Source organism: Saccharobesus litoralis (assembly GCF_003063625.1).
Lineage (GTDB): Bacteria > Pseudomonadota > Gammaproteobacteria > Enterobacterales > Alteromonadaceae > Saccharobesus > Saccharobesus litoralis.
The window spans coordinates 4,959,749-5,017,419 of the sequence record NZ_CP026604.1; the positions used below are offsets into that span (position 1 = coordinate 4,959,749).

Genomic DNA, 57,671 nt, shown 5'->3' on the forward strand with positions numbered 1-57,671 from the left:
ATTATGGTGCGAATACCAATCTTGATCTTTCTGGATAATGGTTTCAACCGACGCTTCATTCGACAAAACAGAAGACAACATAATGCGATTATAGCTACCATGCGGCTCTGCACTGACAACCGTCACTTGATATTGCTCGTGATTACGACTTTGTAATTCGTCTAAAAAGCGACCGGTAACCATGCCGTTACCAACAATAACTAATTTTTTTAACATTGGCTAAACTTCTCTCTTACCCAAAAGTAAGAGTGTCGAAAAACAATCTACAAATCTCATGAGTTAATTAACAACTCATCAACATGTTTTTGCCTCCTTGGCTTATTTCGCGATCTGTAGGTTTGGCTTAACGACAGACTCTCCCGACATTGGGTGTCTTGTGTGGTGTTCCTATCTAAATAGAGATAAAGCAAAAACCAAACCAAAAATAAAAATGCAGGGTTGAAATTGAGAGACAATTACCCTCTATTGCGTATACCATCAGGCATTAAAGTTAAAATTGAAATTTAAAAAGTAAATGCTAAATAACGAGTTTATTGATTTATTAAAAACCTTAATTCGTAGTCCAAGTGTTGTGGGGGCTGAACATTCGTTTTTTAGAGTCCTTCAGCGTGAGCTAGAAGAACGTGGCGCTTCTGTTACTTGGTATGAAGGAGTGTTAGTGGCTCAAGGTAAGAAACCATTTAGCACTATGTTTTCAGCCCATATAGATAGGCATGGGCTTATCTGCACAGGCCCTAACGAATTTCAATTTGCGGCATTTATTGCAGCAAATAAAACGGATTTACTCAATAACTCAGTCTCTGAAGAATTAATGACAAAGGTAACAGAACGATTTAACTCAGAGGCGGTTTACGCTTACGAGCCTTGGTCTGGATCGTATCGCGGTGCTGGTGTAATCAAAAATTCTTATATTTGTGAGTACAGAAACAATCTTATTTTTGAAGTTGATGGTCTTGAAAGTGTCGTCGCCGGCACGCCTATAGCGTTTGAAGACAAACTTAAAATACACGATGGCCGGTTTTATGGTCAATTGGATAATGTGTTATCTGCAGCGGCACTGGTGCATATGTTTGCCCTAGGTTTTGAAGGCACGGCATTTTTTACAGCCCAAGAAGAAGCGGGAAAAAGTTGGCGTTATTTACTGGAATGGTTTAGACGCTTTGGTGGCTCAACCAATCGGTTATTTGTTGTTGATACTAGCCCTTTTCCTGACATTAAGACGACAAACAATCAGCTGGTTGTCTTACGTAATAAAGATGCGAATGCCGTATTTAATAGTGAGGCAACGTCAATCATTGAGGATATTTGTCGTCAGGAAAATATCCGATACCTGCACAAAGATATTTATTTAGAAGCCATAAATAAAAACTTAGTCGCTCAAGGTAGTGCACCTCAATCTTTAGGTAGTACTGAATTAGGACGTATTGTGATGGCTTCTCAAGGTATGGTTGACGGAACCACAATTCAAATACCCACAACAGGCTATCATACCATGGCAGAAACCGCGTCTTTAGAGGCAGTGGAAGCTTTTCTGCGGATCCTGCATTTATTAGCCAATAAAGAAAATTAAAGGTTCTACTGTGAGATTTTTATTCTTGCTATGGCTCGTCAAGCTTTGCAAGCATAAATGCTCGCCAAAAAAATCAGGTTTGCAGGTGTCAACCTGCAAACCTGATTGTCAACGCACTTTAGTATTCACCAATTAAGGCATGAGTTTTTCTAAGTAGCTTTCAATTTCTTCTGCTGTGCGGCGGGTAGATTGCGCGTTAACTAAACCTGTGATCAAGGCGTCTCCGCGAACGCCGCTCAAATAGCGCATAATCAGCACGCCATCGACTTGATCTTGGGCTAAACCGTCACCGTCTATATCCAAGGTTCTTGCAGTGTAAAATATAGGATTGGTGCCGTTTTGCACTTCATCAAAATCAGAAACGCCATCAAAGTCGCTGTCAGTTTGATAAGGATTCGTCCCCAATTGCATTTCTTGTTGATCAGACAATTGATCATTATCATCATCGTCGTCCACCATATCTGGGATAAAATCGCCATCATGATCAATCGGTACCGAACTCGCGATTAACGGATCACTACCTGATAAGACCTCGTCGCCATCTAAATAATTGTCATTGTCATCATCTGCATCACAGGCATCGCCTAAGCCATCGTTATCCGTATCAATTTGTTGCGGATTTTCAATATCAAGGCAATTATCATGACTATCAAAGACACCATCACCATCGGAATCAGGGATTGGCAAAGGACCAGCAGTAAATTTACGTGCTACTCGGCTAACATTACCTTGATTATCTTTAACCTCAGCGGTGATTGTGCCTTGCAAACCGCTAGGCATTGCTTGCGTCAGGTTGTAGGTATAAACACCGTCATTCTCACTGAATAATCCACTTAATTCAGTTCCTGCCGGTTGGCCGTCAATTTCAATATCAGCGGTTACAGAAAAGGTGTTGATATTGATCCCTGTATAAGCGTCAGCCATGCCAAGCTGTATTTTACTCACGCGACCATTTTCACCCGCTCTAGGGCTGGCCATGGTCAAGGTCGGTTTCACATCATCTGCATACCAACCCATACCAAGCCTGTCGTTGTAACTGGCGGTATTAATTGCACAACCCAAATCGATCCAGCGAGCAAATGTCATTTTTTCATCCATGGTTAAAGGTTCAACACCGCTATTAGGTATTGGCATGATACTACCGACATAATCGAGATCGGCACTATTAGCTGATGCGCCGGTTGGTAAACTACTAGCATCACCCGGAATGGATGCCGTGGGATGATCATCGTTATGCCAGCCGTCCATACGCTGACCAAAAACTTTCCAAACCAGTAAGCTGCGGCGACTCTGAAATTTTCTAACATAACGACTCGCATTCGTTTGCCGATACGTTTTGTTACTGATAAGGGCGGGGTAGCCACCAAGCTCCGCTTTTTGATCATCACACAAACGCATGAAGTCGTTAGGCAACGCCACTTTATGGGTTCGATCAACTAATTCATGATTATCCAATACCAAGTTCGCAGGCGGGTTTTCATTGTCTTGACTATGGCAACTAGCACATTTCTGTTCAAGAATAGGTCGAATATCTTTAAAAAATTCAACATTAACGACCGCTTGCTCTACCTGATTAACACTCGCTTCACCGGCTTCATTTTGGCTAATAAGTGGTGTTGTTTGAGTTAAATCCCATATTTGGTAATCAGGTTGCGCAGCTGCGGTATTTTCGAATTTTAATGGCTGTTGGCTGTGAGCATGGCACCCACCACAGTCATTCCGGACTTCGCCTGGTCGTACCTGATGCCAAGTTTGCGCCATGTTTAAAGTGGCACCATTTTTATCTATAGTTTGAAAAGTAAACGGCGTATCTGCTGGTATTTTTGCAAGAAAACTGGTGTCTGGGTTACCTTCAGGATCCAACACAGGCGAACCATCGGCGTTAAATTTTCTTAATGGTATTTCGCCAAGTATTCTTAATTTCTCGTTTGCGTGGTTGTAAAAGAAAGTATCGTTTCTATGGTGACTTTTCGGGCCATAGCCCTTGTCAGAGTTTGGCTCCATCGCCAGAATGCGTACCGCCCAAATATCACTGTCGCTATATTTACCCGCATCTGCTCCTTGAGTAAACCAATTGCTTGTACTGTTATTTTGGCTAGTATTAAAAACATCTAGTCCATCCCAATGGTTGGTGCCACGGGTAAAGCCTGGGTAAGTTTCTCGCTTATAAAATGAGCTAGAGCCAATCAAACCATAGGGTGTGCCTTCTGGCAATGCGGCGTTTAAACTGCCATCATTGGGTAGCCAGTCTAATTGTTGTGGTTCAGGTACACCATAAATTTGTTGGTAACTGACAACAGCTCGCGGCCAGACTTCATTAAAATTAGGGTCATTTTTAATTAACTCTAACTGCCCCATTTCAGTAACTGGCGCGCCGGAGCGGATCACATAAATACCTGAATCAACCGCAGGCCATGGCGTTGGACGGTTAAGTTTATTAACAGGGCCTCCAGACCACACAACCAGCAAATCATTATTGGGAGCGGCTGAAGGATGAGTATACTTACCCGTTCCCGCATCCGCCGCATTATCGCTTGCTGTCGATAATGGGGTTACCGAGTACATACCTTTTGGCGTGAATGGCATTTTAAACCCCGTAGACACGCCGCTACCCATAGCTATTGTTGGGTTATCATCTCGATAAGCATTGTGAAATGCCGGCTCTCCTGCGGCTTTAACCGGAATTCGATACAAGGCGCCAAAACCAAAATTATTCAAGTTATAGTAATCTTCAACCACCAATGAGCCATCAGACAACTGGGTCATAAAGTGGAACGCGCTAAACGCTTTAAATGAGCTTACAACAGGCTCCCATTTTCGGCCATCTGGTTGAATCGACCAAATTCCCCAATTACGCGCATCACGTAAGCCTTGGCTTTCATAAGTACTAAACATAATACGGCCATCTAGCATGGGGGTGGGATGTAACGCTGAACCTAAAGTCATAGGCGAAATAGCTTCAACATTACTACCATCTTCGTCCATAACAAACATTTGCATGGTTGGGCTGGTATAGCCTTTAGTTGGTTTATAACCGTTACGGTTACTGGTAAAAACAATTTTGCCACCTGGCAAAGGAGCTGGACCGGTATTTAAAATACCGTAGCCGAGTCGGTTGTACTCACTACTGGGGTTTAGCGGGTTAGACTCATCCCAATTGGCAATACCCGTATTGGGAGTAAATTCTTGAAAAGTTAACCGTTCAATTTCTCGGCTTTGTAAATGAATACGATAAATATCCGAACCCATCTTAGGTAAGTAAGATCGTTGAAAATTCAACGCTTCTTTTCTTACATCGGGAAAGTAACTGTAATATACCCATTGACCATCAAATGATACAAAAGGGTCGGTCACTGCACCAAATTCGGTGTCGATTAGGGTTTCTTCAGTGCCATCGGCACGTAATAAAACTAAATCGCTGTTAGGCTCCATTCGCCCTGGGTGAAACACCTCAGGCCAAACTATATGTTCATTATCGCCTTTACGAGGTTGTTTGACATAGACAATATCATAGTCAAAAGCGACAACTGGTTGTGTAGAAATAACAAATAAGCTTAACGCTGTCAGCCAGCGCAGATAGTAAAGGATTTTCATGACTGCTACCCTTGTTCCTTTCTGGTATATGAAAACAATGTGTTATGGTTTGTGCTTGTGGAAATAGCAAATTGTGAAATTGCCATCAGCAGTAAAGCATAGATATATGTCATATTTTCACCAGCACTTTTGCGAAAAGTGTTTAACAACTCACAAAAGTGGATAAAGCTAGAAAAACATAAGGGTGGATATTTAATCTTGGGCTATGTGTGCTTGCTTACTTGAACATAAGTCAGTCTTTTGTACATGCAAGCATAAATGATCACCAACCTTGTAGGGTTGAATTTATTCGTCCAACACATGTTTTATGATTAAGCCTTAGTTGCCACTGCCAAATTAGGTGAGGAAGAACGAAATGTACGCATATTGTCAGGGCGTATATTTGGCAAGTTCGCAAGCATAAATGCCAATGCCATTAAGTTAACGATTTTTAGTCGGATTTTTAGTCGATTGGGCTTCGCAAGCTCAGCGCTAACCAACGTTAATTTAAGAAAAGGTGAATGCTGGGGGCAAAAATATGGTAAAATAAGTGCTTAATAATTCGATGATTTTTTTGAAAAAAACGGTTGATCTAATGACACTTATCCCGCAAGAAAATTGTTCAAAATATAGCCAATCTGATAAACAACCCTGAGTTTATTGCTCGTTATAAGTCTTCTCCTAAAGATTTTACTCGTAATCGTTCGTTAACCTTCAGTCACCTTGTCTCTTTTCTGCTGAATTTTGTAAAAGGCTCTGCTGCACAAGAGCTCGATAACTTTTTTGATATCATTGAGCAAATCAATGGTACTTATTCTCACGTAACCGCTTCGGCTTTCACGCAAGCAAGAAAAAAGCTCGACCCCTCGGTGTTCGTTGAATTAAACCGCGTGTTAGTTAACCAATATAGTCAACATTGCCGTCAACGGTGGCATGGGTTTCGCTTACTCGCTGTTGATGGTTCAACTGTCAATCTCCCTGCAACAAAGGAACTGAAAGCCCATTACAATCCAACAGATGAAAGTCGAAAGAGACCCTTAGCCCGCCTGTCTCAGCTCTACGATATCAGTCATCGAATGACGATTGACGCGTGTATTGAGGGACATCACACAGATGAACGCACGATGGCGCTGTCACATTTACCGCATACTCAGCAAGGTGATTTGGTTATCTATGATAGAGGTTACCCAGCGTTCTATATGTTTGCTTATCATCGTCATATCGGTGTCGATTTCTGCATGCGGACGCTTTCCAACTATAACACTCAAGTTCAAAACTTCATTCAATCTGATGAGAAAGAAGAAATGGTTGAATTGCACCCGAATCGGTTTGCCATCCAGCGTTGTAAGGAGCTGGGGGTATCAATAGCACCGCTCAAGGTGAGATTAGTCAGAGTGCCACTATCAAGTGGTGAAACGGAGGTGTTAATGACGTCAGTCGATGAAGACAGATTGCCTTATGAAGAATTTCAACCCTTATATCACAAGCGTTGGGGTGTTGAAGAAGATTACAAAATCATGAAAAGTCGACTTCAAATCGAGCAATTCTCTGGGAAGTCACAGGTCGCTATCGAGCAAGATTTCTATGCAAAAGTCTTAAGTAAAAATATCACCAGCCTTTTCGTCAACGAAGCGCAGAGTACGATTGATGAAACGTTAGCGCATCGCAAGCGGCGCTATCAAATCAACTTCACAGCGGCCCTTAGTGTAATGAAGCAAAACATAATTGTGCTACTTCAACTAAAAGACATCACGTTGAAGATAAACAAACTAATATCTAAAATGCTCCGGCATACCAACGCTATCAGACCAGGCCGCTCTTTTGTTAGAAACGTTAAATTGGGAGCCAAGCATCATATGAATTATAAGCGGCCTAACTAGGCAAAGGCTTAACTTAATGACATTGGCATAAATGCTCGCCTACTTTGTAGGGTTGAATTCATTCGTCCAACACATGTTTTATGATTAAGCCTTAGTTGCCACTGCCAAATTAGGTGAGGAAGAACGGAATGTACGCATACTGTTAGGGCGTATATTTGGCAAGTTCGCAAGCATAAAAACTCGCCTTGTTATATCTATAGTCAAAGCGATCAGGTTTTAGGGGAAGCCGTCAAGCTTCGAATCCCCATGAGCATATGCTCTATTATGTGATTGGGGTTGCCTAAAGGGATTTAGGTAGTAGGACGACGCAGGAGCCAAAGTCGAGAGTAAGCGCAGACAATGAACCATAAAGCTTGAGCGAGAAGACTATATTCAGCGCTGCAAAAAATTATCAATTAATAAAGATAACTGCTCATGCATATGTTCCTCTAACGAGTCTAAATCTTTTTTAAATACGTCGATAAATTGTTCAGCCTTGGCTTTGTCGAGTTTCTTGCGTTGAATTTGGTATTCAAGCTCAGGTAAAGATTTATCGTAACGAGGAATAATGGCCCAGTTAACACACTCTGAGTCGATGCTGCGCAGTGATTTATTAGCGTACTGACAAAAGTCTTCTATATGATCTTTGCCAGTCGGCCCGAGACAACCGGGTTCAAGTCGGTAAATAACCGTTAATTTTTCATGTACGGAAAGCACCATTAGTCACACTCTAAAATGAAAAGCTAACTTATAGTATTTACGATTTTGAGATTTTTTCTAATTTTGTGGCTGATTAACTTCTTGAACTCAACTAATAGTCGAAATTTAAAAGGTATAAACCAAGGTTGCGCCTGTGGTTCTGTCGGTTTTTTCAAATCCTTCCGCGACATCTGAGTTGTGCACAAACTTAATCGATGCTTTAAGGGCCAAAGAGCCGTTAATTTTCGATGTAATCGCGGTTTCAGAAATGGTTTTAGTATTATCTTCGGCATTACCCTCTATGGTTAAGTGTTGCTTAAAATAAGCTGTTTCACTCAGTTTACGTTCATATTTAGCCGCCGAGAATAATTGAAAATAATCGTCAGATATAATTTGTTGTTCAGGTTTACCTTTATTTTCGATCGCGGCTTCAAATGCGATACCCGGACCAACAGATATATCCAAAAACGAATCGTCTGAACGCAATAAACGGGTGTTGTAACCTATCGAGATAGAAGCTTGATAATCAAAACTAGAGAAGCGGTTTTCTGAATACGCCATACGGCCAAAAACAGCTTGGTTTTTATCTGTGTAACCTTTGTAGTTACTTTGTACTGCAATATTATAGCGATGGGCTGTTGTTTGTTTATAAGACTCTTTAACGTTGTTACCATTTAAATCAACAACAATAGCACCTTGATCATCACGCTTGTCGCGTTCTTTTTCATCTTTTTTATACAGCAAGTCAAAATCTAATGATGTTCGAAATAGATTACCATCCCATTCAAAGTCAGTTTTAAACTTAATTAAGGAGCCTGTGTTATTACCTGAGGTATCAGTAACCCCTAACTCGGCAGACGCTCGCCAAGGTAAATCCGTAAATTTATTTTGAAAAGCACTGTTTTTCGGTTTTGGTTTTGTTTGAGTTTTCTTAGGTGCTTTAGAAGGTGCCTTAACCACGCTAGCTTTGGTACTGGCTTTAGTTGTTGTTTTAGAGGCTGATGCTAGCGGTAAGTCAGCTAATTTAGCACACTCTTCCAGAATGGTTTTTTGAGAATTCGTTTGCTCTTGGCTTTCTTGCTCTTGAGAGTCCGCATATAGCTTTATACAAGCCGCATAAGCTTGTAATTTTTCGCTGGTGTATTCAGTGTTATCTGTTTTGGTTTCTGTATCTTTAGGTGCTACCGCGTTTTTTGCAGCTACAGTCTGATTTAGCACTAAAGCAATAAACGACATACAACATAAAAGTTTAGATAAATACACTACCATCACCAACAAACAGGGTTATAAAATAATCAGCTCCAAGGTTATTTTAAAAGATAACGCGGTTTTACACATAGAAGTTTATTAAAATTAGTCGCTATATAAGTATTACAATCAAAATTAGATAAAATATACAACTATATCCCAACACAATATTTACACTTCGCTTTTATGCCCCCTCAACAAAAAAACTAAAAATACAATATATTGATATTTAAGCTCATTTATCGACAATTTCGTGCAAAAACATACATTAAATTGAATAGAAGACAATTTATGCTTTGTGTAATTAGTGAACGCAAGGACCAGACAGATTTTAAAAAAATACGGTTAAGTTTATTTTTTACATAAAAAAAGCTCGGCATAGCCGAGCTTTTTATTAGTTTTACTTACTAATCTTACTATAGGGGTTCTAAACCTCTATTTATAAACAATTAGTATAGTCTTCTCGCTCAGGTCTTATGGTTCATTGTCGGCGCTTACTCTCGACTTTGGCTCCTGCGTCGTCCTAACACCTAAATCCATTTAGGCGGCCCCAATCACATAGTAGAGCATATGTTCATGGGGTCTCGAAGCTTGACGGCTTTGCCTACATGGATGTAGGTACTTAGGTTTCGTCTGGAACTAGAAACCTGCCCCTAAAACCAGATCGCTTTGACTATAGTTAGCGATTAAGCTTCTTTAGCGCGCTGTTCTAAAATTTCAACGGCTGGTAATACTTTACCTTCAACGAATTCTAAGAATGCGCCACCACCGGTAGAGATATAAGAAACATCGTCTGCTAAATCAAATTTGTCGATAGCCGCTAGTGTGTCACCACCACCAGCAATAGAGAAACCTTCGCTCTCAGCAATCGCACGAGCAACCACTTCTGTACCTTTAGCAAACGCATCAAATTCAAATACACCACATGGACCATTCCAAAGAATAGTTTTTGCACCCTTGATGATTTCAGCCGCGCGAGCAGCTGATTTAGGGCCGTAGTCGATGATTTCTTCATCGTCTTGAATTTCGTTTGGTAATTTAACTTCTGTTTTAGAGTTATGATTCCAGTCACTAAACCCTTCTTTAGTCGTCGTTACGTCTTGTGCAAAAACCACTTCAGTTTCTTTGCATAAACGCTGCGCTTCTGGGATTAGGTCTTCTTCATATAATGAGTTACCCACATTGTTACCAGCAGAAGCAACAAATGTATTTGAAATACCACCACCAACAACTAAGGTATCAGCAATTTTCGATAACGCATCTAATACAGTTAGTTTAGTTGATACTTTTGAACCACCAACGATAGCAACTAATGGACGCTCAGGGTTATCAAGCGCTTTAGCTAATGCTGCTAATTCACCCGCTAACAAAGGACCCGCACAAGCAACAGGTGCAAATTTAGCTACACCATGAGTTGAAGCTTGAGCACGGTGCGCTGTACCGAAGGCATCGTTGACAAAAACGTCACAAAGCGCTGCTAATTTTTTAGATAAGGCTTCATCATTTTTCTTCTCACCTACGTTGAAACGTACGTTTTCGAAAATAGCCACTTCACCCGCTTTTGCTTCGTAACCATCAAGGTAATCAGAAACAAGTTTAACTGGGGCATCAATTGCTTTGGCAATGTAATCAACTACAGGTTGTAATGATGCTGCAGCATCAAATTCACCTTCGGTTGGACGACCTAGGTGCGACATAACCATAACAGCTGCGCCCTGCTCTAAAGCCAACTTGATGGTCGGTAATGACGCTTCAATACGTACCGCACTGGTGATCTCGCTACCATCTAATGGAACATTAAGATCTTGACGGATAAGTACTTTTTTACCGTTTAGGTCTAAATCAGTCATTTTGATTACTGACATATCACTTTCCTTCTAATGTGTGTATTTCACAATACTATTTATTTTTAATCATGACTTGAGCAGTATCGAGCATACGGTTAGCAAACCCCCACTCGTTATCACACCAAGCTAATATTTTGACTAATCGTTTATGACTAACACGAGTTTGTGTGCCATCGACAATCGAAGAACGTGGATCATGAGTAAAATCCACGGAAACCAAAGGTTGTTCGGTGTAGCCCAGTACACCACTAAATTGCTGCTGAGCTGCCTGTTTGAGTGCTTTATTCACTAAGTTAATTGTCACATCTTGAGCTAAGGTTACACTTAAATCCATAGCCGTAACATTGGTGGTGGGTACACGCACGGCTATAGCCTCAAAGCGTTCAGCTAAATGGGGCAATATACGCTCAATACCGGCAGCTAATCGTGTATCAACAGGAATAATAGACTGACTTGCAGCCCGCGTGAGCCGTAAGTCATCATGATAGGCATCAATCACTTGCTGATCATTCATTGACGAGTGAATAGTTGTGATGGTGCCGGACTCAACGCCAAAAGCATCATCCAAAGCTTTAATGACAGGTACTATGCAATTAGTGGTACAAGAACCATTAGAAACAATCCTATGGCTTGTTTCTAATGAATCCTGATTAACGCCGTAAATAATAGTGTTATCAACATGGGAATCCGCTGGATGAGAAAACAATACTTTGGTTGCACCCGCTCGAATATGTAAAAAGCCCTCTTCGAAGGTTTTATACGCCCCTGTACATTCAAACACAACATCAATGCCAAGATTATCCCAAGGTAGTTGATCTACGCGCCTTTCGCTTAATAGGTAAACCGTTCGACCATCTACTTTTAAACGCTCACCTTCCACTTCGACTGGATAGCTGAAACGACCATGTGTGGAATCAAATTGCAATAAATGGGCAATGGCTTCAGGTGATGCAAGTTCATTTACCGCAACAACTTGGATCTTTTCTTGTAAGCCATTTTCATAAATAGCTCGAAAGATACTGCGCCCGATACGGCCAAAACCATTAATAGCTATGCGTAAAATAGTGGTTCCCTCAATACAAAGTCATGCTGAAACTAAAGTTAAATAGATGACCAACACTAATATTTGGCAAAACAAATATAAAATCAACTTACATTAATAAAAAAGCCGGTTTCATTACCGGCTTTTTTCTAACTATAAATTGTAAGGCAATTTAAGTAACCAGAACAATAAGCTTTTATTATGCTGGCTATATACTTACAAAATTAACGTTGCATATAATTTTTAGGCAAAGCAATCGATCTTTAGGCAAAGCCGTCAAAGCTTCGAGGCCCCATGAGCTTAGCTTGCTAAGTGATTGGGGCGAGAAGCGACGACAATGCCGCATAAAATTTGATTGGGAAGCCTAAAGAGCCTTAACTTTGGCTACAACATTGTCAACCGTGAAACCAAAGTGTTTAAATAACTCGCCACCTGGTGCTGATTCACCAAATGTCGACATACCAACCACATCGCCGGCAAAACCAACATACTTCGCCCAGTAATCAACGTGTGCCGCTTCAATCGCCACGCGCTTAGTCACAGAACTTGGTAGTACTGACTCTTTGTATTCAGCGTCTTGTGCATCAAACACATCAGTCGAAGGCATAGATACAACATTAACTTTTACGCCATCTGCTGCTAACGCTTTCGCTGATTCAACTGCAAGTGCCACTTCTGAGCCTGTCGCGATTAAAATCACTTCTGGTGTCTCACCACAATCAACTAAGATGTATGCACCTTTTTTGATGTTTTGTACTTGCTCGGCACTGCGTGGTTGCGCAGGTAAACCTTGACGCGAGAAGATTAACGACGTTGGACCGTTACGACGCTCGACTGCGTGTTTCCAAGCCGTCGCTGCTTCAGTACCGTCCGCCGGACGCCATGTCGACATGTTTGGTGTCATACGTAAGTTAGCCAATTGCTCTACCGGTTGGTGAGTTGGACCGTCTTCACCTTGACCAATTGAATCATGGGTGTAAACAAAGATGTTTTGAATACCCATTAACGCTGACATACGCACTGCGTTACGGGCGTATTCCATGAACATCATGAAAGTGGCACCGTAGTTGATGAAACCACCGTGTAACGAGATACCATTCATGATACCGCTCATACCAAATTCACGTACACCGTAGAAGATGTAGTTACCGGCAGCGTCGTCTTGAATACCTTTTGAGCCAGACCATAAAGTTAGGTTTGAACCCGCTAAGTCAGCTGAGCCACCTAGCATTTCAGGTAATAACGCGCCGAAAGCTTCAATGGTGTTTTGCGAGGCTTTACGTGAAGCAATGTTTTCCGCTTTTTCTTGCGTCGCCGCAATGAAGGCATCTGCTTGCTCTGAGAAGTTTTCTGGTAAAGCTTTTTCGATAACACGACGTTTAAATTCAGCCGCTAATTCTGGGTACGCTGCTGCGTAAGCGTCAAACTTGGAATTCCACGCTGCTTCTAATTCTGCCCCTTTTGGCTTGCCATCCCACTCGGCATACACGTCTGCTGGGATTTCAAACGGCGCATGTGGCCAGTTTAAGAATTCACGTGCAGCGGCGATTTCTTCATCACCTAGTGGTGCGCCGTGACAATCGTGGCTACCTGATTTGTTAGGTGAACCAAAACCGATAATGGTTTTAGTACAAATCATGGTTGGCTTGTCTGTTACGCCTTTAGCTTCTTCAATAGCTGCGGCAATCGCTTCTGGGTTGTGACCATCTACATCAGCAATCACGTGCCAGCCGTAAGATTCAAAACGTGCTGGTACGTTCTCAGTGAACCAACCTTCTACGTGACCGTCGATTGAGATACCGTTGTCATCCCAAAACGCCACTAACTTGCCTAGGCCTAACGTACCGGCTAATGAACAAGCTTCGTGAGAAATACCTTCCATTAAACAACCGTCGCCTAAGAAACAGTAAGTGAAATGGTCAACAATGTCGTGGCCGTCACGGTTAAATTGCGCCGCTAAGGTTTTTTCTGCAATCGCCATACCGACAGCGTTTGAGATACCGGCGCCTAATGGACCTGTGGTTGTCTCAACACCTTTGGTGTAACCGTACTCTGGGTGACCTGGCGTTTGTGAATGTAATTGACGGAATTGCTTTAATTCTTCAATCGGTAAGTCGTAACCCGATAAGTGAAGTAGTGAGTAAATAAGCATTGAACCATGGCCGTTTGATAACACAAAACGGTCGCGGTTAACAAAGTCTGGATTTGCTGGGTTGTGTTGTAAAAAATCGCCCCATAATACTTCGGCGATATCTGCCATACCCATTGGGGCACCTGGATGGCCTGATTTAGCTTTTTGCACACCATCCATGCTTAAAGCACGAATTGCATTTGCGCGTTCTTGACGTGACGCCATGACAACTCCTTAAGTGTAATAGTTATTTTTCACTCAATATTTTTTAGTGTGTGATACTGAGTAAATCTTTCGTCTTTATTAATTAATGGGCTAGCCCCAAAATTGCGCGCTATTTTCGCTTACCCGCCCTAAGTTAGCAAATAAATATATGCTATAGGTCATAGCGTAATTTCAGATGTAGGTCATATTTCTTATATAAATGACCAAACCCATTAGCGCACCACGTTAGCTAGCATTAATACTGGAAAAACCAATTATAACCAGCGAAATTGCGGCTATCAGTTTTGATCTCCGACAATAAGATAATTTGATACAGCAATTAATCAAGTCCAAAAGCCAACACAGCAAGTACAATATTACATAAAACTAAAACAAAGCTGGTGGTTTTCCAAAACGCTAACGGGTCGCGCTGCATCAATGGCATATGCTCATGCTTACTGACTAAACTTATGTTTGGTTTTTGAATATCAGCAATGAATTCTGAGAAAGCTTGTTGGCGTTGACTAGGTTGTGGGCTACAGGCTTTTTCAATCGCCAAATCCAACCATTTAGGAATATCATCTCGATAAACCGATAGCTCTTTATACGACCATGGCGTGTAACTGTCGGGAATATTATTACGCAAGTTTTCTAATTTATACGGTAATTTTCCACATAGCATTTCATACATCATAACCGCTAGTGAAAACATATCTGAGCGAAAGTCACCCGTGTGATGCTTTTTACGTTCGACTAGTAATTCAGGCGCAATATAATCTACTGAGCCAACGGGGATATCCTCAGCAATCGGCGATTTAATTTCTTCTAAGCCTTCGACTCTTACCGTACCAAAGTCAATGATCTTAATTTGCCCAAAGCGATCAATAATCACATTTTCCGGTTTAATATCACGGTGTAACATGCCATTACGTTGAAAATGGCGTAAGCCCTTACAGACTTCAACAATAATTTTGCGTACTTGATCAACTGAAGGTTGTGGATTATCTATCATCCATTGGCGTAAGTTTTGCCCATCCAGAAACTCACACAAATGATACATAAAGCGGCTATTTTCACCGCGCGGAAAGACTCGCATAATGTGTGAATGATTTAAACGTTTACCTATCCACTCTTCGCGTAAAAACCCATCGAGATAAGTAGCATCATCATTGTAATAATCACTTGGTGTCTTGAGAACAAACTGTTTGCCGTCTTTATCTTCCACTAAATAAACATGGCTGCGTGTACCAGAGAACAGTACCCGACAAACCTTATAGCCTTCCAGCACCTGCCCCACACTCAACACAGGAGGAATAGCTAACGATGTCACTTGTTTATGTGCCTCGTTAATATCTTCCTCTGGGATCTCATCAACGCGCACAATGACACAAGACAAGTTGTCATCACTACCATTAGTCAGTGCTAGGTTACACAAGGCCGTGGCACATTCTTCAAGGTTTTCATGTTCTTCCAGCGCTTTGTTAACTTCTTTATAGCTAACAAAATTGTGAAAACCATCTGTGGTTAAAAAGAACAAATCGCCTTCGTGCAACTCTACTTTTTGATAATCAACCTCTAAGTGGCTATCTATACCCATGGCTCGGGTTAAAATGTCTTGCTCGCGCGTTGGATGTACGTGATCCCGTGTTAACGCGCGCCAGCGTTTACCTTCGTTACGATAAACGCGACTATCCCCTACATGAAATAAATAAGCTGAGCAAGATTTAAAAATAATCGAGCTAAACGTGGCGACTAACGCATCTTGATGTAAATTACGATTTTGATTATATAACCACGAATTAAGCGCCGTGATCACCCGTACCGCAGACTGCGTAACACTCCATGTATCAGGTGTTGCGTAATAATCACTAATAAATTGGGTTACGGCAATTTGCGATGCCTCTTGCGAGCGCTCACTACTGCTAACACCATCAGCAATCGCCGCTACCGCCCCTTTATGTTTGAGCGTTGCGCCTTGGGCTGTCTTAACCGCAAATGCATCTTGGTTAACCACTTTAACGCCAGCACTCGAATAACCGCCGACTGATATTTTTAATTCTTTTGTCACGCTATGGCTTCCTAATCGAACTCAGCTTGCTAATAATTATTTAATTTTGACCAGTTAAAATATCCCTCGTAGGTCGAGGCTCGCTTCGACAAAACTTGCAATGATAAGCCTATGTCGCCGCTGGAAGCTAAGTCTGTAGCAGCTCTGCTGCTATTGTCGAAATAAATTTCGACCTACGCGGATATAAAGATTCCGTTAAATGTCTGGAACAGTGCACGGCAACCTACATTGCTCTAACCATTCTTAGTATCTCAGTGTTTTCATCTAATCATTTGCTAAATTGCAGGGTCGATTTTACATCGACAAACCTTGTGTTAGCCGAAATAAATTCGGCCCTACAATGGAACGGATCTGTAATCTCGCACGCTTTAAGATGGCTAACAAAACGGGCTCAACATGTCATTACTTTTGTGTCTGAGTACTAGTTGTATAAGCTCTTTAAAAAAACGCATAAAACTAGCCAGCCGCTAACTTACTGTATTTAATAAATTTTAGAAATAGAAAAATACAAACTCACGGCTACAAATTACCCAGCCCATAAACAACAAAAGTCGACACTAGGTCGACTTTTGTTTGGGTAAAATTAATGATTAAGTTTATTTAGAAACTTCAATTAATTCTACTGTACCGTCTTCACGAACTTCTGTCATATGACCAGAAGGCTCTTCCATAAGAAGAAGTGATACGAAACCTAGTACCGCAGTACCTGCGATTACTAAGAAGAATGTAGACGCATCAACCATAGCGAAGATAGTTAAGTAAGTTACCGCACCAACGTTACCGTAAGCACCTGTCATACCAGCGATTTGACCCGTTAAACGACGCTTGATTAAAGGTACTACGGCGAATACCGCACCTTCACCCGCTTGTACGAAGAATGAACAAGCCATAGCACAAACAACCGCAACCCAGATTGGCCATTCAGAGTTGATTAAGCTCATTAAGAAGTAACCAACAGCAAGACCAGCAGTTAAGATAAGAAGAGTCTTTTTACGACCAAACTTATCAGAAATTAAACCACCACCTGGACGAGACATTAAGTTCATGAATGCATAAGCAGATGCTAACAATGCAGCTGTAGTCATTGATAAACCGAATGTATCAGCAAAGAATAATGGAAGCATTGAAACAACCGCTAATTCAGAACCGAAAGTCGCGAAATAAAGGATGTTTAATACAGCAACTTGCTTAAACTTGTACTGGTGCATTTCAGGAACAGGGTTCTTGAACATGTCAGCATTAACTTGATAAGCCTTCCAGCAATCAACAACAAATAAAGCAACTAATGAAGCCCAAGCTAGCTGCATTGCACCTTCAGAGATAAGAGATACACCGTTTGGAGAAAGTTTATGCGCTAATACACCTAGTACGATGTACATAGGAAGCTTCATGATAATTAATAAAGCGAAGTCACCTTTAGACGTAACTTCCATACCACCGATGTTTTTAGGACGGAAGTAAGTAGAACCTTTTGGCGTATCAGATACGTTAGCGTAGTAAATGAAACCAAAAATTAAGCTTAATGCACCTGTGATAGCCACAGCATAACGCCAGCCATCTTCACCACCGAATAATAATGCAATGGTAGGTAGAGTCATAGCACCAGCAGCTGAACCGAAGTTACCCCAACCGCCGTAGACACCTTCAGCTGTACCTAGTTGGTTGTGAGGGAACCACTCACTCACCATACGAATACCGATAACGAAACCCGCACCGATAAAACCAAGTAATAAACGCGATAGTGCTAACATTTCAAATGAGTCAGCAAACGCGAACATAAAACAAGGAATTGAACAAATAATTAGAAGCGCTGAGTATACTTTACGAGGACCGAATTTATCGGTAAGCATACCTATGATAATACGCGCTGGAATGGTTAACGCTACGTTTAAGATAAGTAGTGTTTTTGTTTGAGCCATGGTTAAACCAAAGGTTTCACCAATAACTTTCAACAATGGTGCATGGTTAAACCATACAAAAAAGGTAATAAAGAACGCAATCCACGACATGTGGAGTATTTTGTATTTTCCACTAAAGGAAAATAGGTTGAACTTATCTGTAGTCATTTTTGACTCCTAAAATTTAAATATGTAAAACTTCAAAATTTAAATTTGCTGCGAATCAAAGTTTGTCCAACTTGCAATACTCGCCTCACTCGAAGCCAAATTACAAGGGAGACAAACCCTCATTCTGTCAAAACAACCGAATCTTCGAGCGTAAGCTTCCGCACTGAATTCGCGTTCTCGCTACCCCTTTGTAGCGAGACCGTAGTTTTATAAAAGCAAAAAATTAGTTAGCTAATTGCACTTCGCCTTCGTGCACACGCACGTCATAGCTTTTCACTGAGTTTTCTGGTTCTTCCAGACATTCACCGCTAGCTAATGCAAAATGCTGCTTATATAAAGGTGATGCTACGGTAAACGTACCTTGCACATCAGCGACAATCCCACGTGAAAGCACATTCGCTTTACCAATCGGATCATAATTAGAAATGGCATAAACTTTTTGTTCTGATTTTTCTAAGAAAATCGCCACTTGCTCACCATTGTGTAGTGCGCAAACACCCGTGTTAGGGATTAAATCTTCAAACTGACAAACTGTCGTCCAGCTACTCATTTTCTTTCCTCAAATTCTATTCTTGTGATTAATTCAGCTCTTCGACAGACTCAGGGGGGGAGGGAGCAATGCTCTTACTGAGTCTATCGAAGTCTTGAGCTGAATTAATTAAACCTCAGTGATCTCGATTAATTCGCCTTTGGCCAATTTTGCTTTTTCTTCATCAGTTGCAATACGGCCTTTTTCTTGACCACGCATTTCAACAAAAGCAAGCTTGTCATCAGTTAAGTCTGAGTTAATGAAGTGAGCGAAACGCTTCAAGCGCTCTGGGCTCTCAATTGTCTTCTTCCACTCACACTCATAAGTGTCGATAACTTTAGCCATATCAGCTTCAAGAGATTCACAGATACCTAACTTATCTTCGATAACCACTTCTTTCAGGTAATCTAAACCACCTTCCATGTTATCCATCCAAGTTGAGGTACGTTGTAAACGGTCTGCCGTGTGACAGTAGAACATTAATACACGGTCGATATATTTAAGTAGTGTTTCATCGTCTAGGTCTGATGCAAATAAGTCAGCATGGCGAGGTTTCATACCGCCGTTACCACAAACGTATAAGTTCCAACCGTTTTCAGTGGCGATAACACCAATATCTTTACCTTGCGCTTCAGCACACTCACGAGTACAGCCAGATACACCCATTTTTAATTTGTGTGGCGAACGTAAGCCTTTGTAGCGAAGCTCTAAATTAACGGCCATTGAAACTGAATCCAACATGCCGTAGCGACACCAAGTCGAACCGACACAAGATTTAACGGTACGTAATGATTTGCCGTATGCATGGCCTGTTTCAAAACCAGCATCAACTAAACGGGTCCAGATAAGTGGTAATTCGTGTAACTGCGCACCAAAGAAATCAATACGCTGACCACCCGTAATTTTGGTATATAGATTGAAGTCACGACCTATTTCACCAAGAACGATCAGTTGTTCTGGCGTGATTTCGCCACCAGCAATACGAGGAACAACAGAGTACGTACCATCGCGTTGCATGTTAGCTAAGAAGATATCATTGGTATCTTGCAACTGAATATTATCGTCGCTCAAAATCCATTCGTTGTTCTTAGTGGCCAACATAGAACCAACAGCTGGTTTACAGATTTCACAACCGTGACCTGTACCGTGCTCAGCAATTAGCTCATCGAAAGTGTTGATGTCTTTAGTACGAACAATGTCGAACAATTCTTGACGGGTATAAGCGAAGTGTTCACAAATATCAGTGTTAACTTCTAAGCCCATGCTTTCAAGCGTACTGTTAAGTACTTGACCAACCATAGCAGCACAACCACCACAGCTAGTACCGGCTTTAGTACAAGACTTAAGTTCACCTAACTCATGACAACCTTCTTCAATTTTTGCAACTAAGTCACCTTTAGTCACATCGTTACAAGAACAGATCATCGCTGAATCAGGTAGTGCATCAACACCTAGCGCTGGAGCACCTTCAACTTGCGGAAGAATTAGACCTTCTGGATCACCTGGGATGTCCATTTCTTCTAGTACCATAGGTAGCAATGTTCCGTAGTTTTCTACGTCACCTACCATTACGGCACCTAATAATTTCTTATTGTCTGCAGAAACAACAATCTTTTTATAAATTTCAGCGTTTTCGTTAGCGTAAGTGTAGCTAAGCGAACCTTCTGTACGAGCATGACAATCACCAATACTGGCAACGTCTACACCTAATAATTTTAACTTGGTGCTCATATCCGCACCTTGGAAAAGCTCGTCACCACCTGTGATGTGTGAAACCGCTGCTTTTGCCATGGTGTAACCAGGTGCGACTAGACCAAAGATTTTGCCATCCCATAATGCACATTCACCAATTGCGTAAATGTTTTCATCAGAAGTTAAACATTGATCGTTAATAACGATACCGCCACGTGGGCCAATCTCTAGTTCAAACTGACGTGCTAGTTCGTCTTGAGGACGGATACCAGCAGAGAATAAGATCATATCAGTTTCTAAGTGCGTACCATCTGCAAAGTTCATGCGGTAACGGCTTTCTTCACCAGCAACGATCTCAGTTGTATTTTTGCCAGTGTGAACACCTAAACCTAAGTTTTCGATCTTAGTGCGTAAGAATTGCCCGCCACCTTCATCTAACTGAACAGCCATTAAACGAGGCGCGAATTCAACAACGTGTGTTTCAAGACCTAAGTTTTGTAGCGCGTTTGCCGCTTCAAGACCTAATAGACCACCACCAACAACAACACCTTTTTTGCTAACTTTAGCAGAGGCTGTCATGGCTTCTAAATCTTCAATCGTACGATAAACTAAGCAGTGATCTTGGTCTTTACCTGGGATAGGTGGCACAAACGGATAAGAACCTGTCGCAAGGATCAATTTGTCGTAAGACTCAACTTTACCCGTTTCAGTAGTAATCGTTTTAGCGGCTTTATCAATACCGATAACTTTGTCGTTAACTAAATAACGAACGCCGTTTTCATCATAATACGCTTCTGACGTTAACATTAAATCGTCAGCTGTTTTGCCAGCGAAGTAGTAAGACAGACCAACACGGTCATAAGCCAAACGAGGCTCTTCAGAGAAAGTCGTTACTTCATAATTTGCATAATCAGGGTGTTGGATTAAGGTTTCGATGAACTTATGTCCAACCATACCGTTACCAACAACGATAATTTTTTGTTTCGATGCCATGTTTTCTTTCTCCGCTAGGCTGACAACTGCATATCGGCTGAAGCTTCAAATTCGAATGCCGATGATGTTGAATTATTAAACGTAGTTCCAAACCAGTGCATAGGCTCGGCTAAAGAAACCACATGTCCCACCACTACAAGTGAAGGAGACTGTAATTTGTTTTCTAAAGCTGTGTCACTGAGTTTAGCGAGGGTTGTTGTAAATGTACGCTGACTCTGTTGGCATCCACGCTCGATTAAAGCAGCGGGGGTGTCAGGAGATAAGCCATTTTGAGTCAACTGGCCAGTAATCATTGGCAATTTACTCAAACCCATATAAAAAACCAGAGTATGATCTAAATGAGCCAGTGCTGCCCAATCTAGATCAAGACTTTTCTCACCATGGGCTGTAACAAAGGTACAACCTTGTGAAATTCCGCGATGAGTAACAGGAATACCTGAATAAGCAGCAGCTCCGATACCCGCCGTAATGCCCGGTACAATTTCAACTTCAATACCGGCTTGTTTAAGCGCTAGCATTTCTTCGCCGCCACGCCCAAAGACAAATGGATCGCCGCCTTTTAAACGACAAATACTGTAGCCTTGCTGAGCGCGATCGATAAGTAAGTTGTTGATTTCGTCTTGGGTAAGATAATGCTGCCCTTTAGCTTTACCTACATATAAAGCTAAAGCACTGCTTGGAAATAATGCTCGAATATCAGCACTTACCAAATTGTCGTATACAATAATATCGGCAGATTGAATGGACTTAAGTGCTTTGACCGTTAGAAGATCAGCGTCACCTGGTCCTGCCCCGACCAATGACACAGCCCCATAAGCTGAAGTAGATGATTTATCTAGCTTAATGGTAGTTGACATGTTGCTATACTCTCCTAACGTTTACTTCATCGTAACTAAATCGGTATTTAAACGTCGTTGCATTAAATACTCGGCAAGATAAAAGCAAACATAGTGCCAACATGAAAAAATAAACTTAAAATTATTTAAATCCCTTAAACGGTAAGGGTTTTTATGGTGATCCGACCTGCTAATACCAACGTACACCTTTGTTGGTGCACACTCGCAATGTGTGCAAATGCACACTTTTATGCAAATACATCCAAATTACGCACCTAATTAGTGCATCATCATGGTGCACCAAAATATTCTGTAAAAATCCGCACACTGTTAATACAACAAGGTAATATAATGTGTATGGCTCTTACCGCCGTCCTACTGGGCTTTTAGTGCGATACCAATATTATTGTTTACATTTATTGAACATTAGCTATCTATTGGAACACTTTTTGCTTAGACAGTATCTGGAAAAACTAGTTGAGATATCTACGCTCCCCCAACACACAATGTGTTCGTAGGTTTGACAAGCTTAAAGTAAGACAACGGCGTCTGCTCCTAATGAAGAAAATGTCTTCATTATATTCAGGTGTCCCAAATCTAATTTACATGCTGTCACCTGAAGTGGAGCTTAGATATAAGTGCTTAATGAGGCTCTTATGTTATTTGGTCGTAAAAAACGCAAACCTATCGTCATCCCGGATAAAAAAGTAAAAGAATGGAAATACACTACCTGTAATTACTGTTCTACCGGCTGTGCTATTGAAATCGGTCTATCTGAAGAAAACCGCATCGTGACAACTCGTGGTCACGCCGGTGCCGATGTTAACCGTGGTAAATTATGTATCAAAGGCTTGTTAGAGCACGAGCTTTTTGAATCACCAGGTCGCGGTACCAAGCCTCTATTACGTGATAAATATTTTGAAGAATTTAAACCTGTATCTTGGGATCAAGCGTTTGATAAAACCGCTGAAAAAATTAAAGAGATCCAAGGTAAATACGGGCGTGATTCATTTGCGATTGTTTCTACTGGTCAATTACTAACAGAAGAGTTTTACACTTTAGGTAAATTAGCCCGTGGTTGTATTGGTACTAATAACTACGACGGTAACACCACATTATGTATGGCATCTGCGGTAAGTGGTTATAAACGCTCATTCGGTGCTGATGGCCCTCCTGGTTGTTATGAAGATTTTGAACATACCCATTGTTTAATGGCGTTTGGTTCAAACTTGCCTGAGCAGCATCCAATTATTTACTGGCGTTTAAAAGAAGCATTAGAAAAACGTAAGTTCCCTTTAATTGTTGTTGACCCACGCGTCACCATGTTAGCCCAATTTGCTGATATTCATTTGCCTATCACTCCGGGTACTGACTGTGTACTTATCAACTCTATGTTGCACGTGATTATTAACGAAGGTTTGCAGGATAAAGACTATATTGCGGCGAATACCCAAGGTTTTGATGAAATCGAAAAGCTGCTAGCGACTGGTGAATATGCACCAGAAAAAGCCCAGCACGTTTGTGGTATTTCAGAAGACAAAATTCGTACCGTTGCACGCTTATATGCTAAAGCACCTGCTGCTATGAGTATTTGGACTATGGGTATTAACCAAAGTACCCATGGCTCTGACGGTGTAGTTAACATTAATAACCTTAACTTGATCACAGGTAATATCGGTAAGCCAGGCGGTACTAGCTTATCTATTACTGGCCAATGTAATGCAATGGGTACACGTGAGTGGTCTTCTTGTTCAGGCTTACCAGGCTATCGTTTATTAGAAAACGAAAATCACCGCCAAGAAATCGCGGATTACTGGGGGATTGATCCTGAGTTCTTCCCGAAAGCCCGTGGTCTAGCACAAACTGATATTTTCCCAGCGATTGAAACTGGTGAAATTAAAGGTTTATGGATAGTGGCAACTAACCCAATGACATCCATGCCAGATACACCGCGTATTCGTAAAGCATTGGAAAAACTTGAATGGTTAGTGGTACAGGATGTCTATGAAGACGTCGAAATGAACCAGTATTCGCACTGTTACTTCCCTGCCTCAGTATGGGCTGAAAAAGAAGGTTGTCACACCAATACTGAGCGTCGCGTTAACTTAATTCGTAACGTATTGCCTTCATATGCTGATTCAAAACCGGATTTCTGGATCTTCAATCAAATGGCTAAGCGCTTTGAAAATGGCCAAAAGATCACCTTCCCTGAAACACCTGAAGGTGCATTTGAAGAGATGAAACATTTGTCTAAAGGCGACAATGCCTACGGCAATGACAGAACCTTAAATATTTCAGGTATGACCTACGATAAAATTGAAGCCGCTCGTGGTATTCAATGGCCGTACCGTGAAGAAGATGACGGACTAAAAGGCGATCCGCGTTTATATACAGATGGCAAATTCCAAACGCCAACGCAAAGAGCCAATTTAATCCCGATTTATTTCTACGACAATAACGAGAAGCCGGATGAACAATATCCATTCTGGTTAAACTCGGGTCGTGTTGTTGAGCATTTCCATACCCGTACACGTACCGGTAAAATTGGTAACTGTAACAAGTTTAGCCCAACACCTTATATGGAAATGAACCCAGACGCCGCAGCCGAGCTTGGTATAGAACACCAAACTTATGTGCGCTTAGCGTCACGCCGTGGTGACTCAGTGGTTATGGTACAGTTAACCCATCGTGTACCACGTAACATGGTATTTATTCCATTCCACTTCCATGACTGTGTAAACCGTTTAACTCTAGGTCTGCTTGACCCGTATTCACGCCAGCCTGCGTTTAAACAATGTGCTTGTCGCATTGAGAAGGTTGACCAAGAAGAAGCTGCACGTCTAAACAAAGAACGTCGCGCATTCTAAGCAGGAGAGTAAATAGATATGAGCCATAAAGATACAAACGACGTTGTAAAACAATATAACCCTGCTGATATGACCGAAATGGGTAAAGAGCAGGAAGGCCGCAGTGACCATTGGGAAGTACGTACCCAAGAACGAGCTTACGCGTTTTTACCTGAATTAGAAATTCAAGAAAAAAACCGTTACGGCCAACCGATTGATTTAGTAGATTACACTGGACAGCCTGCCGGTCGCCCAATGTACATCAATGAGAATCCATCGGTAGGTTCTAACCCTAACCGTAACAAACAACACGGCTTCTTCTTTACTGCTGATAACTGTATCGGTTGTCATGCTTGTGAAGCCGCCTGTAGTGAAAAGAATGAAAACCCTCCTCACCTAGCCTTCCGCTCTGTTGGTTATGTTGAAGGGGGCAGTTATCCTGATTACAAGCGAATGAATATTTCTATGGCTTGTAACCACTGTGATAACCCTGTGTGTTTAAAAGGTTGTCCAACTCGCGCTTATACCAAGCATGTTGAGTACGGTGCAGTATTACAAGATCCACAAACCTGTTTTGGTTGTGGTTACTGTACTTGGGTTTGTCCTTACAATGCACCACAACTTGATCCAATTAAAGGTCAGGTATCTAAATGTAATATGTGTGTTGACCGTCTTGAAGTGGGTCTTAAACCTGCTTGTGTATCGGCTTGTGTGGGTAACGCATTAGACTTTGGTGTGGTTGAACAAACGCCACATAATCGTGAACAATGTAAGACTGATATTCCTGGTTTCCCAACCACAGATATCACTCATCCAAATATTCGATTCCAACAAACGCGTACCATGCCAGATGAAATGACACGTACGGATTCGATGCCGGTTAAATACCACAAAGACGAAAAAGGCAACTATAAACCTATGGTTGACCAAAAAGTCGGTAAAGCGAAATCGTGGAACTTTGGTAAGTTAAACTCACGTGAAAACCCACTTGTGCTTTTCACTTTATTTGCCCAAGCCGCATTTGGCTTATTCGCCACTATCTTCCTTGGTGCATTGTTAGGTGTTGAACCACTACAAGCCTTTGTCGCTTCAGATATGTGGGTAGCAACCGGAGCTTTAACCGCAGGCATGACAGGTTTTGCCTTATTAATGTCGGTGACTCACTTAGGTAAACCATTACGTTTCTATCGTGGTTTCAATAACTTACGCTACTCACCAATGAGCCGTGAAGGTTTTGGTTTGGCTATGTTTGCCGCCGGCGCTGGCTTAAACATGTTATTGTCATTGCCAACTAACCAAACATTTATCGAACTAACTGGCCTTAATTTACCTGACTTAACCTCTGCTGCGACTGGTGCAGGCTTGTTTGCAGTCGTTGCTGGTATTGGTGGTTTGTTCTATATGTTTAAGTGTTACCGCATTAAGGCACGTCCATTCTGGAACCACTGGCAAACGGGTACTTCATTTGCCGGTAATGCATTGTCAATTGGTGCACTCTTTGCGGGCGTTGTGGTTATCAGCACAGGTTTATTCGTTGGTGTTAGCCAAGAGATGATTGCCGTGGCAACTAGTTTCTTCTCTAGTGTTTTTGTAGCTGGCTTAATTTTAGAAGCGATTGGCTTAATTGGTCATCACAAAGATATGAACTCAGCTGAGCACGAAGGCGCAGCTTCACACTATGTGCAACAAACCACGTTTGGCAAAACCTATGTTTTACGTAACGTATTATTAGGTTTAAACATTGTTGCTAGCCTAGGTTTAATTATCGCGACTGCAGTGGGCTACGAAATCGCATTTGTATTGTTAATTTGGTTGGCATTAGGCGGCTTGCAGTTCTTTACTGCGGCTATTGGTCGTGCTTTGTTCTACATTCTTGTTATTCCAACGACTATGCCGGGTGCATTCTTCTGGAAAAACAAAGGCTTTGAACAACACGCTCGTGATATTGGCCTTGCTGATAATCCTGCGACAGGTGTTGCACCTGATTTGCATTAGTCGAAATGAATTCAACCCTAAATGTAGGGTCGATTTTACATCGACTAATCCATTTGTTAATTAAGATAAAAAGGTCGCTTATGCGGCCTTTTTAATACCCTTGTCCCTATTGATTTAACACTAATACCCCTGCAAAGCAGACGTGTACCTAGCGGGTGGTTCAGGTTAAAATACCCTTAATAGCTAAGGCTAAACGAGTTTTATATGAGTAAAGATAACAAAGCCGATCCTAATCGTATTGATGTAGAGATCATTGACCCAAGTCAAGAATCTGAACGCCCAGTCAATCAACCGATAGATGGTGAAGCACCAACAGAGATCGATGCTGACTTAGTCGGTATGCTAGAAAAAACGGTATTGGTGGGTCTAACTTACTTTGACTTTAAACAGGAATTTATTCAACAAAGACAGATCAGCGGCACTGTGGTACGCGTTACCCCACAGGATGGTATCACCTTACGTTTTCCTGATGGCAAAACCGAATTTACTTTACCGTCTGATTTATCCTGTTGGTTTAAAGCACCTGAAGGCCGTTACTTTGACCAAGAGTCGAATATTGAGATCACGAATCCCGATTTTCTAATCACTTGGGATGTTCACCAAGTACAAGATAAATCCAAACCCGACGGTCAGCATGAATGGTGGGAATGGAAACCTCGTACAGTTCCACCTGCGGTTGGACAAAAGAATTAATAATTGGCTATGGGAATTTATTCGCACAGCCAACATTAGCAGCGCTTAGCATAACTAGTCACTGCAAACTTGAGTAATACCTAACCATTTGCTCGCATTGGACAAACAAAGTTTAAATATGTTCTCTAAGTTATTTCGACCGAAAAAAGCCTCATACGCCTTACAAACCAAAGTTGAAAAGGCACTAGCTAAATACACCTCTAATCTTTTTCCTGTTGGGTTAGCTAAAGTCGTTAGCAACTTACATATTAAACAACAAGACAACGGCTTAAAGCTGAGTGGCGATATGCCCTTCCCTTTTGCCAGTGAAGCCGAAGCAATAGTTCAACATTTAACCACAAAACTAGAATGCGCGATCGAGCTCAATTTCATCTGCCAAATTGAGCCCATTTTTCAGCATGAAGTGGCTGGAGTTAAAAATATTATTGCGGTTAATTCTGGTAAAGGTGGTGTTGGTAAATCAACAACAACCGTAAATCTGGCATACGCACTAAAGGCCTTAGGTTTAAAAGTCGGTGTTCTCGATGCTGATGTACATGGTCCTTCAATGCCAACCATGCTCGGCCTTGACGGCCAACACCCTATGTCACCAGATGGAAAACACCTACTACCCATTGAGAAAAATGGCATTGCTGTTATGTCCTCTGGTTTTTTGGCGGATGATGATGGCACACGCATTTGGAAAGGTTCAATTTCAAGTAACGCCTTTGAGCAAATGTTTAAAGAAACCATTTGGGGTGACCTAGATGTGTTGCTAATTGATATGCCGCCAGGCACCGGCGACATTCAACTGACTTTAGTGCAACGAATACCGGCCGTCACCTCAGTAATTGTCACCACCCCACAAGATGTGGCTCTACTGGATGTGCAAAAAGGCTTAAATATGTTTAAGCGTTTAAACCTACCTGTACTCGGTATGATTGAAAATATGAGTTACCACGTTTGCCCCAATTGCCAAAACCAAGCGCATATATTCGGCGACTGTGGTGGCGAAGCCTATGCTAAGCAAGTCGATTTACCTTTATTAGGTAAGCTCCCTTTACATATCGACGTTCGGCAAGCGGCAGATAAAGGCCAATCGATCCAAGATAGTGCCCCAGACAGTCAGCTTGCGATCGCCTACCGGCAACTGGCTGAACAAGTCTGTGCGCAACAATATTATCAATTTGATAGCCGCGCACCTAAATCTTAACCTTACATAATTTTTACGATTGCCTATGTGTATAGTCAAAGCGATCAGGTTTTAGGGGAAGCCGTCAAGCTTCGAGATCCCATGAGCATATGCTCTATTATGTGATTGGGGCGAGTAAGCGCTGACAATGAACCATAAAGCCTGAGCGAGAAGACTATAAATGGGCCTTTTACACTACATTTACTCTAGCTTTAAATTCTCTCCTTATTATCTGCACATTTAAAAAATAAAAATATACATATTGGCTGCAACCCTTTATTGGGTTTCTACGACTAGGTTAATAACGGCTATATTTACATCACTAGCTTGTTACTACACCTCAACATAAAAAGAGAATGATTATGCGTATCCTGCTTTCTGCATTTCTATGTTTATTCCTGCTAACTGCTTGCGGTGGCGGCGGTTCCTCAACCAGCAATAACGACAATACTCAACAAGAAGACAATAGCGGCGATGGTTCTGGTAACGGCTCAGGTGATAGCGGCAGTGGTGATAGCGGCAGCGGCGGAACGGATAACGGCGGAAGCGAGAATGGTGGCACAAACGAAGTGCAACCTAGTCAGCCTAATATCTTAGTGATTATTAGTGATGACCAAGGTAAAGATGCCTCAGCCGAATACCCCAATTACACTAGCGATGCACCCAATACACCTAATTTAAGTCAATTAGCTAGCCAAGGTATAATCTTTGAAAATGCTTGGGCCTCACCCGCTTGCGCCCCGACTCGAGCCGCCTTACTAACTGGCTTATATGCAGTAAACAACGGTGTGCCAGGTGTACCTGGTAATTTAGATGAAAACCTAGCCACAGTCGCATCCATGCTAAAAAGCCATTCGGTTAGCCAAGACTATCAAACAGGCTTCTTTGGAAAATGGCATTTATCTGGTGGTGGCAATGATATGAGCAGAGTCAATCGCATGGGTTTTGACCATGTCGCAGCGATGGCCGGCAATGTTGGTGATTATTACAACTGGCAACTGTACACAAACGGTGTCGAAACCACGTCAACCCAATACAATACCAGTCATTTAGTCGACTTAACACTAAACTGGCTTACCACTTTAGATAACAGCAAACCATGGTTAACTTGGCTGGCATTTGCGGCTCCACATTCACCGTTTCATTTACCGCCCAATGATTTACATGATCGCGATTTATCGGGCACATCAACTGATATAGATACTAATAAACGAGCTTATTATCTTGCCGCTATCGAAGCCATGGATAAAGAAATCGGCCGTTTACTCGCTGGTCTCTCGCAAGCTGAATTAGATAACACTGTCATTATTTATATTGGTGATAACGGTAGCCCGAAAGCCGTGATGGACACGACATTTTTCCGTAAACCACAATCTAAAGGTACGTTGTATGAAGGCGGTGTAGCTGTGCCTATGTTTATTTCTGGAGTTGATGTGACACGACAAGGAACAAGAGAAAACGCTTTGATCAACAGCACAGATATTTACGCCACTGTCGCAGATTTAGCAGGAATACCGGACTCAGTAAGCAATTCAACAACCTCTGACAGCTTTAGCTTTTACGAGTTATTGTCAGATAGTAATGCAGCCAACAGGCAAATTCTTTACACCGAAATTAATAACGATGGCGTGCATGGTAGTGCGATCCGCAATAGCCAATATAAGTTAATTGTTATGCAAGATGGCAGTGAGGAGTTTTTTGATTTAATTAGCGAACCACAAGAGCTGACAAACTTACTAAACGAGAGCAGCTTTGCCAGCAGTTCAGCATATAACACATATTTGTCACTAAAAAATCAATTAGCGGTCATTAAAAAAGAACAAGCAAATACAGCAACTGATATTACAGACGCCATTTTTACCAAGCGTATGGCTGGCTGTGCTGAGTATGTCAATACTTACACGTCAAATGTGCAGGATGTCAGAAACAGTACAAACTATAACGGCGATTTAAATATTACGGTTAGCAATGGCAAATGTATTTTTAATACCAATGCTATTCCCAATCACGATTTTAACGATGGCAGCCAAAGCTTCCCAAATCAAGTGAGTGAACAAAACGATACATTTGAAGTGACTACTCAACCCGCTTTTGCCGGCAGTACTACCGCACTGACGCTAAATTATGACAATGCAATTTTACTCAATGGCGTTAAAGTTGACTTACTAGCCGCGGGTTGTTTCGGCATAGGCAATGGTAAAATTGGTTGCAACGATGTCAATCAACCATGGCGCTACGACCCTATGTTTGCGGCCAATGGCTTTAATGTTGACTCACATCATGCGCATACTCAGCCTGATGGCACCTATCATTACCACGGAACACCAAATGCGTTTTATGAGCAAGATAAAGTCGTAGTTTCACCTGTTGTCGGCTTCGCGGCAGACGGCTTCCCTATATATGGACCATACTTTGACGATAATGGCACAGTGCGTAAAGCAACATCAAGTTATCAGCTTAAAGCAGGTAATCGTCCGTCTGGCAGTGGCGAACCGGGCGGCACCTATGATGGCGCTTTTCGAGACGATTGGCAGTATGTTAATGGCGCAGGGGATTTAGACGAATGTAACGGTATGACAATTAACGGCCAGTATGGCTATTATATTACCGATACCTTCCCTTATATTCTGGCGTGCTTTAAAGGCACAGTAGACGAGTCGTTTAATAAACGTAATTAATATTTGTGGGCGAATTTATGCCAATGTCGTTAACTGAATGGCATTGGCGTTTATGCTTGCAACCCCTGCAAATTAAACCCAAGGCGAGCATTTATGCTTGCAGAGCCTGCAAGCCAAACCTAACCCAAAAGAGCAACACTACCAACGCTTGGCGCCGTCTTCATCCTTTTGATTGGCTTCAACCCAGCGTTGGCCTTTATCTGTGGTTTCTTTTTTCCAAAATGGCGCTTTGGTTTTTAAAATATCCATTAAAAATTGCGCAGCGGCAAATGAAGCTTCGCGGTGCTTACTGCTAACCGCAACAAATACAATTTGATCATTAATGGCTAATTTACCAACTCGGTGAATTAAACGCACTCGCTCAATCGGCCAACGCGCTTTGGCTTGCTCAACAATCTCATGTAACACTTTTTCTGTCATGGCCGGATAATGTTCTAACTCCAAACCTTGTACAGTATTGTCTTGATTAAAATCGCGCACCAAACCAACAAAGAAAACCACAGCACCAGCACTGGTGTTACCAGCAATTAGCTCAGCATATTCTTGGCCAACATCAAAATCGGCCGTTTGCACTTTGATCATCTATTGCTAACCGCCTGTCACGGGTGGAAAAAACGCCACCTCATCACCATCATTTAACTCGGTTTCATCCTGACTCATGGCTTGGTTAACCGCACTTAGCACTTTACCGCTAGCAAATGCCGTTTGCCAAGCATCCCCCTTGGTCATTAACAAGGCTTTTAATTGCCCTAGGGTACGACAATTCTCATTTGATACTTCTAAACCAGGGCAATCTAAAGTCTCACGCAATTGCGCAAAAAATAGCACTCGGATCATGATCTTTTCCTTTAACCTATCGTTAGTTAGCTTGCCAACTACCCGTTTTACCGCCTTCTTTGGTCAGCACACGTGTACCCGTGATCACCATAGCGGGATCTACCGCCTTACACATATCAAACAAGGTTAACGCCGCCACAGAAGCTGCCGTTAAAGCTTCCATCTCAACCCCAGTTTGCCCTGTTAATTTACAAGTACTGACAATACGAATTCGATTTTTATCGGTTTCTACTTCAAATTCCACTTGAACCTTACTCAACATGAGAGGATGACACAGTGGAATTAAATTCGAGGTTTGTTTAGCTGCTTGAATACCCGCAATACGAGCGGTAGCGAAGACATCGCCTTTATGATGACCGCCCGAGACTATCAACTCTAGCGTTTCTGGGGTCATTTCAATGTAACTTTCCGCACTGGCGATACGTTTAGTTTGCGCCTTGTCGGACACATCCACCATATTCGCTTCGCCACTTTGATTAACATGAGAAAATTCGTTCATCGTCTTGCTATTACTCATTGTTAACCACGACTCTCACATTGTTCGGTCTCAACTTTTTTAAGTTGAGCAACAAAATTACATGGGCGATGACGTGCATCTAATTGCTCTTGAATAATACCTTGCCATGCCGTTTTACAAGCATTGGTAGAACCCGGCATACAAAAGATAACCACGCCATTAGCTAAACCAGCAATCGCCCGTGATTGAATGGTCGAGGTACCAATATCTTGCTGCGAGATCTGCCTAAACAATTCGCCATAACCATCTATGGTTTTATCAAACAAAGGAGCAACGGCCTCAGGTGTCGAATCACGACCAGAGAAGCCAGTACCACCGGTAACTAATATTACTTGCACATTAGACGAAGCCACCCAATTAGAAATGGCGGCACGCATTTGATAGACATCATCAATCACAATTTTCTTATCCGCTAAATTGTGGCCCGTCTCATTTAATGCCTCAACTAAATAATGTCCCGACGTATCGGTTTCTTCATTTCGGGTATCAGATACGGTTAATACCGCAATATTTAATGGTACAAATTGTTTTTCAGGTTTGCTCATAGTCGTTTTAATCTTGTTTATATTCGCCCAACAGCGTATTGCCATTGTTCTGGCGTATTGGTACTAATTAATTTTTCAGGGTATTCGGTGGTAATGGGCTTGGCTTGAATATGTTTTAAAAATGCGCGAACTGAGTTATTGGTTTGCGATGCAAAAACCTGAGCTAAATAATTCATGTACTCAGGTTTATTATGAATAGCCAAGGGCAACATCTGCTCTTGAAAATACACCGGCATTTGAAATTTCTGCTCAGCCAGCACTAACTCGTGGAACATATCGACATTCAGTAATGGCATATCCACCGGCACAAACACTATGGTTTCCCCAGTTTCACAGGCTTTTAATCCCGCATGAATGCCAGCCAAAGGCCCTTGCATTTTGTATTCGTCTTGCACAAAGCCAGGTTTGTTACGATTAACGATAATATTATCTGCCCCAGATTGGCGGGCAATAGACGTCATTAACTCTAGTAAGCTTTGGCTGGGTTCACCATGGCGTCTGGGTAATTTCAATTCCGCTTTGTCTTGTTGCATTCGGCGTGATTGACCGCCGGCTAATATAACTACGGAAAATTTTACCGACATAGGTGAATAAACTGCCATAACTGTCTACCTCTTTAACTAATGAATTGGTCAAACGGTAGAATTTCAACCTGCTCACCTGCAACAACATTGCCTTGTTGTTGAGCAAGTAATATATAACAGTTGGCTTGGCAAATAGAGGTTAATATCCCAGAACCTTGTGCTCCGGTTGAAAGCACCACAAGCTCACCCGTATCACTGACAGAATAAACTGCACGTTGAAAATCCATCCGTCCCGGTCGCTTCTTAAGTGTAGATTGCGATTTAGCAGTCAGAGTAATTTTTTGCTGTTTTTTTGCACCCATCAAGGTTTGTAAGGCAGGGACCACTAACTGATGACAAGTTACAAATGAAGAAACAGGGTTGCCAGGTAATCCAAAGAACAGAATATCTTTGTTTTGTGCTATTGATGGAATTTTACCAAACGCAAAAGGTTTACCCGGTTTAATGGCCAGTTTCCAGAAATTAACGTTGCCAATTTCATCGAGCACATCTTTAGTAAAATCCGCTTCACCAACAGATACACCGCCGCTGGTGATCAGCGCATCCACTTCGTCGGCAGCCGTTAGCAATGTATTGCGCAATATCTCAATATCATCAACTAAACAGCCATAATCGATGACATCAACATTAAGGCGTTTTAACAACGCCACCAAAAAGAAACGATTGCTATCGTAGATTTGCCCAGCGGCCAAAGGTTGACCAACCGGAACTAATTCATCACCCGTTGAAAACACGCCGACTTTGATCGGTTGTTTTATCTCAACCTCGGCAACTCCCAGTGAAGCCAACAAGCCTAAATGCGCTGGTTTTAAACGTTCACCGGCCTGCAAAACGACTGCACCTTGTTTTATATCTTCACCGGCATAACGTACATTTGCGCCCATTTTAGGCACGGCATCCAATTTAATATGCTCATCGTCGACAACCGTGACATTTTCCTGCATTTGTACAGTATCGGCTCCGGCTGGCATGGGGGCGCCTGTCATTATACGTACGCATTCACCTGGCTTTAGCTCACCAGTAAAAGACTCTCCGGCGTAAACTCGACCGACGCGAGTCAAAGTAGAGAATGAAGCTAAATCTTGAGCAGGAAAGGCATAGCCATCCATAGCGGAATTGTCAAAAACCGGCACATTAATGGGTGATACAACATCCGCTGCTAGTATGCAGTCTAAAGCGTCTGCTAACGGGACTAGAGTTGAACCTTGCTTTTCAACAATCGACTCTAACATTTGAGTCATGGCTTGCTCGACCGGCATTAAGCCCGGCGCATCACAACATGTTACTGCCATTTATTTCCTACCTATCGACGATGACGGATTTACCTACGCTGATAAACCCATGAAAACAGTGATGTTTTTAGCTAAATTCAGCGTATTTATTAAGGTTAACTTTACCATAAACCTTAACTGCTAGTTGTGCGTTTACGCTATATGTATTAACTATAAAGCAGTATAGATACAAAACCATGAGCTAGAACAAAGAAAGGGTTGGCGAGACTGTAGTGTTCTTGTTCAAGGTTACTTACTCAGGGCTTCCTGCCAATGTTATTTAGCACAGATGACACATATTATTGTACAGAGCGCCCTGATTATTAGGATTAACTCGCGCGCTAGTCTGTTTCTGGTGGCGGATACGCAGTGTTATTTCTAAAGAAACTGATATCCAACAAGCCAGGATGCGATGCTAGCCCCATCAACTGATTGATCACACCATGCATCTCAACTTTAGTCATGGCAATGGCGGGTTGTAACTGGCTAAAGCGCCAAGGAATGCTCTCCATTGTCGTTTGATTATTCACCAAAGCGAGATTGTTGTCTTGCCATTGTAAGAAGTCTTCCAGTTGTGTGATATCTGTGATCACAAAACCGGCAATCGTCGGCGCATGGGCATAATTACCTGGGTGGTCCACCAAGCTATCCCTAAAGGGATCACTTGTTGCTTGGCTATTTTCACCAAAGCCAAAGCCCCACACATAACTGTCTTCAGCAAAATTATTGAGCCAGTAGTCTTTTTCCGCTGCCGCGTGTTCACGCATTAAGGTACGATAATTCGCTGACGAAATAGCCTCTTGAATTAAATAAAAATTATGTTGATGTACAGTTGCCGATACCGGTACTGCACTTTCATTGGCGGGCACAAAGTGACCATCAGACACATAACGTGAGAACACTTCACCCGATAAATAGTGATTGTCCCACAGATCCAGCGCCGCACGTTCACCTTGATTTTTTGCTAGCCAAACAATAAGCATTTGCTCACCGTAAGGTAACTGGCTGGTTAACACTGTGCCTTCGGCACTTTGGGTTAACCCCACTTCACCTGTGTCGGCGTCGACAATGGCATCGGTCCAATCAACGCTCGTCAGCAAGGTATCAACCCCTTCGCGAATCCCCTCTGTGGGAATGGTATTACGCAAAATAATTGCCCCCGCCAATAGCTGCGCGGTTTCAACAACCGAGTAATCACTGTTTTGCGCATTGCTTCCGTCGCTTGTCATTCTGGCGCGGAACATACCATTGCTATTTCTATCTGGCGTAAATCCATCCACTTGGCCATTAATCGCATTTAACGCCAGCAAACCTTGCGTCGCAGCTGTAGTTGACCATTCCATACGATGCGCTATGGCTAACGCAACTAAGCCAAAGCCGGTAGCACCACTGGAAATATCGGCATTTTGTAAGGTTGTAACATTATAATGCTGACGGAACATACCCGTACTGGCAATGCGCATTTCTTGTATCAGATCATAAGTTCGGCTCGCCAACTCACTAGCCTGTGATACTTGTTGTGCATTAGCAATTGGCTCATTGTCTGACGCCCATTTAAACGTTGCGACCGAGTAAGCTGGCAAGCTGTAGTTATAAAATTGTCCACTCCAATTCACATCAAATGATAATTCGGCATTACTGCGATTCACCGCCACCAATACAATTGAGTTATCGCTATTTTTGAAAGCCACGGTTTCAATTTGCCCAGACTCCGTCGCCGAATCAATCCGCACCGCTCCCGGTTTAACAAACTGGCTAAAATGCCCCAAGGCATAGTATTCGGCGTTAAATAGCATTTGCCCGCTATTATCTATCGTCACTACGCTGCGGCAATCACTGCACCCCCCTTGATTAGGCCCATTGTTTTCATCCAACGCCAATGAAGCGTAATAAATAGCGTGTACCGACTGACGTAGTGAACCAATAAACATATCACCAACATCTTGCGCTAAAATTTGGCCAAAACTGCGATTATCGACACGATTGCTACACTCGGTTAAAAAGCGCAATTTGTCGGCAGGCATTCCCAAAGCAAATGCTTGACTATAGTCGGCAAAGCCGTCATCCGCTTGATAACATTGCCAAGCGACCCCTTTAACAAATCGGTCGTAGTTTTCATTATTCAACAAACTATTAGCTAGGGTGCCAATATCTGAGGTATTTTGCGTATTGTTATCCGTCCAGTTACCATCCCAAACTAAATAGCCAGGGTTAAATCCAGAGCGACGTAACGCTTCCTCCAAATGGTCATCCATAAAACTCACATAGTCTGAGGTGTCCCAATGCATAGACGGAAAGTTAAGTGTAATACCCGGCACAGTATCTTGATGGGGCTGGTTTTGCATACTTAAGTAATCAAACTCAATATTTAAACCTCGATAAGCTTGGAAAAACTTAAGAAAATAATTGGCATAGCTATCGTAAAAAGTCGGATTTAACTCACCGCCAAACAAAGTTTGGTTACTGGCCGTTTTCATCCAACCGGGTGCGCTCCAATTAGTGGCAATCAAATCGATTTCAGGATTTTGCAGCAGAGCACCTTGCAATGTCGGTAACATAAAATCTTCATCAGCACTGATACTGAAAAAATCGAGATCAGGATCAGTTAGCCCTGTGGGTCTGTCGTTGTAACTGTTGGCTACCCGCGACACGAACTCCGACATACCTGCCATTGGGTAGCGTAAGCCGCTAATACCAATACCTGAGTTAGGATTAAATAATTGACTCACAATAGCATCCGTATTGGCTGAACCATGAATGAGTGACGCGGCAGAATCGGTTAATGTCGCGCCAAAAGCATGAATGGCTTGATATTCATTAGCATCCGAAACATCAATTTGGATTGGCGCATTGCCCGAACCCACTTTCAGGGCTTGACTGGTTGTTTGGCTTAACAACAAACTTTGGTCGGCATTGGTTTGCCAAACGCTAACCGTATTGGTTAACGAGGCATTCACTTTGTGCGTATATTCAGTGCTAGTTTGTTGTAAGCCACGGCTATCATTCACCAAGGTAAAAGTAGAGATCCCTAAACTCGTACAATCCAGAGTAAATTCGCTTTGATTAGCCGTGCCTAAATTGGCAATTAGTGAATTATCACTGGCGAGCACGCGAATATTATGGCTATCGCCTTCCGTATCGGTTGGCACTAACACAGAATAGCGCAAAGCTGATTCACCCAAAGTACATTCAGACGATACGGTTTGCGCGGTTTGAATAGTGTCGGTATGAATTTCACCTAAGCTTTCGAAAACAGTGGTTTCAATTTGCCCATCGTTAACAAAAATTTGCAGCATTAGGTTATTACCGCCCTGCCCCGTGGTATTAATTGAGCTACAATTTTGGCTATCGAGATTAAGCGCGGTAAATGCATCTTCGTTATAGCGGTAATTAGCCGATAACGTCAGGCTGTCATTATCAGGATCGGTCCCAGTTAAACAAATACCAAATGTGTGATTATCACGAATTTGTTCACCAACTCGTTCAACATTAAATAGCTCACTACTGGCACTTGGCGCTGAATTTAGCGTATCGCTCACCACATGGCTGTAATATAACGATTCTGCGGTGATCCCTCTGGCCGTTGTTCGAATAGCAAAGTTAATCGCACTGGCGGTATCACAAGGTAAAGTAAAGTTTGACGCGGTAACTTGGCCTAAACTTGCCAAAATAGCACCGGTTGTTACATTGAATACATCAACACTATAGCTATCGCCTTCAGCATCGGCACCCACTGTTACTGCATATTGTCTAGCTGCATCTCCCGCTCGACAACTGCCACTAGCGCTCACTGCGACATTAATGGTGTCGCTATGTATTCGATAGCTTTCGGTATCATGGCTAGTTGCGGTGCCATCACTGGCAAAACCGTTTAGCAACAAGGTTTTATCACCTTGATTGGTTAAATCAATATTGCCACAACCGTTAGCAAGGGTTAGTTCTTGCTCCACTTCGTTATCGAACTGATAAAACACATTGGTCGCAAGCGTTGCGTCTTCAGCATCAGTTGCCGCTAAACACACCTCGATTATTTGATTATCACGTACATCGCCATTTAAGCGCTCTGGGTTGGTTAACGATAAATTGACACTAGGTGGCGTATTATTCTCGTTGCTAACAATATGCTGATAAGTCACTGAGCGACTCGTCAGCCCACGGCTAGCCACTTGCAAATAAAAATTTAAGGTTTGCGCCGAACTACAGGAACGAACAAAATTAGCGGCTGAAGCATTGCCAAAAGTCGAAATTACCGATCCCGTATCAGCGTTAATAATTGACAGGCTAGTATCGTCACCCTCTAAGTCTGGCGGTACTGAGATCGCGTAGCGCCGCGAAGCATCACCAATGCGACAAAATTGACTAGCCGAAGCGGCATACTGGATCGTATCGCGATGAATTTTAAACTCAGGGCTTTGGTTAACTGTTTCCGTGCCATCATTAACACTCACGTTTAGCACTAAATCGTTACCACCTTGCCCCGTGGTATTAATATCGGCACAACCACCACTTAACACCATATTAGTCGCGGATGTTTGTGAGCTAAATTGATAACTTGCCGTCGTCGTTAAATTATCGCCATCAGGATCTGTCTCTTCAATACACACAGAAATAGTTTGGTTATCACGCACTAAACCATCATAGCGCGCTGCATTTTCAATATTGATTACAACACTCGGCGGTGTATTGGGCTGATCCATAACCGCATGACGATACGTGCGAGAAAACGAACCTAAATTACGACTGCGATTAACAATGTAATAATCCGTATTGCCAACTAAGGTACAAGGTAGCGAAAAAGAAAATGGCGCTTGATTACCCATATCGGCAATCAGACTATTATCAGAGGCATTAAAGACGCTTAAGGCGATGGCGTCCCCTTCAATGTCACTAGTGACATCAACCATATAAGTGTGTGCACTGCCATTGGCAAAACAGCTGACCTCATCGGTAAAAGCCACTTGTATAGTATCTAAATAAATAACACCTAAATCACTGGAAAGTGAATTGCTCACTTCACCATCACTCACCTCTGCGTATAAAGCTAAACCCTGATTACCACGATTAAGCGTACTTATTTGCCCACAATAATTGTCATCTAAAGACAAAGCCACTGGCGCATCATTAGCAAAACTGTATCTGGCATTGACGGTTACCGCTTGCTGTTCAGGATCGATAGCCGTGTAACACACTTGCAAGTTTTGCTGGTCACGATAACGGCCATTATACGTTTCTCCGCTAATATCAAGCGTTAAGCTCGGCGCTTGATTAACCGCTTGTGTCACAACGTGCTGATAATTAAGTGAGTTAACTTGTAAGCCGCGGCTATTATTGGCAACAATAAACTCTGTTGTACCTAAATTATTGCAAGGCAAACTGAAAGAACCGGTCGTCACCGCGCCTAAATTTTGGATCAAACTGAGATCGCTGGCGTTTAAAACTTTAAGACTATGCGGATCACCTTCTGTATCCGCTTGCACATTCACCTGATAGGTCACACTAACGCTACCTAACTGACAACTACCACTTTGCGCAACAGGGAACTGGATAGTATCGGCATGTACCACGCCTAAGTTACGCGTTTCATTAATGGTGGCAAAACCATCACTCGCCGTAGCATATAAAATTAAAGTTTGGCCACCACGACCATCCGTATCTACAGTTGCACAGTTATTGGTAAGATTGAGTGGGGTTTGGCCTGAATCTTGGCTAAATTGATAGCTTAATTGCCCTGTTACCACATCATTGTCGGCGTCGGATGTGTGTAAACAAACACTCAGTAATTGATTATCTCGATAAGCCGGCGGTTGCCCTAACACCGCCCCAGTTGGCACACTAATATCCACCTGTGGCAATTGGTTAGCTTGCGAGGTAACAGAATGCGAATACACCACGGAATCTGAGCTTAACCCACGGCTTAAGTTGCGCACCACATACTGAGTTTGGCCTATGTTGTCACAAGCAAAACTAATAGTGGCTGAGCGTTGCTGACCTAGCTCTCGTAACACTCGGCCATCGCTAACATCAATCACTTGTAACACAAAGGGGTCAAACTCGTTATCGGCATCAACCCTGACATTGACCGACTGCGCACTAGAGCCCACGACACAACGTGAGTTTTGTGCTTGCGCCTGCCTTATGGTGTCGCTGTATATCATGCCTAAATCAAGTTGTTGTTCAGTTGTGGTAACACCATCGCTTGACCGAGCAACCAGATTAAGACGCTGGCCACCCACATCTTGCAAAGTGATTTCAGCGCAATCAACAGTCAACGGCAACTGAGTTAAAGCCGCGCCATCCAGTTGATAAAACAACGAATTATTAAGGCTATCACCATCGCTATCAAAAGCATTAAAACAAGCTTGTAATGTTTGCTTGTCGCGGATTTGACCATTAAATCGAATAGCGGTTACAGGTTCAAAACTCACTACAGGCGCGTGATTGTCTACTTGAGTGGCAGCAAATGAAATAATTAAGCTGCCATTGGCATCCACTTGTTTTTCATGCTGGGCAACACTACTGGCTAAAACATCACGGCAACGCGCATTGATCCGCGTACCTTCTTTGACATCCGCCCGTTGCAAGGTAATTTGCGCACCGGGTTGTTGCACAAACCAAACTTGGCTATCCCTAAACACTTCGACTTCAACCGTGTCACCATTGGGATCGTCGCATTGTGGTAACGTCAGGTTAAACGTGGTGTTATCAGCAATGGATAATAATCTGTCGGCAGCAAAATCACCTAAGTTCTGCCCTAAATCCAGCTGATTAACTTGAACCTGAAAAATACTATTGGCTGTGGTGGTTTGTGTTCCGCCATTGTCCAGCAAACCCCGCACCCAAACTTCACCGGTCAGCGCTGATAAATTCAAGCTAAATGTGCGGTTGTTTGACGTTGCTAAGTTTTGCCAACTCGCACCGCGATTAACTGATAATTGACCGGTTACTGTCGCCCCTGTAGGGATCGTAGCACTAGCATTAATATCAAATTGCAGATCACAAACTGGTGAAAAAGCCCGAATATGATTGTTGGAAAATTGACACTCGCTCGGCAAACGACTGCCATTATCCGCTAAGGTTAGGCTAATACCGTCATTATTCCCGCCTGCTCCACCGCCACCAGAACCGCCATTATCACCGGAGCCAGAATCACTTCCACCTCCGCCACCACAAGCAGACAACAAAACCAAAAGGAAAACTAAACAACTGATTTTAAACACAAAATACCCCAACCCACCCAATTAGAGGTGTGGTAAAAAAACTGACTAAAAAACCGTAACGACAGGTAAAAAGCTCGTTTAGCTAATTAAAGATTAGTCAGATAAATGCCAATTATTTAAATATTAGTTTTGAACTATTCAATTAAGATGCCAGTTTGTTATAGTCTAAACTCCAATCAACTAAGTGGTTGAACTTAAAATGGCCCTAAAATTGAATACCACTCAATATTAGTGACGGCTAAAATTACCAATTTTAAGGACAAAAAATGAAACAAGTTATTCTAGCCATTGCCGCATTAATGTTAGTTGCATGTGCGGCCAATGGTGGGTTGGGCAATGCACAAAAGCTATTCAATAAAGGTGATTATCAAAGTGCTATTTTAAAAATTGATCGCATTTTGGATAAGTACGAATACCCAGAAGAAACCAAAGCGCAAATATACTTAATGAAAGCACAAAGCTATGAAAAGTTAGGCCAGATGGAAAATGCGCGCAGCGTGTATCGCTATATTGAGCAGAACTTTAAATCGAGCAGTGCTTATACTGCCGCTATTGAAAAGCTTATGTAAAAAGTCGAATAGCGCTAAGAGCGCCAAACATTAACGTCTTGGCGCGAGTACCTTTGCAATTTAATTTTGATGAGTTGAAACAAGGCTAGCTATTTTTGTAAGTTCGACGCTTGCGAGAAGACTATACAGTTAAATCCAGCCTAGCATGTTTAACATCACCAAACCCAAGGTAACAGTAATTGGGCTTAACGCGGTTGATAACGAGACAATTTCCGCGGCTAAGTTGCCATAAGGGCTTAGCTGCTTACTCATAACAAATGCCGCGGCTGCCGTGGGTGCTGACATCATCAAAAATAATACGCCAAGTGCCTGCCCTTCTATACCCACCCAATAGCCAATAATGACCACCATAGCAGGTAACACAACTAATTTTAAAGCACTGCCAACCATAGCCTCAAAGCGATTGGCTTTTAAGCTATGCCATTCCAAACTGGCACCGATACACAGTAAAGCTAACGGTAAGGTTAGGCGCGCAATATAGTCTAGTGATGACTCCATAACAGCAGGAACAGGTATTCGCATATAAGACCACAAACCACCTAAAACAATGGCGATAATCAGCGGATTTTTTAATAAATTGAATACAACACCACGGTACGAGTTACTTAGCAACATAACAGATACTATGTTGTAAATAATGGTGAGCACCGCCAAATATACAGCGGCCATACCTAAAACTTCGTCACCAAACGCGTTAACACATAAGGCTATACCTATAATTCCCATATTGCCGCGAAATGCACATTGGGTAAAAACACCACGCTTGGCTTTATCAATCAACATTGGGGCAAGTAGCCACACAAGAACCACACTGCCTAAGGTCGCTAATACACCATAACCCACGAGTTCAACATCTAAGCTTTGTTCAATGCTGCGCGTCGATACACTTAAAAACAATAAGCAAGGTAACGACACATTAAATACAAGCTTGCTACCGCTAGTCACAAACTGACTATCAATAATTTTTAAGCGTTTAAATAAAATACCAGCCAACAAAATAATCAGTACTGGCGCGGTTACGACTAAAGCGGCATTAAAGTGACTAAGTAAAGACAAAAAGATAAGTTCCGAACGGGTTATTAAGTTTAATTATAACCCTAAATCCACTAACCACCCAGCAAGCTTATTTATAGCGGCGATTATGTTCAGAAATAATAAAGGCTAAGCAAGATAGGCCAGTTGATCCTTGGCAAAAAACTAGATGCGTGTTTGAGTTATTGTATTTGCGTTCTTCTGATTGAGATAAAAACAAAAATCCGACGACCCACATAGGTCATCGGATAAACCATTTACCAAATTTAAGTTTATTAAACGTCAGCCTTAAAAGTTTGCACGAATACCTATACGATAAATAGAACCTGATACCCAGTTACGGATTGTGCGAGATTTATTTGCTTCGCCTTCCAACGCATTACCCTCAATCGCGAAAGCATCGTCACGCATATTAGTGTAATACTGACGATTTTCCTTGTTATTAAGATTGACCGCGTTAAACGTTAAAGTAAACGTGTCGTTTAACTTGTAAGTTGCAGATATATCTAATTGCCCGCCACCTTCGTTCCACAACGCGCCATCTTTAAACGAACGATTGGCCAAAGAGTCCGTTCGGTGGGTGTAGGCTAAACGAATGAGGTTGCCGTCTTTTTCCCAAAAAGTAGACAAGTTATAAACGTGCTTAGATACGTTTTCCATCGGTAACGCGGGTAATACGACCCCTAATGGTCCTACTTCTGAATCCATTAGCGAGTCAGAATAGGTGTAATTAAACGCCGTGCCTAAGCCACTCCACAAACCTGGTAAAAAGTCGTAATTCTGGTTGTAACCCAATTCTAATCCCGTGTTTTTACCACCAGCGCCATTTCGTACAACCGTCATATTTAACAAGTCACAATCGCCTTGGACTTGCAAGTCATTGGTTTGCCAAATGTGACGGCGGTTGATCATGCAATTAGTACCCGCAGCCCAAGAATCATCACGGCGTATTAGTCCATCGGCAGGTTTAGAAATCAAAATATCGTTAAAAGGATCAAGCTGAGACAACTCATCACCACTCAATCCGCGAACATCACGCCAATGCGCCCCAATAGTCGCATTTTCTGTAATATTACTCATATCTTTGCGGAATAACGCAAGGGTTAGCGCCCCACCGTCATTAAAGTACCATTCATATGATAAATCATAGTTAGTTGATTCCAATGGTTTTAAATATGGATTATCAATCCTACCGTTTGAGTTACCTGTACCAAATACGGCCTCATTAAATTTAGCGCTGGGTTTTAGGTTATCAATTGGCGGACGCGCCATGGTTTTAGAAGCCGCAAAACGAATCACTGATTCGTCATTCAAGGAATAATTAAGCGTCAAACTTGGTAACCAGTTTTTCTCAGTATTGGATGCTGTAGAACCAAATTGCTCAGGGTCTGTGGGCGTTGTATTGTCCAAATAACGATAACGATTGGCAGCCGTGCCGTTATATTGATCATCATAACAAGTTTGGCTAGCAATAGGCTCCATTGTTTTGCCATCAGCGCTGGGTTGCCCAGCTAAGTTGACATTCGGATTTCGTTGATCGGGGTTGCCATTTGGTAACGTTGCATTAGGATCTATCCAGCGTTGTGCCTCAGTACAGGCAGTTAAAGACGTATCTTGTGACAATAATATCAAGTCGTATGACGTTAAGTTACGGTTTTGGAAATTAACTGATGAATATCCTAATGACTCCACGCTTGACTCAACATATCGTATCCCTACGTTACCGGTTAATTGTTCATCAAGTAAGGCAAAATTGGTCTTAAAATACAGCGCTTTGTTTTCTAAACTTATTTGTCTATCATTGGAAAGATCAATTTCACCAACCACTTCATCGGTTTCAAATAGCTTAGCTAAAGCCGCTTGCGCATCTATAGTAGCCCAACCATCGGTAGTATTAGTTCGTGCGTATCCTAAGTCTTTTAAAAAACTATCGCCATAACCGGTTTCCCCACCATATACATCAATTAATCGAATAGACTCTATTAGCTGAGTACTAGTAGGAATATCCGTATTCGCTAACATCGCATTGTTCCAAAAGTAACCTTGGTTAAATACGTCTTTATCTCGAGTTTGATATTTTCCGCCAAATTCAAACTTAGTAATAGGCCCAAGATCTACGTCCCAATCAAAGTCTAGGTAAACCGATTTTTGTTTATCATACATCATGCGATCACGCGTATTCGCTTGTTGTAAGTGAATGGCGCGTAAATCATCTGGGTTGTAAGCGGTTTTAACAAGGTTATCTTCATTGGGTTCGTCTGGATGCCCCGTTTGTGGCACACCGTCAATATCAGGACCAAAATCAACGAAATCGGTTCCTGTTACTGAGTAACAAACACCCGATGTACAATCGTAACCCGTTGCTTGAACTTGATCTGACGGCAATGCTTCCAAAACTTCATTTGGCGAGTTTAAGAAGTTATTTGAGTTGAAGTTAGTAAAATAGTCGTCATCTGCCGTGGTTTTTGAATAACCCGTGCGTAAATCCATTTTAAACGTATCGGTAAAGTAATGACTAAACTCTAGGTTAAAAACCGTGTTTTTAGTCGTGATCCCCGACTCTGTACTAGTAGTGCGACCTCTAGCCATGCGATCAAGTTTTTTCACTATCATTTGACTTGCTGGATCAAACACAATCCATGGATTAGTAGCATCGGTTATTCTTGGAATATCAGCCTCTATGTAAGGGTTTTGGTCACCAATAGAAACAATACTGTCATCATCTTGTTCTCTATACTGATCGGAATAAGTTCCGGTCAACACTAATTCCGTATTATCGCTTATTGCCCATTGTATGGTTGATGTTAAGCCTGTTCTCTCCAAATTATTTGAAAACATTTTAAAACCATTTTGCGAATTCATTAGGCCCGTAACTTCTTCACCCATCGGTTGGCCAGTTTGCAGGTTAATGGCTTCTGGTACGGTATATTTCACAAATTCGTCGGTAAAAAACATATCACGACGCGTGCTTTGTGTTTCCTTAAAGCCTGTTACGTAAAAACCTAAGGTATCGTCCATGAATTTTTCTGAAAACGAACCAGAAAGCTTATAATCATAATCTTCGATGTAATCGTCGTACCGTCCTTGAACTTCAAGCACTCGTCTATTTTTATCAGAGTTAAGTGGCCTAAATGTTTTTAGCTCAACGTTAGCTCCCAAGCTACCTTCATCCTGATCCGCAGCCGAAGTTTTCATCACTTCAATTGAGCTTAAAATATCCGATGAGAATGCGCTTAAATCAACGGCTTGGTTTTCGGTATTACTGGTTAAAACAATACCATTTAATGAAATATTATTGAGATTTGGCCCTGCCCCACGAATACTGACAGTCGTTCCTTCTGTGGCTCCTGCGCCTTCACCACGTTGGATTGATACCCCTGTCACCCTTTGTAAAGCTTCACCTATGTCTTGGTCTGCTGATTTACCTATGTCCTCAGCAAAAATGGAATCCGTTACGGAATCAGCCGTTCGTTTATTATTTAGTGATTTAAGTAAACTGCCTTTAAAGCCCGTAATTTCTATTACTTCAACATCATCAGAAGCTTTTTGATCTTGCGCGTTGGCTAAACCAACCGTACCAAACAAGATGGAAATTACAGATAGCGATAGTTTGTTTAATTTGAAATTGTTGTACATATCCTTCGTCACCATTGTGTATATATGAATTATTAATTTTAATTACGCAAAGCGTAGTCATATATTATCCATTGTTAACAGTATGTAAAGTTAATTTTGAATCTAGTTAACAATATACGAATTTTTGTATACTAAAAGTAACAAGATGAGGTAAGAGAAAATTGAAGGATATAAATCGCAAGCCAAGTGTTTATAAAGGAAAACAGCTGAACTCTAGGTGTAGCTAATCAGTGACCCAGTTCAAGCTCCAGAAACAACCTGAACATCGAACAAAAATAATTTTTTATTTACATTCAATAACTTAAAATCAAATATCGCATGAAGAATATCAATAACCACACGACAAAAATTTAACTTTGTTGGTTAGCTAAGCATGCCTATCTCGTCATAAACGTTACAACTAAAGCCACAAATATTTGTTCACTTATAGATAAAGCCGATCTGGCAAAATTCACTTAAGCAAAAAACATCACATGAAATTTAACATTTAACTCACAAAATTTAAAAGAATAATCTCAATAGATAATACGAAAATATTAACATTTAATTTAAATATGATTTACATTTAGTCATATACAAAAATAAAAGATCTAATTTCGGTGGGGTTTACAATAGGTATACTTGCGAAAGTTGGGAATAAAATGACGAAGAGAAGTGTCGAAAATCAGTAACCTGCATGAATGCAGGCACTAACCCCAAAAGAAATAAAAGAAGTTTAACAATGCTGAATGGCTGCAAGGCTATCGGCATACACAAACTGATAACCTAACTGTTGCAATAATTGGCAAGATACCGTTTTACCAAGCGTTTGATCAACAGGGGGGAACGACATATTCTCAACTGGATAAGCTTGAATAGCCGCTTGATAAAATTGTGCTTTGCTAACTTGATTTGGATAAACCAGATTACAAACACTAGGGCTGCTTTGGGGCTGTAGCTGTAAAAGATACAAGCTAGCTGCGATAACATCATCAAGGTGGATCATGTTGGCATTGGCAATTTGACTAACCGCTTTCATATGTTTAACAAAACGACCAGGGTGACGATTAGGCCCGTACAAACCTGCTAGGCGTAAAACCAAGGTTGAGCCTTTAAAATTTTGTAACGCTTGTTCTGCTTGCAAAAGCTTTGCAGCTTTGTCGTTAAAGGCTAAGGCATCACTCTCGACACAGATACTGGCTTGTTCAGGATAAACCGCCGTTGAGCTATACATCAGCAATTGCTTAACCTTTGACACTTGACAAGCTTGAGCGATCAATTGCCATTTTGTCGCATAATCACCACTATTAGCTTTACGAAAGCCAGGTGGGAAAGCACCAACCACAATATCGGCTTGGCTTAACTCAATGATCTTTTGTATGTCATGCACCTGACTATTATCGTCAAGTAAAAGTGGCCAAACGCCAGCTATTAACTTTTCATTTTTTAATGACTCGACTTTAGCCGCTGAAGTGCAGGTTAAGTGTACCTGACAGCCTAATTTTGCCATTGCCTTAGCCAAAGGGAGTCCTAACCAACCCGCACCTATTATTAAGACTCGGCTATTTGCAGTTAACATAATGATCCGTAAACTATATACACAAGTAATGTCCCTAACCCTAACAGCATTAATACCATTATGAAAATTGTATTTCTTGATAGTGAATCTGTCGGCGCGGTCGAATTAGACGCCATCAAACAGTTTGGTGAATTAATTTGCGTAGATACATTGACCGCAAAACAAAATTTGCCAGAGTTAACGCAACACGCAGATATACTGATCAGCAACAAGGTATTATTGCAACAGGACACGCTAGCCAACTGCAAAAACCTAAAATTGATTTGCGTGGCGGCAACCGGCTACAACAACATTGATTTGCCCGCCGCACAAAAACAAGGGATCGCCGTGACTAACGTTGCTGGCTACTCAACAAACTCGGTTGCTCAGCACGTTTTTGCCATGCTATTAAACTGGTCAATTCAATTACAAGCGTACCAAACAGCAAGTCAAAACGGCCAATGGCTATCAAGCCCGCTTTTTTGTTTGCTTGATTACCCTATTTTTGAATTGCAAGGTAAAACCCTCGCCCTATTCGGATACGGCACCATTGCTCAAGCCGTTGAAAAAATTGCATTGGCTTTTGGTATGAATGTCATTATTGCAGAGCGCCAATACGCGCCAGAACCTCGCGCTGGGCGCATTAGCTACCAAGATGCCATTCAACAAGCCGACGTGATTAGCTTACACTGTCCTTTAACCCGTGACAGTGAGCAAATGGTTGATGACGAGTTTATTCGCTTAATGAAAAAAGACGCTATTTTAGTTAACACGGCCCGAGGTGGTCTGATTAACGAAACGGCACTGGCCAATGCTTTGCAACAGGGGCGTATTCAAGCCGCATTGTTAGACGGTTTAAGTCAAGAACCGCCCAGCTTAAATAATCCATTATTGGTGCCACAAGCGAATCTGCAAATCACGCCGCATACCGCATGGGCTAGTCAACAAGCAAGGCAAACCCTAGTGAATGAAATAGCTAAGAATATTGATGCCTTTATGCAAGGTGAGCACCGCAACCGAATTTGCTAACTGATTTATTCAACAATGACTTAAGGAATACCTGTTGAAAATACTTATAAAATGGCTAATACCCTTGTTGTTGAGTATTAGCATAATGAATGTAAGTTATGCCGCCTGTAAACGTGACTTTATGGGCGTGATGCAATGTGGAGCTGGTGCTTGTAAAATTAACAGTCAAGGCCAAGTTCACTGTTCTAAATTTAAAAAAGGCGGCGCCGCCGTTGGCAAACAAGGAAAAGTATTTTGTGGGCCGGGGAAATGCTTAAAGGATAAATCGGGCCAAGTATTTTGCGCGTCGTCAATACAGGATGACATTATTATTAACGCGGTAGGCAAAGCGCGCTGTGATAAAAAGTGTGTGCTAGGTCAAGTTCAAGCATGTAAAACCGAAGCGCAGTTACCCGAACAAGTCAAAGAGCTTATTAAAGAGCAACCAGCGCAACAAGGTGAACACTATCAACGTTTACAGCGCGTAAAATAGACTTAAGCTAGCGGGCATCTAACCGTCTAAAGGTGACAACATAATAAACCTTGTTGTAGGCGAGGTTTGGCTACAAGCCCCTACTATTACGGCAAGCATCATACCGGCACTTAATGTTTGTCTGGAACAAAATCTAATAGTATTGCTCTTTTAAATTGCAGGTTTGCAGGCTCTGCAAGCATAAATGCTCACCCACGAAAATTTGATACTTTAAAACCTATTTTCCACAAAAGTCGGTTGATTATAGTCAAAGCGATCAGGTTTTAGGGGAAGCCGTCAAGCTTCGAGACCCCATGAGCATATGCTCTATTATGTGATTGGGGCGAGTAAGCGCTGACAATGAACCATAAAGCCTGAGCGAGAAGACTATACATATCTTGTTCGACAATATTAAACGTTCTATCACTTACCAACTTCATAACGCTGAATGATTAAAGTTTAAATTGCTCAACAGGCTTAATTACAAACTGTCGATCTCGCGTTTTAGATCATACTTTTTATCGGTGACGATGGACTCGAGTGTAGAAATGCGCTGCTTCATGTCTTCAATTTCACTTTTTAAGTCATTATCAACATCCGCTTTTTTACTTTGTAAATAAGACATATAAGCCCCCGAGACGATAGCAACTACCGAAACAACAGTAATCATGCTCCACAATGTCATAAATTGACTCCTTTGATCTTTTTTATTTTAGCTTTCATTTTTAAATGGCGATTAACCTATTTAACCGCTTTAGGTTTGTTGAGCAAAGCGCAGGCCAACTTTCAAAAACTGTTTATTTTCAGTTAGTTGGCCTTAATTTTTAATTACCTATCGGTTGGCAGTTAGCCAATTTGACTAACTATTAGCTTTTTTCAAATTTGGCACGAGTTTGCGACTCTGACAAGGCAACTGCCTGTTGCACATAACCTTTAAAATCTTGACTAAACTGCTCAACAAATGCCGCGAGTTGTTCCTTATCAGCCGGATTATCCATCACTTCAGATAATTTAAATGCGGGATAAATAATAGCCGTTGGGCAATAGCGCACCATGTTTTTGTCAAAATTAGCAATGGCTATCGGCACAATTTTAGGCTCGCGTTTAGCTTGAGTGGCTAAGCGGAATATGCCACCTTTAAACGGCTGCGGCGATTCTTCAGTCGCATAACTCTTACCCTCTGGGGCAATCACAATATTACTGCCGGCATTAATATTATCTAGCATGGCTTGTTTAAATATCTCTCTTTGCGTAGCCAGCCATGTTTCCGCTTCTTCCTCTGGTACAGGTACTTGACCCGAATACACATAAAGGCAATCTAATTTATCATAGTATTGTTGGTGACCATGCTCATGAGGTAAGGACTTACGTACCGCACGAAGCCCGCCATTATCGTTATAATGACGGTGGCAGATCATGGACGACACAAAGTGGCTATCCAGTTGAATGATAAAGTCATTAGGTAGGCGTGTCGATTTGCACCCTAACAGATCCAGTGATTAGCGGCGTAATGGATCCACTTAAAACGGTCATTTTTGCCCTCAGACAAGGTGATTATTTCTCGCTTTTTTCTCCTAGTCCAGTGTGATCATTATTTTCTCGTAATTTGCGGTAACTTTCTCCTTCTAAAACCAGGCGATAGGCGTTGTGTCTAAGTCGATCAAGGGTGGCTGCTCCAAGTAATTTATTGGGGAAAGCTTGTCCCCATTCACTGAAGTCTAAATTACTGGTAATGATCGTTGATTTTTGTTCATATCGTTCGTCTATCAGATCATGAAGATCTTCATCTTGAGGTGACTTCAGCGGCTTTAAACCGAAGTCATCAATGATAAGTAAATCAACTTTTGCTAGTGCTTGAAATCGTTTCTCGTAAGCATTGGTTGCTCTGGCTGCGTGTAAGTTTGAAAGCAATTTAGCTTGCGTGAAGAACAGTGTATCAATGCCTTTTTTCACCGCGCAATGGCCTATCGCTTGGGCTAAATGGCTCTTCCCTGTACCACAAGGCCCTGCGATTAAGACGGCAACATGCTCTTCGATAAACCGGCAGTCGGCCAGTTCATTGATATAAGCTCGATTCAAGTTGGGGTTGGCATTTAGATCGAAGCTTTCCAGTGTTTTGTTCCCCCTAAAGCCTGCTCTGCGCAGCCGAGTCGCGTATTTCTTCTGATCGCGCCGTGCCACTTCATCTTGGATCAATAAAGCAAGGAAATCTGGGTAACTAAGCTGGTGCTCAATGGCTTCTCGATTGCGCATGGCCAACGAGTCCGTCATACCTGATAAACGTAGTTGTTTTAGTAAGGGGGTGAGTTCCGGAATTGGGTTTATCATTGTTTTTTCCTTGTTATTTAATGAGGGAGAAGTTTGTTGGGATCGCGGTGGAAACGGCCACCACCTGTGTATACGTCACTTAAGGTATCGAATGCGTTAGTTTCATTGGGTTGTTGGTCTAACCCTTTTTCAAGGATCTGTTTAACCGCGCTATAGCGCACGTTATCGAAGGTTAAAGCCCGTAAACACGCCGCTTCAACCCGTTTATCTCCATAACGTTTGGTTAACCCCACGACACCTTGGGCTGCCCGCAAGTTATCTAATACTCGACTGGCAAACAGCCTTTGAATAAAGAGGTAGCAAGACTCACCAATACGTTTTGATTGAGTTAAACAATATTGAGGATCGCGCATATTGTAAGCTTGTGCCTCAGGTGGTTGATGTTCTGGTACGGTTGAACGGCCGCCTTGATGAAATAAGCGAGGGTGTGTCGCTTTGAGTTCATGCTCTTGATAGATCCGTATCATATTATCCGTCGCTTTGAGCCATACGGTTTCACGAACTAGCGTGTAGGGAACTGAGTAACGACAATGTTCAAATTGCACGTGGCCATCACCGTGAACTTTAGCTTTAGCCCAGACCGCTTGCTCAGGAGGGATCTCGGGGAGTGGTTTTAATAGTGCTTGCTCGATCTCACTAAAACGTTCAAGAGGCTGACATTTAGTGGTGCCGTGTTTGCGATTACCGGCGACTGACAATAACCAATCCTTAAGCTGAGCGTTCGCATCACTTAAGCCTCGGAAGTCTTTCAAGGGCACAAAGCTATTCTTAATGTACTTCACATTAGATTCTACGCGGCCTTTTTTCTGAGGATCGCGTACAGGACAAGGTGCGATTAAAAAGCCATATCCTTCAGCACATTCACCGTATGCGCGTTGCACTTGTGGATCATGGTAGCAAGCCTTAGTGATGGCACATTTGGGATTATCGATAATGACGCGCTTGGGAACACCTTTAAACCATTCAAACGCCCGTCGATGACAGGCCAGCCAAGTTGCTGTGCTTTGGTCGCGGATAAACTCTGCGTAAATATGTCGGCTCCATGAGAGCGTCATTACAAAGATCCAGCTTTTACGCAACTCTCCGGTACGAGTATCAACGATTAGCGGGCCAGCACCGAAATCCACTTGCGCCGTATCACCAGGCAAAAAATCGATAACGGTTGTCGCTTTTGGTGCTTTCTGTGACAAGGCTTTAAGGTAACGACTGACTGACCAGTAACTTCCCTTGAAGCCATATTTATCCACTAAAGCTTGATGGATTGTTGTGCCTTGGATCCCTTGCTCATACCACCGAGTAACTTGTTCAGCATAAGGCTCTACATAAGACGTGGTGGTTGGGGTTGGTGCTTTCTCGCCCAACAGTTCAGCCAGTTGGTTGTTATCAGGCAAGTCATTGTCAAGGTTAAGCCAGCCTTGTTCCTGCGCTAATTTCTTGATGGCCTTAACTTTATTGCGTCCAGCTAAGCCGCTATCGGCAATAGCTCGATTGGAATCTCCCATTCGCATGCGAACGAGGATCTGTCTGTATTGGTACATTTCAAACCTCCGGTTTGCCATGCCTATCTCCTGACTGAAAAAACAATCAAAGATACGCTAGATTAACGAAAGTCTGAGGGGGAAATTAGGTCAAAAGTGGATCCAATAAGCCGCAAATGTGGTGGATCTATTACGGTGCTAATTGGGTGGATCTATTATGCCGCAAATGAAATGGATCCATATGGGTGCAAATTAACAAGGCGATTGTCTTCATCATTGCGCAAATGATTCATCACAAAAATATGCCCCGACTCTGTTGGTAAATTTTCTTCACCTTGAATAACACAATCGGCCAGTTCAAATAATTCAATAAACGCCTGACAACTGGCTTGACGGATCGCGCTGCTGGTTTCAGCTTGTGAACGACTAACCAACTGATAAATGGTTTTGGTTTTTTCGTAGATCTGCATCTCTTTATAAACCAACTCTAGTACATCAAGACATTGCTGAGCCAGCAAACGCTCTAGCTTTGAGCCGTTTGCCATCACATTATCAAGTGTATTAAAGGCATCGATATAAGTCATACGTTGGTTTAAATAAAAAGGTATTTTATACAACTCTGAGTCGGCACCTAGCAAAGCGGCATTTTGATTAAGCATTGCCTGCAATGCAATGGCCTCTTGCCCATAGTGCTGCGCCAAAAAGCGCGTGCGCGTGGAACGTACTCGCCCTCCTAATAACCAAATAATTTGTTGCTGAATTTGATAAAACAAGCTGGGATGCGTATTGGCTAATTGCGCTAAGTCATCAGCTGACCACGCCACCAACCGACATTGAGTTAAAGCAACAGCATTGACATCGTGTATAGGTTGAGGTTGATTAGGCGCCATGGCCATCCAGCCAATTACATGACCTGAATCGGATAAAGTCCGTAATACCACTTTATTTTTATTAGCATTCTGCTCGTATAATACGGTGTCTTCTGGCAAGTCGCGTTTCTTTAAAAAATTAAGTTCAATTTGCCCGTCAACCAACATAAATAGGTGTTTCGCGTACTCCCCCTCTCGTAGCAAGGTTTCGCCAGGCTGTAACTCTATGGTTTTAGTTAAGTTGGCCAGTACTTCTAGATCATGATCGGCAAAGTCTTCAAAAAAGTAAGACGCCGCCAATGGCTGCATGAGCTGCGCGGCACTTAAACTCGTTGTTACCGACCAGTTTGGCTTATTTATATAAGTTTCAGTTTTAGTACCAAATAAGTAACTACGCGCCCCACGATATTGCAAAGCAATTTCTTGAATAATGCGTTCATTGATAAGCACAGACCAAGGGTGATCGGCTGCACGAAACGCGTTAATCGCCTTAAGTGGCAGTTTGAATAACTGACATGAGGTTTCGCATTCCACTGTGCTGTTGAAACGATGCGGTTGGCGAAATGCCGACCAACCAATGAGAGTGCCAGCAAATTCTGAACCACCAACCTGATATTTTTCTTTATCTATTGGCTGACGATTATTCACCGCACGGGATTGGCCAATATGACCCAGTTGCACCAAGTACTTTACTTTTCCGCTAAGTAAAAAATAAATATTCTCGGTTTTATCAAATTGATTGGCGATCACCTCGCCTGCGTGTTTAGTTTTAAATTGACCGGCGTTGGTCAGTTGTTCTAGCAGCGCTGCTGGCAGGTCTTTGAAAAAGGAAACTTGTTTCAGTTGTGAAATAAGCGTGTCCATGTTCGGCTCCTTGCCGTGGCTAAAATTGCAACCAAGTTAGTGGTTTTTACAAGCAAGGTAAAGCAGTAATTTCGTTAAGAAAAAATGAAAGGGAATTTACCTCTACAAATATCATACGCGACAAGCTAAAGTACCCCCCTTAAAATAAAAAAAGGATATTCTATGAAAAACTTTAAATTATTACTCTTATCTTTATTAATACTGACTAGCGCTTCTAACTACGCACAGACGGTATTACTCTTGAAAGCAGACGCAGAAAGCGCGTCATTTGTCGACAGTTCCATTTACAATCACGAAAGCACTGCGACTCAAGTCACTAAAACGACAACTGAATTTGTATTTGGTGGGCAATCAATGTTTTTTGATGGGAACTCTAGTTTAAATTTTCCTGACAACTCACATTGGGCGCTTTCCGATAACGACTTTACAATTGATATGTGGCTAAAAAGAAGCGGTAACTTGACGGGTGTGCAAACACCAATATCACAATGGCATTCAAGTTTAGGTTTTTCATTTATTATTCTCCACCACGCTAACTACCATAACCCAAATGAGATAGGTGTATGGTTTAATGGTCAAGTAATTGATCAATTAAAAGGCACACTAAGCAACAATTGGACGCACATTGCAGTTGTTCGCACCAATGATGTAATTCGTTTATATTTTGATGGTCAGCAAGTTGGCTCTGACTATTTATTACCAAACAACTGGAGTGTGAATAATAGCGCAGCTAATCTAAAAATTGGCAATCAGCAAGACGGAAACGAAGGCCATGGTTGGCAAGGTTACATAGATGAAGTAAGAATTACAAAACATGCCATCGATCCAAACCAATTTCCTCCGACGGAATCTTATTGTGAAGTTGAAGCCGATTTTAATCAAGATGGTGTTGTGGACATAAACGATTTGTTAGCACGACAAGAAGAGTTAAAAAAATGGATAAAATCATGCTGGAAACCCGCGTTAAATGGCGAGGCATGCATGTAGTACTGACTCAATTTATATATTAGCTTTTCATATCAGAGCACAGCAAAAACAAACGTGTATCCAATTCCAACTGATGATAATCCGCTAGCATATGCTGACAAAGTTGATAAAACGCTTTGTTGTGCTCTTTTTCGCGTACATGCGCCAATTCATGTACCACTATCATATTAAGCATGGCTA

The 57,671-nt window shown here is 42.1% G+C and carries 39 protein-coding genes (2 of these 39 running past the window's edge); 11 read left to right on the forward strand and 28 right to left on the reverse strand.

Going from position 1 to position 57,671, the window contains the following annotated elements:
• Positions 1-216, reverse strand: partial view of an NAD(P)/FAD-dependent oxidoreductase gene (locus C2869_RS18710; RefSeq protein ID WP_108604376.1) — the 5' end (the start) only. The gene continues 1,005 nt to the left of window position 1, outside the view; the window shows 216 of its 1,221 coding nt (coding positions 1-216); its start codon is at positions 214-216; the stop codon falls past the left edge of the window.
• A 298-nt stretch (positions 217-514) separates the two neighbouring features.
• On the opposite strand from C2869_RS18710, the gene C2869_RS18715 reads away from it, so the two are divergent.
• Positions 515-1,570: a peptidase M42 gene (locus C2869_RS18715; RefSeq protein WP_108604377.1), complete on the forward strand. Its 1,056-nt coding sequence runs from the start codon at positions 515-517 to the stop codon at positions 1,568-1,570.
• A gap of 132 nt (positions 1,571-1,702) precedes the next feature.
• Here the strand turns inward: C2869_RS18715 and C2869_RS18720 are convergent, their stop codons facing one another.
• Positions 1,703-5,164 (reverse strand): HzsA-related protein, encoded by a 3,462-nt coding sequence (locus C2869_RS18720; RefSeq protein WP_108604378.1) that lies wholly within the window; start codon positions 5,162-5,164, stop codon positions 1,703-1,705.
• Between the two features lie 620 nt (positions 5,165-5,784).
• Here C2869_RS18720 and C2869_RS18725 point away from each other — a divergent pair.
• A complete protein-coding gene (locus C2869_RS18725; protein WP_228710816.1) occupies positions 5,785-7,023 on the forward strand; it encodes an IS4 family transposase in 1,239 nt (412 codons plus the stop codon).
• A 372-nt stretch (positions 7,024-7,395) separates the two neighbouring features.
• Here the strand turns inward: C2869_RS18725 and C2869_RS18730 are convergent, their stop codons facing one another.
• From C2869_RS18730 to cobA, 10 genes are all read right to left on the reverse strand, one after another.
• Complete coding sequence (locus tag C2869_RS18730) at positions 7,396-7,722, reverse strand: hypothetical protein (RefSeq protein ID WP_108604379.1); 327 nt, start codon at positions 7,720-7,722, stop codon at positions 7,396-7,398.
• Positions 7,723-7,827: 105 nt separating this feature from the next.
• Positions 7,828-8,964 (reverse strand): DUF481 domain-containing protein, encoded by a 1,137-nt coding sequence (locus C2869_RS18735; protein ID WP_159084235.1) that lies wholly within the window; start codon positions 8,962-8,964, stop codon positions 7,828-7,830.
• A gap of 671 nt (positions 8,965-9,635) precedes the next feature.
• Positions 9,636-10,814 carry a phosphoglycerate kinase gene (locus tag C2869_RS18740; RefSeq protein ID WP_108604381.1) on the reverse strand — a complete coding sequence of 393 codons (1,179 nt, stop codon included), beginning with the start codon at positions 10,812-10,814 and terminating at the stop codon, positions 9,636-9,638.
• A 34-nt stretch (positions 10,815-10,848) separates the two neighbouring features.
• Positions 10,849-11,859 (reverse strand): erythrose-4-phosphate dehydrogenase, encoded by a 1,011-nt coding sequence (epd, locus tag C2869_RS18745; protein WP_108604382.1) that lies wholly within the window; start codon positions 11,857-11,859, stop codon positions 10,849-10,851.
• A 343-nt stretch (positions 11,860-12,202) separates the two neighbouring features.
• A complete protein-coding gene (tkt, locus tag C2869_RS18750) occupies positions 12,203-14,194 on the reverse strand; it encodes a transketolase (RefSeq protein WP_108604383.1) in 1,992 nt (663 codons plus the stop codon).
• Positions 14,195-14,513: 319 nt separating this feature from the next.
• A complete protein-coding gene (locus tag C2869_RS18755) occupies positions 14,514-16,241 on the reverse strand; it encodes a bifunctional protein-serine/threonine kinase/phosphatase (protein WP_108604384.1) in 1,728 nt (575 codons plus the stop codon).
• Between the two features lie 596 nt (positions 16,242-16,837).
• Positions 16,838-18,307, reverse strand: a complete 1,470-nt coding sequence (locus tag C2869_RS18760; RefSeq protein WP_108604385.1) for a NarK family nitrate/nitrite MFS transporter — start codon at positions 18,305-18,307, stop codon at positions 16,838-16,840.
• A gap of 223 nt (positions 18,308-18,530) precedes the next feature.
• Positions 18,531-18,857 (reverse strand): nitrite reductase small subunit NirD, encoded by a 327-nt coding sequence (nirD, locus tag C2869_RS18765; protein WP_108604386.1) that lies wholly within the window; start codon positions 18,855-18,857, stop codon positions 18,531-18,533.
• 108 nt (positions 18,858-18,965) lie between these two features.
• Positions 18,966-21,521, reverse strand: a complete 2,556-nt coding sequence (gene nirB, locus C2869_RS18770; protein WP_108604387.1) for a nitrite reductase large subunit NirB — start codon at positions 21,519-21,521, stop codon at positions 18,966-18,968.
• A gap of 14 nt (positions 21,522-21,535) precedes the next feature.
• Entirely contained in the window at positions 21,536-22,378 is an 843-nt protein-coding gene (gene cobA, locus C2869_RS18775) for a uroporphyrinogen-III C-methyltransferase (protein ID WP_108604388.1), read from the reverse strand.
• 635 nt (positions 22,379-23,013) lie between these two features.
• Here cobA and C2869_RS18780 point away from each other — a divergent pair.
• The 5 genes from C2869_RS18780 (at position 23,014) to C2869_RS18800 (ending at position 31,740) form a co-directional block, all read left to right on the forward strand.
• Positions 23,014-25,224, forward strand: a complete 2,211-nt coding sequence (locus C2869_RS18780; RefSeq protein WP_108604389.1) for a molybdopterin oxidoreductase family protein — start codon at positions 23,014-23,016, stop codon at positions 25,222-25,224.
• Between the two features lie 18 nt (positions 25,225-25,242).
• Positions 25,243-27,198 carry a DmsC/YnfH family molybdoenzyme membrane anchor subunit gene (locus C2869_RS18785; protein WP_199915594.1) on the forward strand — a complete coding sequence of 652 codons (1,956 nt, stop codon included), beginning with the start codon at positions 25,243-25,245 and terminating at the stop codon, positions 27,196-27,198.
• Positions 27,199-27,402: 204 nt separating this feature from the next.
• Entirely contained in the window at positions 27,403-27,891 is a 489-nt protein-coding gene (locus C2869_RS18790; protein ID WP_108604390.1) for a hypothetical protein, read from the forward strand.
• Between the two features lie 118 nt (positions 27,892-28,009).
• A complete protein-coding gene (gene apbC / locus C2869_RS18795; RefSeq protein ID WP_159084236.1) occupies positions 28,010-29,083 on the forward strand; it encodes an iron-sulfur cluster carrier protein ApbC in 1,074 nt (357 codons plus the stop codon).
• Positions 29,084-29,424: 341 nt separating this feature from the next.
• The gene (locus C2869_RS18800; protein WP_199915595.1) at positions 29,425-31,740 is read left to right on the forward strand and encodes a sulfatase-like hydrolase/transferase; all 2,316 of its coding nucleotides are present in this window, start codon (positions 29,425-29,427) and stop codon (positions 31,738-31,740) included.
• Between the two features lie 138 nt (positions 31,741-31,878).
• Here C2869_RS18800 and moaE read toward each other — a convergent pair whose 3' ends face one another.
• The 7 genes from moaE to C2869_RS18835 form a co-directional block, all read right to left on the reverse strand.
• Positions 31,879-32,322, reverse strand: coding sequence for a molybdopterin synthase catalytic subunit MoaE (gene moaE, locus C2869_RS18805; protein WP_108604393.1), 444 nt, complete (start codon positions 32,320-32,322; stop codon positions 31,879-31,881).
• 6 nt (positions 32,323-32,328) lie between these two features.
• A complete protein-coding gene (gene moaD / locus C2869_RS18810) occupies positions 32,329-32,577 on the reverse strand; it encodes a molybdopterin synthase sulfur carrier subunit (RefSeq protein WP_108604394.1) in 249 nt (82 codons plus the stop codon).
• A 22-nt stretch (positions 32,578-32,599) separates the two neighbouring features.
• Complete coding sequence (gene moaC / locus C2869_RS18815; protein WP_108604395.1) at positions 32,600-33,076, reverse strand: cyclic pyranopterin monophosphate synthase MoaC; 477 nt, start codon at positions 33,074-33,076, stop codon at positions 32,600-32,602.
• Between the two features lie 20 nt (positions 33,077-33,096).
• Complete coding sequence (gene moaB / locus C2869_RS18820) at positions 33,097-33,639, reverse strand: molybdenum cofactor biosynthesis protein B (RefSeq protein ID WP_108604396.1); 543 nt, start codon at positions 33,637-33,639, stop codon at positions 33,097-33,099.
• Between the two features lie 17 nt (positions 33,640-33,656).
• Entirely contained in the window at positions 33,657-34,241 is a 585-nt protein-coding gene (gene mobA / locus C2869_RS18825; RefSeq protein ID WP_108604397.1) for a molybdenum cofactor guanylyltransferase, read from the reverse strand.
• Between the two features lie 14 nt (positions 34,242-34,255).
• Positions 34,256-35,515, reverse strand: a complete 1,260-nt coding sequence (moeA, locus tag C2869_RS18830; RefSeq protein ID WP_108604398.1) for a molybdopterin molybdotransferase MoeA — start codon at positions 35,513-35,515, stop codon at positions 34,256-34,258.
• A 320-nt stretch (positions 35,516-35,835) separates the two neighbouring features.
• The gene (locus C2869_RS18835) at positions 35,836-42,711 is read right to left on the reverse strand and encodes a glycoside hydrolase family 30 protein (RefSeq protein ID WP_108604399.1); all 6,876 of its coding nucleotides are present in this window, start codon (positions 42,709-42,711) and stop codon (positions 35,836-35,838) included.
• Positions 42,712-42,977: 266 nt separating this feature from the next.
• Here C2869_RS18835 and C2869_RS18840 point away from each other — a divergent pair, with 266 nt between their 5' ends.
• Positions 42,978-43,280 (forward strand): outer membrane protein assembly factor BamD, encoded by a 303-nt coding sequence (locus tag C2869_RS18840; RefSeq protein WP_108604400.1) that lies wholly within the window; start codon positions 42,978-42,980, stop codon positions 43,278-43,280.
• Between the two features lie 129 nt (positions 43,281-43,409).
• Here the strand turns inward: C2869_RS18840 and C2869_RS18845 are convergent, their stop codons facing one another.
• From C2869_RS18845 to C2869_RS18855, 3 genes are all read right to left on the reverse strand, one after another.
• A complete protein-coding gene (locus C2869_RS18845) occupies positions 43,410-44,336 on the reverse strand; it encodes an AEC family transporter (protein ID WP_108604401.1) in 927 nt (308 codons plus the stop codon).
• A 264-nt stretch (positions 44,337-44,600) separates the two neighbouring features.
• Positions 44,601-47,948, reverse strand: a complete 3,348-nt coding sequence (locus C2869_RS18850) for a TonB-dependent receptor (protein WP_108604402.1) — start codon at positions 47,946-47,948, stop codon at positions 44,601-44,603.
• Between the two features lie 715 nt (positions 47,949-48,663).
• Positions 48,664-49,506 (reverse strand): NAD-dependent epimerase/dehydratase family protein, encoded by an 843-nt coding sequence (locus C2869_RS18855; RefSeq protein ID WP_108604403.1) that lies wholly within the window; start codon positions 49,504-49,506, stop codon positions 48,664-48,666.
• Between the two features lie 60 nt (positions 49,507-49,566).
• On the opposite strand from C2869_RS18855, the gene C2869_RS18860 reads away from it, so the two are divergent.
• On the forward strand, positions 49,567-50,514 hold the full coding sequence (locus tag C2869_RS18860; protein ID WP_108604404.1) for a D-2-hydroxyacid dehydrogenase: 948 nt from the start codon (positions 49,567-49,569) through the stop codon (positions 50,512-50,514).
• A gap of 34 nt (positions 50,515-50,548) precedes the next feature.
• Positions 50,549-50,986: a hypothetical protein gene (locus tag C2869_RS18865; protein WP_159084237.1), complete on the forward strand. Its 438-nt coding sequence runs from the start codon at positions 50,549-50,551 to the stop codon at positions 50,984-50,986.
• Between the two features lie 460 nt (positions 50,987-51,446).
• Here C2869_RS18865 and C2869_RS18870 read toward each other — a convergent pair whose 3' ends face one another.
• The 5 genes from C2869_RS18870 to C2869_RS18890 all read right to left on the reverse strand — a co-directional run bounded on the left by C2869_RS18870 (position 51,447) and on the right by C2869_RS18890 (position 56,504).
• Complete coding sequence (locus tag C2869_RS18870) at positions 51,447-51,650, reverse strand: hypothetical protein (protein WP_108604406.1); 204 nt, start codon at positions 51,648-51,650, stop codon at positions 51,447-51,449.
• A gap of 181 nt (positions 51,651-51,831) precedes the next feature.
• Positions 51,832-52,383, reverse strand: a complete 552-nt coding sequence (locus C2869_RS18875; protein WP_108604407.1) for a 1-acyl-sn-glycerol-3-phosphate acyltransferase — start codon at positions 52,381-52,383, stop codon at positions 51,832-51,834.
• A gap of 136 nt (positions 52,384-52,519) precedes the next feature.
• Positions 52,520-53,293: an IS21-like element helper ATPase IstB gene (gene istB / locus C2869_RS18880; protein ID WP_329604269.1), complete on the reverse strand. Its 774-nt coding sequence runs from the start codon at positions 53,291-53,293 to the stop codon at positions 52,520-52,522.
• A gap of 17 nt (positions 53,294-53,310) precedes the next feature.
• The gene (gene istA, locus C2869_RS18885; RefSeq protein WP_108601201.1) at positions 53,311-54,831 is read right to left on the reverse strand and encodes an IS21 family transposase; all 1,521 of its coding nucleotides are present in this window, start codon (positions 54,829-54,831) and stop codon (positions 53,311-53,313) included.
• 155 nt (positions 54,832-54,986) lie between these two features.
• Positions 54,987-56,504, reverse strand: coding sequence for a cyclic nucleotide-binding domain-containing protein (locus C2869_RS18890; RefSeq protein ID WP_108604408.1), 1,518 nt, complete (start codon positions 56,502-56,504; stop codon positions 54,987-54,989).
• 162 nt (positions 56,505-56,666) lie between these two features.
• Here C2869_RS18890 and C2869_RS18895 point away from each other — a divergent pair, with 162 nt between their 5' ends.
• A complete protein-coding gene (locus C2869_RS18895) occupies positions 56,667-57,491 on the forward strand; it encodes a LamG domain-containing protein (protein WP_108604409.1) in 825 nt (274 codons plus the stop codon).
• 19 nt (positions 57,492-57,510) lie between these two features.
• On the opposite strand, the gene C2869_RS18900 is transcribed toward C2869_RS18895, so the two are convergent.
• A protein-coding gene (locus C2869_RS18900) for a YgjP-like metallopeptidase domain-containing protein (RefSeq protein ID WP_108604410.1) crosses the window boundary here: on the reverse strand, positions 57,511-57,671 show its final stretch. 328 nt of this gene lie beyond the right edge of the window; only the last 161 of its 489 coding nucleotides appear in the window; its start codon lies beyond the right edge, outside the window; the stop codon is at positions 57,511-57,513.

What these genes read in the sequence shown, in the direction of transcription:
- C2869_RS18875 (WP_108604407.1), bottom strand. Translation starts at nt 52,383, where the DNA reads ATGATCTGCCACCGTCATTATAACGATAATGGCGGGCTTCGTGCGGTA.
- C2869_RS18860 (WP_108604404.1), top strand. Translation starts at nt 49,567, where the DNA reads ATGAAAATTGTATTTCTTGATAGTGAATCTGTCGGCGCGGTCGAATTA.
- moaB (WP_108604396.1), bottom strand. Translation starts at nt 33,639, where the DNA reads ATGAGCAAACCTGAAAAACAATTTGTACCATTAAATATTGCGGTATTA.
- moaE (WP_108604393.1), bottom strand. Translation starts at nt 32,322, where the DNA reads ATGATCAAAGTGCAAACGGCCGATTTTGATGTTGGCCAAGAATATGCT.
- nirD (WP_108604386.1), bottom strand. Translation starts at nt 18,857, where the DNA reads ATGAGTAGCTGGACGACAGTTTGTCAGTTTGAAGATTTAATCCCTAAC.
- C2869_RS18715 (WP_108604377.1), top strand. Translation starts at nt 515, where the DNA reads ATGCTAAATAACGAGTTTATTGATTTATTAAAAACCTTAATTCGTAGT.
- C2869_RS18855 (WP_108604403.1), bottom strand. Translation starts at nt 49,506, where the DNA reads ATGTTAACTGCAAATAGCCGAGTCTTAATAATAGGTGCGGGTTGGTTA.
- moaC (WP_108604395.1), bottom strand. Translation starts at nt 33,076, where the DNA reads ATGAACGAATTTTCTCATGTTAATCAAAGTGGCGAAGCGAATATGGTG.
- moaD (WP_108604394.1), bottom strand. Translation starts at nt 32,577, where the DNA reads ATGATCCGAGTGCTATTTTTTGCGCAATTGCGTGAGACTTTAGATTGC.
- istB (WP_329604269.1), bottom strand. Translation starts at nt 53,293, where the DNA reads ATGATAAACCCAATTCCGGAACTCACCCCCTTACTAAAACAACTACGT.
- C2869_RS18785 (WP_199915594.1), top strand. Translation starts at nt 25,243, where the DNA reads ATGAGCCATAAAGATACAAACGACGTTGTAAAACAATATAACCCTGCT.
- tkt (WP_108604383.1), bottom strand. Translation starts at nt 14,194, where the DNA reads ATGGCGTCACGTCAAGAACGCGCAAATGCAATTCGTGCTTTAAGCATG.
- C2869_RS18760 (WP_108604385.1), bottom strand. Translation starts at nt 18,307, where the DNA reads ATGACTACAGATAAGTTCAACCTATTTTCCTTTAGTGGAAAATACAAA.
- istA (WP_108601201.1), bottom strand. Translation starts at nt 54,831, where the DNA reads ATGTACCAATACAGACAGATCCTCGTTCGCATGCGAATGGGAGATTCC.
- C2869_RS18800 (WP_199915595.1), top strand. Translation starts at nt 29,425, where the DNA reads ATGCGTATCCTGCTTTCTGCATTTCTATGTTTATTCCTGCTAACTGCT.
- C2869_RS18870 (WP_108604406.1), bottom strand. Translation starts at nt 51,650, where the DNA reads ATGACATTGTGGAGCATGATTACTGTTGTTTCGGTAGTTGCTATCGTC.
- C2869_RS18840 (WP_108604400.1), top strand. Translation starts at nt 42,978, where the DNA reads ATGAAACAAGTTATTCTAGCCATTGCCGCATTAATGTTAGTTGCATGT.
- C2869_RS18730 (WP_108604379.1), bottom strand. Translation starts at nt 7,722, where the DNA reads ATGGTGCTTTCCGTACATGAAAAATTAACGGTTATTTACCGACTTGAA.
- C2869_RS18895 (WP_108604409.1), top strand. Translation starts at nt 56,667, where the DNA reads ATGAAAAACTTTAAATTATTACTCTTATCTTTATTAATACTGACTAGC.
- C2869_RS18790 (WP_108604390.1), top strand. Translation starts at nt 27,403, where the DNA reads ATGAGTAAAGATAACAAAGCCGATCCTAATCGTATTGATGTAGAGATC.
- moeA (WP_108604398.1), bottom strand. Translation starts at nt 35,515, where the DNA reads ATGGCAGTAACATGTTGTGATGCGCCGGGCTTAATGCCGGTCGAGCAA.
- cobA (WP_108604388.1), bottom strand. Translation starts at nt 22,378, where the DNA reads ATGTCAACTACCATTAAGCTAGATAAATCATCTACTTCAGCTTATGGG.
- nirB (WP_108604387.1), bottom strand. Translation starts at nt 21,521, where the DNA reads ATGGCATCGAAACAAAAAATTATCGTTGTTGGTAACGGTATGGTTGGA.
- C2869_RS18780 (WP_108604389.1), top strand. Translation starts at nt 23,014, where the DNA reads ATGTTATTTGGTCGTAAAAAACGCAAACCTATCGTCATCCCGGATAAA.
- apbC (WP_159084236.1), top strand. Translation starts at nt 28,010, where the DNA reads ATGTTCTCTAAGTTATTTCGACCGAAAAAAGCCTCATACGCCTTACAA.
- mobA (WP_108604397.1), bottom strand. Translation starts at nt 34,241, where the DNA reads ATGGCAGTTTATTCACCTATGTCGGTAAAATTTTCCGTAGTTATATTA.
- C2869_RS18720 (WP_108604378.1), bottom strand. Translation starts at nt 5,164, where the DNA reads ATGAAAATCCTTTACTATCTGCGCTGGCTGACAGCGTTAAGCTTATTT.
- C2869_RS18890 (WP_108604408.1), bottom strand. Translation starts at nt 56,504, where the DNA reads ATGGACACGCTTATTTCACAACTGAAACAAGTTTCCTTTTTCAAAGAC.
- C2869_RS18740 (WP_108604381.1), bottom strand. Translation starts at nt 10,814, where the DNA reads ATGTCAGTAATCAAAATGACTGATTTAGACCTAAACGGTAAAAAAGTA.
- C2869_RS18850 (WP_108604402.1), bottom strand. Translation starts at nt 47,948, where the DNA reads ATGTACAACAATTTCAAATTAAACAAACTATCGCTATCTGTAATTTCC.